General features: G+C 72.1%; 54 protein-coding genes and 1 tRNA gene (2 of these 55 running past the window's edge). 24 read left to right on the top strand and 31 right to left on the bottom strand.

Features of this window, described 5'->3' with window-relative positions; genetic code table 11:
• The 3 genes from ACFYZR_RS04550 to ACFYZR_RS04540 form a co-directional block, all read right to left on the bottom strand.
• Window positions 1-639 carry the 5' end (the start) of an MFS transporter gene (locus ACFYZR_RS04550; RefSeq protein WP_391904919.1) on the bottom strand. It extends 762 nt beyond the left edge of the window, so only the first 639 of its 1,401 coding nucleotides appear in the window; the start codon lies at window positions 637-639; the stop codon falls past the left edge of the window.
• Window positions 640-666: 27 nt separating this feature from the next.
• Window positions 667-1,131 carry a MarR family winged helix-turn-helix transcriptional regulator gene (locus tag ACFYZR_RS04545; protein ID WP_391904916.1) on the bottom strand — a complete coding sequence of 155 codons (465 nt, stop codon included), beginning with the start codon at window positions 1,129-1,131 and terminating at the stop codon, window positions 667-669.
• Between the two features lie 141 nt (window positions 1,132-1,272).
• Window positions 1,273-2,754: an NCS2 family permease gene (locus ACFYZR_RS04540; protein ID WP_391904913.1), complete on the bottom strand. Its 1,482-nt coding sequence runs from the start codon at window positions 2,752-2,754 to the stop codon at window positions 1,273-1,275.
• A 227-nt stretch (window positions 2,755-2,981) separates the two neighbouring features.
• On the opposite strand from ACFYZR_RS04540, the gene ACFYZR_RS04535 reads away from it, so the two are divergent.
• Both ACFYZR_RS04535 and ACFYZR_RS04530 read left to right on the top strand, forming a co-directional pair.
• Entirely contained in the window at window positions 2,982-3,257 is a 276-nt protein-coding gene (locus ACFYZR_RS04535) for a DUF2530 domain-containing protein (protein ID WP_391904910.1), read from the top strand.
• A 44-nt stretch (window positions 3,258-3,301) separates the two neighbouring features.
• Window positions 3,302-5,707, top strand: a complete 2,406-nt coding sequence (locus ACFYZR_RS04530) for an HAD-IC family P-type ATPase (protein ID WP_391904907.1) — start codon at window positions 3,302-3,304, stop codon at window positions 5,705-5,707.
• A 69-nt stretch (window positions 5,708-5,776) separates the two neighbouring features.
• Here ACFYZR_RS04530 and ACFYZR_RS04525 read toward each other — a convergent pair.
• Window positions 5,777-5,850 (bottom strand) — tRNA-Lys (locus tag ACFYZR_RS04525).
• Window positions 5,851-6,042: 192 nt separating this feature from the next.
• Here ACFYZR_RS04525 and ACFYZR_RS04520 point away from each other — a divergent pair.
• Complete coding sequence (locus ACFYZR_RS04520; RefSeq protein ID WP_391904904.1) at window positions 6,043-7,164, top strand: serine hydrolase domain-containing protein; 1,122 nt, start codon at window positions 6,043-6,045, stop codon at window positions 7,162-7,164.
• 22 nt (window positions 7,165-7,186) lie between these two features.
• Here the strand turns inward: ACFYZR_RS04520 and ACFYZR_RS04515 are convergent, their stop codons facing one another.
• The 4 genes from ACFYZR_RS04515 to ACFYZR_RS04500 form a co-directional block, all read right to left on the bottom strand.
• Entirely contained in the window at window positions 7,187-7,633 is a 447-nt protein-coding gene (locus ACFYZR_RS04515; protein WP_391904901.1) for an SDR family NAD(P)-dependent oxidoreductase, read from the bottom strand.
• Window positions 7,634-7,763: 130 nt separating this feature from the next.
• Window positions 7,764-8,627 carry an SAM-dependent methyltransferase gene (locus ACFYZR_RS04510; protein WP_391904898.1) on the bottom strand — a complete coding sequence of 288 codons (864 nt, stop codon included), beginning with the start codon at window positions 8,625-8,627 and terminating at the stop codon, window positions 7,764-7,766.
• A 47-nt stretch (window positions 8,628-8,674) separates the two neighbouring features.
• On the bottom strand, window positions 8,675-9,169 hold the full coding sequence (locus ACFYZR_RS04505; RefSeq protein WP_391904895.1) for a cupin domain-containing protein: 495 nt from the start codon (window positions 9,167-9,169) through the stop codon (window positions 8,675-8,677).
• Window positions 9,170-9,346: 177 nt separating this feature from the next.
• On the bottom strand, window positions 9,347-9,940 hold the full coding sequence (locus ACFYZR_RS04500) for a DUF6415 family natural product biosynthesis protein (protein ID WP_391904892.1): 594 nt from the start codon (window positions 9,938-9,940) through the stop codon (window positions 9,347-9,349).
• A 281-nt stretch (window positions 9,941-10,221) separates the two neighbouring features.
• Here ACFYZR_RS04500 and ACFYZR_RS04495 point away from each other — a divergent pair, with 281 nt between their 5' ends.
• Genes ACFYZR_RS04495 through ACFYZR_RS04480 form a run of 4 tightly spaced genes read left to right on the top strand, consistent with a single transcriptional unit; the run spans window position 10,222 to window position 11,724 of the window.
• Complete coding sequence (locus tag ACFYZR_RS04495) at window positions 10,222-11,091, top strand: helix-turn-helix domain-containing protein (RefSeq protein WP_391904890.1); 870 nt, start codon at window positions 10,222-10,224, stop codon at window positions 11,089-11,091.
• Complete coding sequence (locus tag ACFYZR_RS04490) at window positions 11,081-11,320, top strand: DUF397 domain-containing protein (protein WP_391904887.1); 240 nt, start codon at window positions 11,081-11,083, stop codon at window positions 11,318-11,320. The genes ACFYZR_RS04495 and ACFYZR_RS04490 overlap by 11 nt, the downstream gene beginning before the upstream one ends.
• Complete coding sequence (locus tag ACFYZR_RS04485; protein WP_391904884.1) at window positions 11,313-11,525, top strand: DUF397 domain-containing protein; 213 nt, start codon at window positions 11,313-11,315, stop codon at window positions 11,523-11,525. The genes ACFYZR_RS04490 and ACFYZR_RS04485 overlap by 8 nt, the downstream gene beginning before the upstream one ends.
• Window positions 11,518-11,724, top strand: coding sequence for a DUF397 domain-containing protein (locus ACFYZR_RS04480; RefSeq protein WP_391904882.1), 207 nt, complete (start codon window positions 11,518-11,520; stop codon window positions 11,722-11,724). Before ACFYZR_RS04485 ends, ACFYZR_RS04480 begins: the two co-directional genes overlap by 8 nt.
• A gap of 60 nt (window positions 11,725-11,784) precedes the next feature.
• Here the strand turns inward: ACFYZR_RS04480 and ACFYZR_RS04475 are convergent, their stop codons facing one another.
• Both ACFYZR_RS04475 and ACFYZR_RS04470 read right to left on the bottom strand, forming a co-directional pair.
• Window positions 11,785-11,979 carry a DUF1059 domain-containing protein gene (locus ACFYZR_RS04475; protein ID WP_391904879.1) on the bottom strand — a complete coding sequence of 65 codons (195 nt, stop codon included), beginning with the start codon at window positions 11,977-11,979 and terminating at the stop codon, window positions 11,785-11,787.
• A complete protein-coding gene (locus tag ACFYZR_RS04470; RefSeq protein ID WP_391904876.1) occupies window positions 11,976-12,947 on the bottom strand; it encodes a hypothetical protein in 972 nt (323 codons plus the stop codon). Before ACFYZR_RS04470 ends, ACFYZR_RS04475 begins: the two co-directional genes overlap by 4 nt.
• A 278-nt stretch (window positions 12,948-13,225) precedes the next feature.
• On the opposite strand from ACFYZR_RS04470, the gene ACFYZR_RS04465 reads away from it, so the two are divergent.
• A complete protein-coding gene (locus ACFYZR_RS04465) occupies window positions 13,226-13,420 on the top strand; it encodes a hypothetical protein (protein WP_391904872.1) in 195 nt (64 codons plus the stop codon).
• A 60-nt stretch (window positions 13,421-13,480) separates the two neighbouring features.
• Here the strand turns inward: ACFYZR_RS04465 and ACFYZR_RS04460 are convergent, their stop codons facing one another.
• Together ACFYZR_RS04460 and ACFYZR_RS04455 are read right to left on the bottom strand one after the other, a co-directional pair.
• A complete protein-coding gene (locus tag ACFYZR_RS04460; protein ID WP_391904869.1) occupies window positions 13,481-15,190 on the bottom strand; it encodes a serine/threonine-protein kinase in 1,710 nt (569 codons plus the stop codon).
• A 104-nt stretch (window positions 15,191-15,294) separates the two neighbouring features.
• Window positions 15,295-16,182: a poly-gamma-glutamate hydrolase family protein gene (locus ACFYZR_RS04455; protein ID WP_391904866.1), complete on the bottom strand. Its 888-nt coding sequence runs from the start codon at window positions 16,180-16,182 to the stop codon at window positions 15,295-15,297.
• Window positions 16,183-16,391: 209 nt separating this feature from the next.
• Between ACFYZR_RS04455 and ACFYZR_RS04450 the strand changes: the two genes are divergently transcribed.
• A complete protein-coding gene (locus tag ACFYZR_RS04450) occupies window positions 16,392-17,594 on the top strand; it encodes a hypothetical protein (RefSeq protein WP_391904863.1) in 1,203 nt (400 codons plus the stop codon).
• Between the two features lie 102 nt (window positions 17,595-17,696).
• Here the strand turns inward: ACFYZR_RS04450 and ACFYZR_RS04445 are convergent, their stop codons facing one another.
• Complete coding sequence (locus tag ACFYZR_RS04445) at window positions 17,697-20,987, bottom strand: sacsin N-terminal ATP-binding-like domain-containing protein (protein WP_391904861.1); 3,291 nt, start codon at window positions 20,985-20,987, stop codon at window positions 17,697-17,699.
• A 332-nt stretch (window positions 20,988-21,319) separates the two neighbouring features.
• Window positions 21,320-22,213, bottom strand: a complete 894-nt coding sequence (locus ACFYZR_RS04440; RefSeq protein ID WP_391904858.1) for a DUF3027 domain-containing protein — start codon at window positions 22,211-22,213, stop codon at window positions 21,320-21,322.
• Window positions 22,214-22,562: 349 nt separating this feature from the next.
• Here ACFYZR_RS04440 and ACFYZR_RS04435 point away from each other — a divergent pair, with 349 nt between their 5' ends.
• Genes ACFYZR_RS04435 through ACFYZR_RS04420 form a run of 4 tightly spaced genes read left to right on the top strand, consistent with a single transcriptional unit; the run spans window position 22,563 to window position 26,083 of the window.
• Window positions 22,563-23,924 (top strand): MFS transporter, encoded by a 1,362-nt coding sequence (locus tag ACFYZR_RS04435; RefSeq protein WP_391904855.1) that lies wholly within the window; start codon window positions 22,563-22,565, stop codon window positions 23,922-23,924.
• Between the two features lie 26 nt (window positions 23,925-23,950).
• Window positions 23,951-24,469, top strand: coding sequence for a DUF2771 domain-containing protein (locus ACFYZR_RS04430; protein WP_391904853.1), 519 nt, complete (start codon window positions 23,951-23,953; stop codon window positions 24,467-24,469).
• Between the two features lie 11 nt (window positions 24,470-24,480).
• Window positions 24,481-25,230: a futalosine hydrolase gene (locus ACFYZR_RS04425; RefSeq protein WP_391904851.1), complete on the top strand. Its 750-nt coding sequence runs from the start codon at window positions 24,481-24,483 to the stop codon at window positions 25,228-25,230.
• Window position 25,231: 1 nt separating this feature from the next.
• On the top strand, window positions 25,232-26,083 hold the full coding sequence (locus ACFYZR_RS04420; protein WP_391904848.1) for a 1,4-dihydroxy-6-naphthoate synthase: 852 nt from the start codon (window positions 25,232-25,234) through the stop codon (window positions 26,081-26,083).
• A 91-nt stretch (window positions 26,084-26,174) separates the two neighbouring features.
• Here ACFYZR_RS04420 and ACFYZR_RS04415 read toward each other — a convergent pair whose 3' ends face one another.
• Complete coding sequence (locus tag ACFYZR_RS04415; RefSeq protein ID WP_308297247.1) at window positions 26,175-26,558, bottom strand: cold-shock protein; 384 nt, start codon at window positions 26,556-26,558, stop codon at window positions 26,175-26,177.
• Window positions 26,559-26,804: 246 nt separating this feature from the next.
• Between ACFYZR_RS04415 and ACFYZR_RS04410 the strand changes: the two genes are divergently transcribed.
• Window positions 26,805-27,053, top strand: a complete 249-nt coding sequence (locus ACFYZR_RS04410) for a hypothetical protein (protein WP_391904844.1) — start codon at window positions 26,805-26,807, stop codon at window positions 27,051-27,053.
• 64 nt (window positions 27,054-27,117) lie between these two features.
• Here ACFYZR_RS04410 and ACFYZR_RS04405 read toward each other — a convergent pair whose 3' ends face one another.
• Window positions 27,118-27,789, bottom strand: a complete 672-nt coding sequence (locus ACFYZR_RS04405; protein WP_391904842.1) for an HAD family hydrolase — start codon at window positions 27,787-27,789, stop codon at window positions 27,118-27,120.
• 129 nt (window positions 27,790-27,918) lie between these two features.
• Between ACFYZR_RS04405 and ACFYZR_RS04400 the strand changes: the two genes are divergently transcribed.
• Genes ACFYZR_RS04400 through ACFYZR_RS04390 form a run of 3 tightly spaced genes read left to right on the top strand, consistent with a single transcriptional unit; the run spans window position 27,919 to window position 30,817 of the window.
• On the top strand, window positions 27,919-28,950 hold the full coding sequence (locus ACFYZR_RS04400; RefSeq protein WP_391904839.1) for a FecCD family ABC transporter permease: 1,032 nt from the start codon (window positions 27,919-27,921) through the stop codon (window positions 28,948-28,950).
• Window positions 28,947-30,005: a FecCD family ABC transporter permease gene (locus ACFYZR_RS04395; protein WP_391904836.1), complete on the top strand. Its 1,059-nt coding sequence runs from the start codon at window positions 28,947-28,949 to the stop codon at window positions 30,003-30,005. The genes ACFYZR_RS04400 and ACFYZR_RS04395 overlap by 4 nt, the downstream gene beginning before the upstream one ends.
• Window positions 30,002-30,817, top strand: coding sequence for an ABC transporter ATP-binding protein (locus ACFYZR_RS04390; protein WP_391904834.1), 816 nt, complete (start codon window positions 30,002-30,004; stop codon window positions 30,815-30,817). The genes ACFYZR_RS04395 and ACFYZR_RS04390 overlap by 4 nt, the downstream gene beginning before the upstream one ends.
• Window positions 30,818-30,899: 82 nt before the next feature.
• Here the strand turns inward: ACFYZR_RS04390 and ACFYZR_RS04385 are convergent, their stop codons facing one another.
• Entirely contained in the window at window positions 30,900-31,871 is a 972-nt protein-coding gene (locus ACFYZR_RS04385; protein ID WP_391904831.1) for a hypothetical protein, read from the bottom strand.
• A 151-nt stretch (window positions 31,872-32,022) separates the two neighbouring features.
• On the opposite strand from ACFYZR_RS04385, the gene ACFYZR_RS04380 reads away from it, so the two are divergent.
• The 3 genes from ACFYZR_RS04380 (at window position 32,023) to ACFYZR_RS04370 (ending at window position 36,940) form a co-directional block, all read left to right on the top strand.
• Window positions 32,023-34,476, top strand: coding sequence for a helicase-associated domain-containing protein (locus tag ACFYZR_RS04380; protein WP_391904828.1), 2,454 nt, complete (start codon window positions 32,023-32,025; stop codon window positions 34,474-34,476).
• A gap of 340 nt (window positions 34,477-34,816) precedes the next feature.
• Window positions 34,817-36,136 carry an amino acid permease gene (locus ACFYZR_RS04375; protein ID WP_391904825.1) on the top strand — a complete coding sequence of 440 codons (1,320 nt, stop codon included), beginning with the start codon at window positions 34,817-34,819 and terminating at the stop codon, window positions 36,134-36,136.
• Between the two features lie 42 nt (window positions 36,137-36,178).
• A complete protein-coding gene (locus ACFYZR_RS04370; protein ID WP_391904822.1) occupies window positions 36,179-36,940 on the top strand; it encodes an aspartate/glutamate racemase family protein in 762 nt (253 codons plus the stop codon).
• A gap of 104 nt (window positions 36,941-37,044) precedes the next feature.
• Here the strand turns inward: ACFYZR_RS04370 and ACFYZR_RS04365 are convergent, their stop codons facing one another.
• The 8 genes from ACFYZR_RS04365 to ACFYZR_RS04330 form a co-directional block, all read right to left on the bottom strand.
• On the bottom strand, window positions 37,045-37,230 hold the full coding sequence (locus tag ACFYZR_RS04365) for a DUF1737 domain-containing protein (RefSeq protein ID WP_391904819.1): 186 nt from the start codon (window positions 37,228-37,230) through the stop codon (window positions 37,045-37,047).
• Window positions 37,231-37,260: 30 nt separating this feature from the next.
• Entirely contained in the window at window positions 37,261-38,382 is a 1,122-nt protein-coding gene (locus ACFYZR_RS04360) for a class I SAM-dependent methyltransferase (RefSeq protein WP_391904816.1), read from the bottom strand.
• Window position 38,383: 1 nt separating this feature from the next.
• Entirely contained in the window at window positions 38,384-39,571 is a 1,188-nt protein-coding gene (locus ACFYZR_RS04355) for a tetratricopeptide repeat protein (protein WP_391904813.1), read from the bottom strand.
• Between the two features lie 143 nt (window positions 39,572-39,714).
• A complete protein-coding gene (locus ACFYZR_RS04350; RefSeq protein WP_391904810.1) occupies window positions 39,715-40,866 on the bottom strand; it encodes an MFS transporter in 1,152 nt (383 codons plus the stop codon).
• A complete protein-coding gene (locus ACFYZR_RS04345; protein WP_391904807.1) occupies window positions 40,863-42,128 on the bottom strand; it encodes an acetyl-CoA carboxylase biotin carboxylase subunit family protein in 1,266 nt (421 codons plus the stop codon). Before ACFYZR_RS04345 ends, ACFYZR_RS04350 begins: the two co-directional genes overlap by 4 nt.
• 214 nt (window positions 42,129-42,342) lie before the next feature.
• Window positions 42,343-43,776 carry a PTS transporter subunit EIIC gene (locus ACFYZR_RS04340; RefSeq protein WP_391904804.1) on the bottom strand — a complete coding sequence of 478 codons (1,434 nt, stop codon included), beginning with the start codon at window positions 43,774-43,776 and terminating at the stop codon, window positions 42,343-42,345.
• Window positions 43,777-43,808: 32 nt separating this feature from the next.
• The gene (gene murQ / locus ACFYZR_RS04335) at window positions 43,809-44,744 is read right to left on the bottom strand and encodes an N-acetylmuramic acid 6-phosphate etherase (RefSeq protein ID WP_391904802.1); all 936 of its coding nucleotides are present in this window, start codon (window positions 44,742-44,744) and stop codon (window positions 43,809-43,811) included.
• Between the two features lie 25 nt (window positions 44,745-44,769).
• Window positions 44,770-45,699 carry a MurR/RpiR family transcriptional regulator gene (locus tag ACFYZR_RS04330; protein WP_391904799.1) on the bottom strand — a complete coding sequence of 310 codons (930 nt, stop codon included), beginning with the start codon at window positions 45,697-45,699 and terminating at the stop codon, window positions 44,770-44,772.
• A gap of 63 nt (window positions 45,700-45,762) precedes the next feature.
• Here ACFYZR_RS04330 and ACFYZR_RS04325 point away from each other — a divergent pair, with 63 nt between their 5' ends.
• Complete coding sequence (locus ACFYZR_RS04325; protein ID WP_391904797.1) at window positions 45,763-46,131, top strand: hypothetical protein; 369 nt, start codon at window positions 45,763-45,765, stop codon at window positions 46,129-46,131.
• A gap of 14 nt (window positions 46,132-46,145) precedes the next feature.
• Window positions 46,146-46,403 (top strand): DUF4031 domain-containing protein, encoded by a 258-nt coding sequence (locus ACFYZR_RS04320; protein WP_391904794.1) that lies wholly within the window; start codon window positions 46,146-46,148, stop codon window positions 46,401-46,403.
• A 154-nt stretch (window positions 46,404-46,557) separates the two neighbouring features.
• Here ACFYZR_RS04320 and ACFYZR_RS04315 read toward each other — a convergent pair whose 3' ends face one another.
• Window positions 46,558-47,838: a Cmx/CmrA family chloramphenicol efflux MFS transporter gene (locus tag ACFYZR_RS04315; RefSeq protein ID WP_391905992.1), complete on the bottom strand. Its 1,281-nt coding sequence runs from the start codon at window positions 47,836-47,838 to the stop codon at window positions 46,558-46,560.
• Window positions 47,839-47,927: 89 nt separating this feature from the next.
• On the bottom strand, window positions 47,928-48,578 hold the full coding sequence (locus ACFYZR_RS04310) for a hypothetical protein (protein WP_391904791.1): 651 nt from the start codon (window positions 48,576-48,578) through the stop codon (window positions 47,928-47,930).
• Between the two features lie 81 nt (window positions 48,579-48,659).
• On the opposite strand from ACFYZR_RS04310, the gene ACFYZR_RS04305 reads away from it, so the two are divergent.
• Entirely contained in the window at window positions 48,660-49,358 is a 699-nt protein-coding gene (locus ACFYZR_RS04305) for a copper homeostasis protein CutC (RefSeq protein ID WP_391904788.1), read from the top strand.
• Window positions 49,359-49,539: 181 nt separating this feature from the next.
• Here the strand turns inward: ACFYZR_RS04305 and ACFYZR_RS04300 are convergent, their stop codons facing one another.
• The 3 genes from ACFYZR_RS04300 to ACFYZR_RS04290 form a co-directional block, all read right to left on the bottom strand.
• Window positions 49,540-51,624, bottom strand: a complete 2,085-nt coding sequence (locus ACFYZR_RS04300; protein ID WP_391904785.1) for a HelD family protein — start codon at window positions 51,622-51,624, stop codon at window positions 49,540-49,542.
• A gap of 153 nt (window positions 51,625-51,777) precedes the next feature.
• Window positions 51,778-52,059, bottom strand: a complete 282-nt coding sequence (locus ACFYZR_RS04295) for a type II toxin-antitoxin system RelE/ParE family toxin (RefSeq protein ID WP_391904782.1) — start codon at window positions 52,057-52,059, stop codon at window positions 51,778-51,780.
• Window positions 52,060-52,129: 70 nt separating this feature from the next.
• Window positions 52,130-53,779 carry a DNA repair helicase XPB gene (locus ACFYZR_RS04290; protein ID WP_391904780.1) on the bottom strand — a complete coding sequence of 550 codons (1,650 nt, stop codon included), beginning with the start codon at window positions 53,777-53,779 and terminating at the stop codon, window positions 52,130-52,132.
• 142 nt (window positions 53,780-53,921) lie between these two features.
• Between ACFYZR_RS04290 and ACFYZR_RS04285 the strand changes: the two genes are divergently transcribed.
• The gene (locus ACFYZR_RS04285) at window positions 53,922-54,500 is read left to right on the top strand and encodes a Uma2 family endonuclease (protein ID WP_391904778.1); all 579 of its coding nucleotides are present in this window, start codon (window positions 53,922-53,924) and stop codon (window positions 54,498-54,500) included.
• A 121-nt stretch (window positions 54,501-54,621) separates the two neighbouring features.
• On the opposite strand, the gene groL is transcribed toward ACFYZR_RS04285, so the two are convergent.
• Window positions 54,622-55,405: the 3' end of a chaperonin GroEL gene (groL, locus tag ACFYZR_RS04280; RefSeq protein ID WP_358633223.1), read on the bottom strand. 839 nt of this gene lie beyond the right edge of the window; 784 of the gene's 1,623 nt are visible here — the last part of the coding sequence; its start codon lies off the right edge, out of view; it ends in the stop codon at window positions 54,622-54,624.

Genomic DNA, 55,405 nt, shown 5'->3' with positions numbered 1-55,405 from the left:
CAGCCCGTTGAGGAGGAACGCCCAGCCGCTGCCCACAGCGCTGATCAGCACACCGGCAACAGCGGGGCCGACGAGACGGGCGGACTGGAAGTTCGCCGAGTTGAGGCTGACGGCGTTGCGCAGGTCGGCGGGGCCGACCATCTCGACGACGAAGGCCTGCCTGGCGGGGTTGTCGACGACCGTGACGAGGCCGAGCGCGAGCGCGGTGAGGTAGACGTGCCAGACCTGGACGTGCCCGGTGAGGGTGAGGACGCCGAGCGCGAGGCCGGTGACGGCCATCGCGGCCTGGGTGACCAGCAGCAGCTTCCGCTTGGGGTAGCGGTCGGCGATGACGCCTCCGTAGAGGCCGAGCAGCAGCATGGGCAGGAACTGCAACGCCGTGGTGATGCCGACGGCGGCGGAGGAGCCGGTGATGCTGAGGACCAGCCAGTCCTGGGCTATTCGCTGCATCCAGGTACCGGTGTTGGAGACCACCTGGCCGGTGGCGAAGAGCCGGTAGTTGCGGATCCGGAGTGAACTGAAGGTGCCCCCCTTGGAACCGGTCTCCGGGCCGTGGCCCGGGCGCGGCAGGGAGGTGGTGCGTGCGTCGTGGTGGCGGTTCGGTGCGGGTGCGGAGTCTGCTCCGGGTCCCGTACTCAAAGTGGGTTCGCCTCCTTCTCCGTGCGCTTACAGGTGCGCGAGTTTCTCCAGGACGGGCGCGGCGGCGCGCAGCGTCTCCCACTCGTCCTCGTTCAGTTGCCCGGCCAGTTCGGCCAGCCAGGCGTTCCGCTTCCGCCGGCTCTCCTCGAGCATGGCCTCGGCCTGCTCGGTCTGGCGGACCACCTTCTGGCGGCGGTCCTCGGGGTGCGGCTCCAGCCGGACCAGGCCCTTGCTCTCCAGCAGCGCCACGATGCGCGTCATCGACGGCGGCTGCACATGCTCCTTGCGGGCGAGCTCCCCGGGCGTGGCGGAGCCACAGCGGGCGAGCGTGCCCAGCACCGACATCTCGGCGGGGCTGAGCGATTCGTCGACCCGCTGGTGCTTGAGCCTGCGGCCCAGCCGCATCACCGCGGAACGCAGGGCGTTCACGGCGGCTTCGTCGTCTGGGGTGTCGCGCGGCGTGTGGTGCGGTGCGCTGGACAGGTCCGGCATGTTCATTAGATTAACTCATTACCTGAACTAAAGAAAGTGGGCACTGGGGCGCATGGGGGCACGAACGGAACACGGCCCCGGTGAGGCTGTCGCCTCACCGGGGCCGTACGGGCCGTACGCGCGGTCCGGAGCGCTCCCGGGTTACTTCACACCCAGCGCCCGCTCGATCGGGTCGAGCAGGAAGTAGATCAGGAAGCAGGCGCCGACCGCGTTGAGGAGCCAGGGGATCTCGCGGGCGCGCTTGTCGGCGATGCGCAGCGCGATGAAGGCGAGGACGCCGATGCCGATGCCGTTGGTGATCGAGTAGGTGAACGGCATCGCGACGATCGTCAGGAACGCGGGGATGGCGATCGTGAAGTCGCTCCAGTCGATCTCCTTGACGTTGGACGCCATGATCAGGAAGCCGACGACCAGCAGCGCCGGGGTGGCGGCCTGCGAGGGGACGATCTTCGCCAGGGGGGTGAAGACCAGGGCGAGGAGGAAGAGGCCACCGGTCATCAGGTTGGCGAGACCGGTGCGGGCGCCCTCGCCGACGCCGGCCGTGGACTCCACGAAGCAGGTGTTGGCGGAGGCCGAGCCCGCGCCACCGGCGGCGACGGCGACGCCGTCCATCATCAGGATCTTGCCCATGTTGGGCAGCTGACCCTTCTCGTCGGTCAGCCCGGCCTCCTCGCCGACGCCGATGATCGTGCCCATGGCGTCGAAGAAGCCGGACAGCAGCACGGTGAAGACGAACAGGCAGCCGGTGAGCCAGCCCACCTCGTGGAAGCCGCCGAAGAGGCTGACCTTGCCGACGAGCCCGAAGTCGGGGGTGTCCACGATCTTGTCCGGCCAGCTGGGGACGGACAGGCCCCACTCGAGGTCCGGGACCTTCACCAGCGAGTTGATCACGATGGCGACGAAGGTCATCACAACGATGCCGATGAGGATCGCGCCGGGCGTCTTGCGGACGAGCAGGACGAACGTCAGCAGCAGGCCCGCCGCGAAGACCAGCACCGGCCAGCCCTGGAGCTGGCCGCCCTGGCCGAGGGCGAGCGGGACGGTCGTGTGGGCGGCGTCGGGGTTGCGGCTGACGAAGCCGGAGTCCACCAGGCCGATCAGCGAGATGAACATGCCGATGCCGATCGCGATGGCGCGCCGCAGCCCGCCGGGGATCGCGTCCATGACGCGCTGCCGCAGACCGGAGGCGACCAGCACCATCAGCACCAGGCCGGCGAGGACGACCATGCCCATCGCGTCCGGCCAGCTCATCTTGGGCGCGAGCTGGAGCGAGACGACGGCGTTGATGCCGAGGCCGGCGGCACAGGCGATGGGGACGTTGCCGACGGCGCCCATGAGGACGGTGCTGAGACCGGCCATCAGCGCGGTGGCCGTGACCAACTGGCCGTTGTCCAGCTGGTGGCCGTACTTGTCGTGACCGGCCCCGAGGATGATCGGGTTCAGCACGATGATGTACGCCATCGCAAAGAAGGTCGCCAGTCCACCCCGGAGCTCCCGGGGGACGGACGAACCCCGCTCGCTGATCCGGAAGTACCGGTCGAGGACGTTCCGCCCCGTGGGCGGCGTGGGGGACGCGGGGGACGGCTGCGGGGCGTCGACGGCTGGGGTGGCCGAGGTGGGCATGCGTGACCTCAGTCGTGAGGGCGGCCGGGAGGCCGTCGGGACAAAACAAATGGATCAAGAGAGCGCTTTTTCGATCTCTCTTGTATGTTTGAACAAAAGCGAGCAAACAAATCCAGTTCGATTCAGTATGAATAAACAAGCGCCACTTGGCTATCTCCGCGCGTAGACCCCACTGGCGCAAGGGCTCCACCGCCGCCCGCCCACCCGGACGCACTAGGCTGGCCGCCATGACGAAGTGGACACCGACGCACGAAGCGCCCGAGCCCCTGGAGGGCCCGGTCGTCGCGACGATCACGGGCGGCACGATCGTGTGGTTCGTCCTCTTCCTCGGCCAACTGCCGTTCTACGGCTGGTTCCGGGACCACGGGCACCTGTGGTGGCTGTGGACCTGCCTCGCGGGCGGCGGGCTGGGGCTGATCGGCGTCTGGTACGTCCGTAAGCGCGACGCGGCGATCAAGCGGCATGCGGCGGGACGCGCCGCCCAGGACGCGGAGCAGCGCTGACTTCCGGCTGAGCAAGGGCGAAGCCGTCCGGTTACCGTCGGAACATGAGCGGTCCCTCGCAGGATCCCTTGCCGGCCGTGACAACCACGCACCCCGGGCTGAGCGCCGCCGAAGTCGCCGAGCGCGTGGCACGGGGCGAGGTCAACGACGTACCCGTACGGTCCTCCCGCTCCACCCAGGAGATCGTCCGGGCGAACGTCTTCACCCGGTTCAACGCCATCATCGGCGTCCTCTTCCTGATCATCCTCGCCGTGGGCCCCCTCCAGGACGGCCTCTTCGGCTTCGTCATCATCGCCAACACCGCGATCGGCATCTTCCAGGAACTGCGCGCCAAGAAGACCCTCGACTCGCTCGCCGTCATCGGCGAGGCCAAGCCCACCGTCCGCCGCGACGGCACCCCCGTCCCCCTCCCCACCGGCGCGATCGTCCTCGGCGACGTCATCGAGCTCGGCCCCGGCGACAAGTGCGTCGTCGACGGCGAGGTCGTCGAGGCCGAGGGCCTGGAGATCGACGAGTCGCTGCTCACCGGCGAGGCCGACCCGGTGCTCAAGAAGCCGGGCGATGCGGTGATGTCCGGCTCCTTCGTCGTCGCCGGCGGCGGCGCCTTCACCGCCACCAAGGTCGGCCGCGAGGCCTACGCCGCACAGCTCGCCGAGGAGGCGACCCGCTTCACCCTCGTCCACTCCGAGCTGCGCACCGGCATCAGCACCATCCTCAAGTACGTGACCTGGCTGATGCTGCCCGCCGCCATCGGCCTCGTCGTCAGCCAGCTGGTCGTCCAGGGCCACGACTGGCGGGAGGCCGTACGGCGCATGGTCGCCGGGATCGTGCCGATGGTCCCCGAGGGCCTGGTGCTGCTCACCTCCGTCGCCTTCGCCATCGGCGTCATCCGGCTGGGCCGCAAACAGTGCCTGGTGCAGGAGCTGCCCGCGATCGAGGGCCTCGCCCGCGTCGACGTCGTCTGTCTCGACAAGACCGGCACCCTCACCGAGGGCGGCATGGACGTCAGCGAGCTGCGCGTGCTGGCCGGGGCCGAGGACCGGGAGTCGTCCGTGCGCCAGGTGCTCGGCGCCCTCGGCGAGGCCGACCCCCGGCCCAATGCCAGCCTCCAGGCGATCATCGACGCCTACCCCGACGGCTCGGGCGGCTGGCGCTGCACGGAGGCGCTGCCCTTCTCCTCCGCCCGCAAGTACAGCGGCGCCGCGCTCAACGGCCCCGACGGCGAGTCCGGCACCTGGCTGCTCGGCGCCCCCGACGTCCTGCTGCCCGCCGGCGACCCCGCGCTCGCCGAGACCGACCGGCTCAACGCCCAGGGCCTGCGCGTCCTGCTGCTCGCCCGCGCCGCCCGCGACCTGGACGACCCGCGCGTGACCGAGGACGTACGCCCCACCGCCCTGGTCGTCCTGGAGCAGCGGCTGCGCTCCGACGCGGCGGAGACCCTGCGCTACTTCGCCGAGCAGAACGTCTCCGCCAAGGTGATCTCCGGCGACAACGCGGTCTCCGTCGGCGCCGTCGCCGCCAAGCTCGCCCTGCCCGGCGCCGAGGCCCCCGTCGACGCCCGGAAGCTGCCGCGCGAGACGGAGGCGATGGCCACGGCCCTGGACCGGGGCGCGGTCTTCGGCCGCGTCACCCCCCAGCAGAAGCGGGACATGGTCGGCGCCCTCCAGTCCCGGGGCCACACGGTCGCCATGACCGGCGACGGCGTCAACGACGTCCTCGCCCTGAAGGACGCCGACATCGGCGTCTCCATGGGCTCCGGCTCGGAGGCCACCCGGGCCGTCGCCCAGATCGTGCTCCTGAACAACAGCTTCGCCACCCTGCCCTCGGTCGTGGCGGAGGGCAGGCGCGTCATCGGCAACATCACGCGCGTGGCCACGCTGTTCCTGACAAAGACCGTCTACTCGGTGCTGCTCGCCGTGCTGGTCGTCTGCACCCGGGTCTCCTACCCCTTCCTCCCCCGGCACCTGACGCTGCTGTCGACGCTGACGATCGGCGTCCCGGCGTTCTTCCTCGCCCTGGCCCCCAACAAGGAACGGGCCCGTCCCCACTTCGTCCGCCGCGTGATGCGGTACGCGATCCCGTCCGGCCTGATCGCGGGCGCCGCCACCTTCGCCGCGTACCTCCTGGCCCGCGCCCACTACGCGGACGCCGGCCTCGCCCCCGCCGACACGCTCGGCGCGGAGACCAGCGCGGCGACGCTGACCCTCTTCCTGATCTCCCTGTGGGTGCTCGCGATCATCGCCCGCCCGTACACGTGGTGGCGCGTGGCGCTGGTGGCGGCGATGGGGGCGGGGTTCGTGGTGGTCCTCGTGGTGCCCTGGCTCCAGCGGTTCTTCGCGCTGAAGCTCATCGGGGCGACGATGCCGTGGACGGCGGTCGCCATCGCCGCGGCGGCGGGGCTGGCGCTGGAGCTCACGTGGCGGTGGGTGGGCCGGCGCTTCCCGGCGTGATCGGCCCTCTCGCACGGGGGCCGGAAACGAACGATGGCCCCACCGAACGGTGAGGCCATCGTCACTGTGTGCGCCGCCAGGGACTCGAACCCCGGACCCGCTGATTAAGAGTCAGCTGCTCTAACCAACTGAGCTAGCGGCGCGTGACTCATCCATAATACCCCGGGACGGGAGTGCTCCCGACCATGGCGGACGGCGGCGGCTCGACGGCACACACGGCACGCACTGACCGGATATTTGGCCGGTGGGGCTCTCGTCCGCGCCGGGCCCGGTACGAAGACTTCGATCGTCCGTTCCCGTCCATGCCCGTCCACCGGGCGAGGAGATCCGTGACGATGAAACTCCACAGACGCATACCGGCGGCCGCACTCGGCATTGCGGTCGCGACCGTGCTGGCGCTCCCGCTCCCGGCTTCCGCGCTGGCCCAGCCGGCCGCCGACCACCCGGCCACCCAGGCGGCGCTGAACTCCTACCAGGCACAGGCCGGACCGGGCGCCGGGCTCTACGCCGGTGACAGCGCCGGCTCCTGGAACCTTTCCGCCGGTACCGCTGTCGTCAACACCAACAAACCGCTCCAGCCCATCTTCCACTTCCGTGTCGGCAGCCAGACCAAGACCTTCACCGCGGCCGTGGTGCTGCAACTGGTCGACGAGGGCAAGGTCTCCCTCGACACGGCGATCGAGCGGTACCTGCCGGGTGTGGTGAACGGAAACGGCTACGACGGCAACGCCATCACCGTCCGGCAGCTCCTCCAGCACACCAGCGGAGTCGCGGAGTCCAGGCAGCCGACCTCGCAGAACCCGGATGGCACCTTCGCGCTGTCCGCGCTGGTGCGCGAGGGACTGAGCTACCCGCCGGCGTCCGCGCCGGGCGCCGCCTTCCACTACTCCAACACGAACTTCCAGATCGCCGGCATGCTCATCGAGAAGATCACCGGCATGCCGGTCGCCCGGGCGATCACCAGCCGGATCATCGAGCCGCTCGGCCTGACCCAGACCACCTTCCCCGCGGCGGGAGACCGCACCGTCCCCGTCCGGTTCGTACCGGGGTACGTCGGCAACAGGGTCGGCCCGTTCTTCTTCTGGGTCGACAACACGTCCGAGGTGGAACCGTCCGCGTACAGCTCGGCAGGAGCGCTCGTCTCGACGCAGCAGGACCTGACCACGTTCTACCAGGCGCTCATCGGCGGCAAGGTCGTGTCCAGCGCGAGCCTGGCCGAGATGCAGAAGACCCGCGACCTCGGCCAGGGCGTCGGCTACGGGCTGGGGCTGCAGAGCTTCGCCCTGCGCTGCGGCGGCACGACATGGGGACACGGTGGCGACGTGCCGGGCTACAGCTCGCTGACCGCGGTCACCGCCGACGGCCGCCATGCCGCGCTGATGACCAACACGATGCAGATCAGCGCCGACGCGGGCATGAAAAAAGTGGACGTGATCAACTCCGCGTTGTGCGACTGACGCCAACGCCCGGCGGTCAGAATCAGAACATGCGCGGCTGACCGCTGGACGCGCTGAGCCCACCGTCGACCGGGATGTGGGCGCCGTTGACGAACCGGGCGTCGTGGCCGGCCAGGAAGGCGATGACATCGGCGACTTCGTCCGGTTCGGCCGGGCGTCCCATGGGGATGCGCTGCCGGAACGCCTCCATCGCCTCCTCGATCTCGAGGAGCGGCGCGGCGATCGGGGTGCGGGTGAGGCTCGGGTGCACGGCGTTGACGCGCACGCCCTCGTGGCCGTGGTCGACGCGCGGGACGATCACCGAACCGGCGGGGGCGCCCGCCGCGGCGTGCTTCAGCTTGTCCTCGGTCCGCCCGACGGCGATCACCGTGGCGCCCTCGCGCCCGAAGCGGTAGGCGGTGGCGGCGCCGATGCCGGATCCACCGCCGGTGACGATGACGACCTTGCCGGTGAATCGTTTCCCGTCCACGGCGACTCCCTCGACGGTAGGCGTGCGTGCGGCGTACGTACGTGCGTCCGCGCGTCCGTGCGACTACGGGCCACGACCCTACGAGCGACGGCCCGCCGCCGCATACCCCCGGGACGAGGACGCCCGTCCCTCACCGGCGGGCGTGGAAGATCCCCCAGGACAGCAGGCCCTTCTCGCAGGCGTCCACCCACAGGGGCAGGTTCGCGCGCAGCCGCTCCAGGTACGCGTCGCTGAAGGCGCCGGTGGGTTCGCCGGCGAGTTCGTCGCCGTTGCGTCGTCGTCGGCGTCGTACGTCCTCGGCAAGGCGGGTGTAGTGCGGGAGGAGGTTCTCGCTGAGGTCGTCGAAGCGCACCTGTCCCAGCCCGAGGCGGGTGAGCTGTTCGCGGACGAAGTCCGGTGTCGCGAGGTCGGCGACGTTCAGCCGCTCGCACACCGGGCGCAGCTCGTCCCTGTGGGCGTCGTCGGCCGCCATGACGTCGGTGAGGACGAGGGCCCCGCCGGGCGCGAGGACGCGCACCGCCTCCGCGAGCATGTGCGCCCGGTCGCCGCTGTGGACGAGCGCCTCCTGGGTCCAGACCACGTCGAACCGACCGTCCGGCGCCGGGATCCGGTGGAACGACCCGGCGACGACGTCGATGAGCGCGTCCAGCCCGTGGCGGACGTTGAGCTCGCGGTGGCGCCGGTTCTGCACGTCGCTGATGTTGAGCGCGACGACACGGCAGCCGTGGGCCCGGGCGAGGTGGCGCGCCGCGCCGCCGTAGCCCGAACCGAGATCGACGACGGTGCGGCCGGGCCCGAGGAGGTCGGCCACCCGCTCGGCCATCCGGGCGTCGGTCCGTTGTGCCGCCCGGGCGACCGGCTCGTCGGGGTGCTCGTAGATTCCGGTGTGGATGTCGTCGCCGCCCCACACGGCGGTGTAGAAGCCGTCGACGTCGGCGGAGTCGTAGTAGGCGCGGGCCACTTCCGCCGCGTGCGTGGTTGTCGGATCACCCATGCCGGAATCCTCCGCACGACCCGGCACCCCCAAACCTCAGCCGAACCTCAGCGGCCGAGCGCGGCGTTCCACACGGGGCTGTCCACGTAGTGGTTGTCGAAGCGCTCGGAGGAGTCTTTGATCTCCTGCGGGCTCGCCTCGCCCCGCATCACGCGGTTCAGCAGCCGCATGTAGTCGAAGCGCGCCATGCCGGGCGTGAAGGTGATCAGCACATCCGCCTCACAACCGGGCGCGGCGGCGAAGGCGTGCGGGGTGCGCGGCGGTACGAGGAGGAAGTCCCCGGCCTCCAGCACCTTGATCTCCTGGTCCACGAGGACCCTGAGGGAGCCGTCGATGACGTAGAACATCTCGGCGGCCCGCGTATGGAAGTGCGCCGGCGCGCCCGGCGCCCCCTCGGCGAACGTCGAGCGGTAGCTCGTCATCAGACCGCCGGTGGTGTCGGAGTCGGCCAGCAGCGTGATGACGCTGCTCGGGTCGCTCGTGACCTCGGCCTCCGCGGCGCGGGTGAGCAGTGCGGGGAAGTGTGTGTTGTTGCTGGTCATGGCTGTGGCCTCCGGGTTCTGCGATGCGTTCGCCCTCGTCGTGATCACGACTCTAGGCAGCGGGGAGACCCGGTGGATGGTGCAATTCCTGGCAGGGATGGAGGGTCAATTTCTAGCTGCTGCCGGTGATTGGCTTCCGGTGAGGGGGCGGTAGCCCCGCCCCCTCCGGTCACCGGTCTACGGGGCGTGGTCGGCGCGGCGGTGGTCTTCGAGGCGGGTGTTCGCCTCACGCGACGCCGTCCAGTCGTTCCGCGCTTGCGACTCATGCCTTTTCTCGACGAGATCGAGGCATGTCGTGCAGGTTTCCGCTGGCGCGAGGACGATGACGCCGGGGCCGGAGGAGTGCGGCACGGCGACGGGGGTCCCGGCTGTGGCGATCCGCAGCAACTGCTGCTGTTCCAGCAGCGCTTCGGAGCCTCTTCCCAGGCTCCTGATGCGGATGATCGCTGACATGTAGCCGTCGCCAGCCGTCAGCCCGAGCCGGGCACGGGCCTCCCTGACGACCGTCAGGGCGTCCATGCGGACGGGGTCGTCGGCCGGCCGCCCGCCCACGGCCGCCTCGACGGCGGCGGCCGTGACCCGGATGTACGCCACGAGCTGATCGCTCAGCACGTTCGCCCTGGCGGGGGTCGGCAGGTGGCGCTCCGAAGCGACGGCTTCGTGGATCACCTCCTCGATCCCGGGGCGTGGGCGTGGGCGCGTGGGCAGCTGCGGGGGCGGTACGCGGGTGTGTCCTCCACCGGTGTTGCCGGTGAGCGGGTACGGAGGCATGGCGGCTCCTTGAGCAGGGGGTGATTACCGACGGCTCGCCCGCCTGTCGGCCCAACCAGGCTTCCGCACCAGCGCTTTGAGTCGCAACCGCATCAGCGAAACGCTGCTCACATTGGCATATGACAAACCCCGGACAGAGCTTGCCGGAGATGGGGCAGGGGCTGGAAGACTGCCAACAGGGCTTCCTCAAACCCCAACAGGGGCTCATGGGGACCCAACAGAGACACATCGGCGGGGTACAGAGACGCGCCGACGGGGAACAGCACCAGGAGGACACGAGGGTGGCAGCACGACGCGGTCCGACGTTCAGAAGGCGAGAACTCGGCAAGGAACTACGACGGCTGCGGGAGAAAAACGGGATCAGCGTCAAGGACGCCGCTGCGCACATCGAGGGCTCCGAGACAAAGCTCAACCGAGTCGAGACCGGCCAGAACCAGCTCCCGCGTGTTCGCGATCTGACTGACCTGCTGGACCTGTACAGCGTCACAGACCGAGTCGACCGCGAAACCCTGCTCACGCTGCACCGTGATTCACTCAGCAAGGACTGGTACAGGCCGTACCAGAACGTGATGCCGTCGGGCACGACGATGTACGTGGGACTGGAGTCCGATGCCCGCACGATGCGTGCCTGGCATGCCCAAGTGGTCTTCGGACTCCTTCAGACCGAGGCCTATGCCCGCGCGTTGTTCATGTCGGCCAAGCACGTGGAGGAGAGGACGAGTGAGTTCGTTGACGAATCCGTGGCCCTGCGCATGGAACGCAAGAGCATCCTCACTTGCGAAGACCCCGTGGAACTGCGCGTAATCCTGGACGAGGCGGCCCTGCGCCGAATGGTCGGCAATCCGGACGTCATGCGGGAGCAATACGCGGAGATCGAGCGGGTGTCGGCGCTCGATCACGTGACGGTCCAGATCCTTCCGCTGTCACTCAGCACCTTCCGCGCGACCGCGAACTTCGTTCTTCTGGAGTTCGATTACAACCTCGATCCGGTCGTCATGGAAGAGGGGCCTACGGTCATGACGGTGTCCGACCGAACCCGCGAGGTCTGGAAGTACGGCCGGAGGTTCGACGCGATGCGCGATGGCGCCCTGGCCCCTGCCCAGACGGCCGAATTCCTGCACCGACTAGCAAGAGAGATCGATGACCACTAACACCTGCCCGACGGCCCTCTCGGTGGCCGATGAGACTTCTTGGTTCAAATCCTCCTACAGCACCCAGGACAACGGCGGCGGGTGCGTTTCCATAGCGGTCCTGACCAGGCACGTTGGCATTCGCGACTCGAAGCAGTCCGATGGCCCGGCGTTTGTCGTGTCGACCCCTGCCTGGGGGGCGTTCATCCGCCAGGTGCAGCGCGGCGGGATTGGGCGAAGCGATGGCTGACCTTCATACGGGCACCTGGTTCAAGTCCTCATACAGCGGCGACAACGGCGGAGGCGGCTGTGTATCGATCGCGGTGCTGACCTCGCACGTCGGCATCCGCGACTCGGAGGAGCCGAACGGCCCCGCCTTCGTCGTCCCTGCTGCGACCTGGGCCTCGTTCGTCACCCAAGTGCGGCAGGGCGAGCTTGGCCGTGCCCGTGGCTGATCGTTCAACAGGCGCCTGGGTGAAGTCCTCCTACAGCAACGCTGGACAGAACTGCGTCGAGGTCGCGGGCATCGCGACTCGGGCCGGGCTGATCGGCGTCCGCGACGCCAAGGACAAGGGCGGTCCCGCGATCCTGCTGGAGCCGGCGGCCTGGGCCTCGTTCGTCGACGAGGTCCGCTCCGGGCGGCTTCGCCGCTGAGCGCAGCGCACACGCGGTCCTCCCCTCCCCGCGGCGGCGGGGAGGGCGCCGCGCATGAGATCAGGCGCCCGGCGCCGTTTCGTCCTCCAGCAGGCCGCGGATCATTTCGCGGAGCTCGGGCGTGTCCTCGTGCTGGTGCACGGACACCGCGTGCTCCGTGGCGGCGCGGACGACTTCGTCCTCCTCGCCCGCGATCGTCAGCGTGCAGTGGGATTCGCTCGGCGCTTTGCGGCAGTCGGCGACTTTTCTGGTCATGACGGCCTCCTGGCGGATGGGAATACCGTCCTTGATTCCAGAGTAAGCGCGAGCACGGCGTACCTCAGGAACGCGACGAGGCTGATCAGGAGCAGGCTGGCCACCACGAGGGTCACGACGACGGGCGTGGTCGTGACCGGCGCGTACGCCCACTCCCCGTACGCTCGGGCCTCGCCCGTGAAGAGCCATCGGCCCGGTTCGGGCTTGCTGACGTTGTCCCCGTCGGCGATCACCGTGCCCGCGCCCGCCGCGCCGTCGGCGGTCTTCCATTCGGCCCGGCAGATGGCCTCGAAGTGGCCGTGGCCGCTCGTCCCCACCCATTTCGACGTACAGGGGGCGGGGCGTTCCACGGTGACGCGGGTGCCGAAGAAGTAGGCGGCGGCCGGCCCCTCCCAGAGCCGTGGGCGGTCGGAGAGGAGGACAAAAGTCAGCGTGATGCCCAGGACCAGGCCGCTGACCAGCGCCCGCTGGGTCAGTCTCCGCCGTTCGGACCGCTCCGGTGGCGCGGGCCGCGCCGGTTTCGCGGGGCGGATGGCGCGGAGCCACGGGACGTCCGTCAGGGCTTCCCTGATGCCCAGCTCCCCCGCGTCGGCCTCCTCCAGCGTGCCGTCCGTCCGCAGCGACGCGACCCGCAGTGCCGAGAGTCCCCGCTCCGGCCAGTGCGCCACGGCCACCACCAGCCGGCCCGTACGGGTCTGCGACGGGCCCCTCGGGTCGGCCGACTCGTGTGCGTACACCGCGCATTCGGCCTTCCATGCCCACAGCTTCGTGCTGACCGACTCCGGTCGTGCCTGGAATCCGCCCCGCACCTTCTTGCTGTCGATCGTCACGACCGCGCGTGGTTTCGGCGGGCGGAAACCACGGACCGTCTCGCGCACGGCACCGTGTTCCCCCATCGCCACGCACGCCTGCCAGAAGGTGTCACCCAGGACGCGCCGCAGGTACTCGTCGGGATCTTCGTCGGTCATGCGGCGGAGCGTGCCACCGCCGGACGGGCGCCCGGGGGCTTCCTTCGGAACCTTGTTCCGGATTTATCGCTCTCGGGGCGACACGCGGTCGGCGTGTCACTCGTGTGGGGCGGTGGAAACGATCCGCTACGGGGTACGCGGGGGTTGCGGTCAAAGGCCTCACCCGCCAAGGGCATTACTCACAACCCGGTACGCACCCTGGCGCCCCGTCCCACGAGCAACCTTTCGCGGCGGGCGGGAAAGACTCACCGCAGTCCAGCCACATTGGAGGAGACGCCTTGAGCCGTACCCGACGAACCGCCCTCGCTCTCGCAGCGAGTACGGTCCTCACCGTCCTGGGAGCCGTCGTCACAGCCCCGGCAGCGCAGGCCGCCCCCGCCGCCCCCATGTCGACCGGTGGCGACCTGTGCAGGGGCGCACAGAACTTCCTTGCCGCCCAGGGCATCAACATCAACGGGACCTGCCCTCCGTGAGCCTCCTCCCCCGCCGGGCTCACGCCCCTCCGCGTGGACCCGGCACCGGGCGAAGGAGCCCTAGCAGGGAGTGTCCGGGCCGTTCTGCCGGGTGATGTGGCCGCTGTACATCCAGCCCATCGTCTTCGTGCCCTCGATGCGGACGTAAGTCCACTTATGGCCGTACGCGTTGGTGATGTAGCAGTGGAACCAGACCTTCACGCCTGCCTTCGCCTCGGGCAGGGTCGGGCAGGCCGCGTACGGGGCGGTGCCCAGCTGGTGGGTGTCGGCCATATAGCCGTAGGTGCCCGGGTTCGGGTCCTTGTGGTTCCAGCCGAGGCAGCTCTTCGACACCGTCGACGACGGGGAAGGCGACGCCTTCGGGGACTTGCCGCCGCTCGGCGACGCCGAAGGGTTCGCCTTGTCGCCCTTGCCGTCGCCGGGCGTACCGCTCGGTGCCGGGCCCGAGGGGGTGCCGGACGGCCCCACGGCGGGGCCTTCGGACGGCTCGGTGATCGTGTCGCCGTCCGACGGGGAGCCGGGCGTGGGCGGCGTCTGCTGTGCCGCGTTGCCGCGCTTGTCGTCGTGCTCGCCCATCAGGGCGTAGCTGACGCCGCCACCGGCGAGCACGACGGCGGCGGCCGCCCCCGCGATGAGCGCACGGTTGCGGCGCCGCCGCGCACGGCTGCCCGCCTCCGGCGCGGCGGGCTGGGCGGCAGCCACGGGCGGGTAGCCGTATCCCCCGCCGTACGACGGCTGCGGTTGAGGTTGTGGCTGTGGCTGCGGCTGGAACGCCGTGGGCGCGGGGCCGAAGGCCTGCGGTGCGGCGGGCGCCTGGGGCGTCGGCACGGCGGGCGCGGGCGCCGACGTGGCCGCCGGAGGCAGCGGCGTGGAGGACGGCTGCGCCGGGGACTTCTGTCCGATGTTCATCGTCCTGCCCGCCGCCACCCCCTCCAGCATCTGCCGTGCCTCGTCGGCGGTGGGCCGGTCGCCCGGCTCCTTCGCCATCAGCGCGCGCAGCACCGGCGTGAGCGCACCCGCCCGCTTCGGCTCCGGCAGCGGTTCGCCCACGATCGCCTGGAGTGTCGACCACACGGACGTACGGCGGAACGGCGAAGCGCCCTCCACGGCCGCGTACAGCGTCATTCCGAGCGACCAGATGTCCGACGCGGGGCCGGGCTCCACGCCCTGCGCGCGCTCCGGCGGCAGGTAGTCGAGGGAACCGATGATCTCGCCGCTGCGGGTCAGCTTGGCCATGGCGTCGTCGCCGGTGGCCTCCATGGTGGCGATGCCGAAGTCGGTCAGTACGACCCGGCCGCCGCGCTCCAGCAGCACGTTCCCCGGCTTGACGTCCCGGTGCAGCACGCCGACGCGGTGCGCGGCGTCGAGCGCGTCCATCAGCTTGGCGCCGATCGCGGCGGCCTCGTGCGGCTCCAGCGTGCCGCGCTCGGCCAGGACGTCGTCGAGGGAGGGGCCGTCGACGAGTTCCATGACGATGACCGGCAGGCCCTGCTCCTCCGTCACGTCGTGGACCGTGACCACGCCACCGTGCCGGATACGGGCGGCGGCCTGCGCCTCGCGCCGCATCCGGGCCCGCAGGTCGGCCAGGTCGGGCGCGGAGGCGTCGGTGTAGGCGCGCAGGACCTTGACGGCGACCTCGCGGCCCAGCAGCTCGTCCGTCGCGCGGGCGACCACGCCCATGCCGCCACGGCCGAGCGTGGCGGTCACGCGGTAGCGCCCGCCGAGTATCTGGCCGGTCAGCTCGCCGGCGTTCGGGTCCCCCGTCGTCACCGCACGTCTCCGTTCCCTCACGCTTGTCACATACGCCACCACTGCATGGCGGGCACCAAGGGTAGAGAGCCCGGGGGCGGGCACGCCCCCGGGGGTGTCGACGCTCAGGCGGCGCTCTTCTCCGTCTGCTCCGTGCGGGCGATCGCCTCGCGGACGGCGGTGACGAAACCGTCCCAGTAGTGGGCCGCCGTACCGTCGGCGGCCCGGCCGTACGTCGCGGCCCGCGTGGCCGGGGAGGCGAAGTCGCCGAACATGGCCCTGCGCAGGTCGGTGGAGACCTCCAGCTGCCCGCCCGCGCCGCTGTAGGTGCGGTTGCAGATGTTCAGCGGCTCGTCGCCGTCCAGGCCGCCGTCGGGCAGCGTGAGGGTCACGCCGCTGCCGAGCCGGTCACGGAGGGCGTCGTACAGGTTCTTCTTCAGCGTCGCGTCGCGGCCGCCGATCTGGATCAGCTTCTGCGTCCCGGAGCCGCCGGGGTTCTTGCACCCGTGGACGGAGACCGCGTGGCGGCTGCCGCCGACGACGGCCAGCGCGGCGGGGTCGTCGCAGTGCGTCGACGTGACGTGCATCTGCTGGACCGTGCGGCTTTCGGTAGCGAGAACCTCGAACATCCAGTAGTCGTAAGCGGGGCCGCCGCTGCCGGAACGGGTCATGGGGTCCTCCGGCGCGTACCCCGCGATCGCCAGGCACAGCTCGCTGGTGCCGTCCTCCAGGTTGCCGCCGTGCGGGGCGACCACCGACGTCAGCGGGGGCGTGGCCCGGGAGTGCCCCGGGACGGTGTCCAGGCCGGTACGGCGGTAGCGGCGGGCCCAGTCCGTGCCCTCCTTGAAGAGGGGGCTGGCGTAGAGCTCCGTGTTGGAGGCGAACAGTTCGTCGCGGGGAGCGGCGGTAGCCGCAGGGGCCGCGGTGGCGGTGGCGGTGGCACCGACGGGGACCGAGACGGCGGCCGCCGCCAGGCCCGTCAGCAGGGATCGTCGAGTCGTGGATCGTCGCATGGCGGCATTCTTGGCGAAAACCGACAGGTCGTCAGCTGTTAACGGGAGTTACGAGGTTCCCGAAAGCCCTGGAGTCCGTCTTCCGTTGCGGTCGAAGCCGGCTTTCGAGCCCGGAGGGACTACAGGTCGGAGTAGCCTCGAACCGGAAGAGTGAACGCATTCCGAGCCGCCGGCGCAGGCCCCGAAATCGTTTCCCATCCGAGGTCGCCATGCCCAAGCACAAAGACCGCTCCGGCGGACAGGGCCATGCCCGTCCGCCCTTACGGCGCGAGCACTCCCAGGGGGCCGCCCCACCACTGCAGGACGCGGCCCGGGCCGCGGCGTCCGGCTCCGCCACGCCGCAGATGCTGACGGCGCTCCAGCACGGCATCGGCAACGCGGCGGTGGCCCGGATGGCGTCCGGCGAGCAGGGGAAGCCCAAGGCGAGGCAGGAGTCTCCCCAGGCCAGGGCCAACAAGGAGTTCGCCACCAAGGTTCAGCAGAAGCTGCGGGAACGCGGGTGGGTCGTGGAGGGAAGCCCTGCGACCTGGGGACGGATGACGGCCCACAAGGTGTCCCTGCCCGCAGGCGCCGACACCGCCGGGCTCAAGTCGGGAGCCGCCGCCTACAAGGCCGCGCCGGGCAATGTCGTCGCGCCCCACAGTTACCGGAGCGAGCCCGAGAAACAGGCCTTGCGCTGGATCGCCTCGATCACCATGAAGCACTTGAACGCCATGAGGAAACCACCCGTCGAGGTCCAGGCAGCCCTCCACGCGGGCGCCCTGTACATCGCCGCCAACACCAAGGACGCGAACGAAGCCCTGAAGGGCCTGGCCGACGGCAGGACCGGCAAGGAGTTCCTGGACCGGCTCATCAAGGACAACCCCGCCGATCAGGCGCAGCTCGCCCTGTACACCGGGCGCGTCGACCGGCACACGGAGAAGGCGCGCACGAGACTGGTCGGCCCGCCCACGAGCGAGTACGCGCCGGTGTTCGAAGCGCTCGGCAAGCCGGTCGTGGTGGCCGCCGCCGGCACGGACGGACGGCATGCCGAACGCCGGATAGCCGAGCTGGCCGGAGAAACCCCGCAGTACATCGCCGGGACCAAACGCCCCTGCGTCTCGTGCTACATGAAGCTGTTCAGCGGCACCCCGGACCGGCCCGGCCCGTTCTGGTTGTCCGGCGCGGCCAACCAGGGCGTGGAGGAGCACGAGTCGAAGGACGTGGATCGTCTGGTGGCCCTCATCGACGAGGAGATCGGCAACACCTACGCCACGCTGAAGTGGCAGTGCGTGGACAAGTGCGACGGCGAGGCGGAGGCGGGGCCGGGTCCCTCGAAGAAACGCAGAACCACCCCGTTGGGCTCCACCGTCGACTACGGCTCGGACTCCGACAGCGACACCGAGGGCACGGTGCGCACGTTCCGTGCCTGAAGTCGGCCCGCCGTGGGTTCTTCCGCGCCTTCGGCGCGGGTTCCACCCCACCCGCCCGCTCGATTGCCCGGAACGGGTGGGGTACCCACGGGGTGGTAGCCGTCAGTCGAACCAGCGCGCCCGCGCCAGTTCGTCCGTCCGCGACGGGTCCTCCAGCAGCGCCGCCGCCTCGAAGCGGCGGGACCACGCGCCGGCCGCCCAGGCCAGGCCCGCCGCCACGCCCTCCAGCGTCGCCGCGTGCAGCACGCCGTCCTGGCCGAGGCGCCAGTCCAGTTCGATGCCGTCGACCACGAGTTCGTCGTGCTCGACGTATGTGGCGGGGGCACCCGGGAGAAGGACGCGTACGCCCTCCGGGACGTCCCGCACCTCGCCCTCGTCGCCCGGCACCTCCGCCGCGACGACCTCGCTCAGGCGTCGCACCTGCAACAACTCCGCCAGCGCGGCGGCCCGCTCCGGGGCGACCGGCAGCAGGGCGACGCCCGCCGCCAGCGGCAGCAGGTCGGGCGCGTCCGCGACGACCGCGTCCGCCGCGTCGACGACGCGCACCTCGCCGTCGACCACGGCCCGCAGCTCGTCCGGGAGCGTGACCTCGTCCGGGTCCAGGTCGGCGAGCAGGCCGTGCAACGCGTGCAGCTGCGACGGGCGGACCGGGCAGGCCGGGTCCGCCAGGCGGGCCAGGAGCTCCGCCGCGCCGCCCGGCTCGTCCAGCAGCGCGGCCGCGGACGTGCGGACGCCCAGCGCCCGCAGCACCTGCTCGTCGGCGAGGCCGCCCGCGTCCGCCGCCTCGTAGAGGCCCTCCAGCAGCGGGTCGCCGCCCGCCACCCGCAGACCGGCCGGGCGCCGGCCGTCCAGGACGGGGTGGCCGCGCAGCCACCACGCCGTGTACGGGCGTACGGACTCGGTCGTGCCGTCCGGCAGCAGGATCCGCATCGGCGTCGTCAGCGCGTCCCGCAGGGGCGGGCGGGAGAGCAGGGCGAGGGCCTGCGGCCACGCGTCGTCGTCGACCAGGTCCAGGTCCCGGACCGCCACGATCTCCGTGGCCACGGGCGGCACCGGCGTGTCGGGGAGCCGGTCGAGGACGTCCTCGCACCACACGTCGACGGCGTCGAGCAGCCCCGCGTCGTCGGGCTCGGCGAAGTCGCCGTCGCGCGGCTCCAGTTCGTCCGGGTCGAGGACGACGTCGGCGGCGCGGACGAGCGCGAAGTCGGCCAGCACGCCGACCGCCGTCAGCGGCCGCTCGCCCCAGCGCCCGGCCAGCTCCGCGTCGCACGCGGCCAGCTCTCCCGGGCGGATGACCTGCTCGAACGGGCTGCCGGGGAGGACGAGTTCACCGGCCGGGGCGAGCTCTCCGTCCTCGTCGGGGAGAGCCAGGGCCGCCAGCCACGGCTCGTCACCGGGCGCCAGGTCCGCGTCGCGGACGAGGGCGAGGACGATGTCGGCGAGGGCCTCGCTGTCGAGCGTCTCCTCGTCGTCCCAGACCTCGCCGGCGTCCAGGGACGCCGCCACCGCGGCCCGCACCTGCGGCGTCGTCAGGATCGCGCGGGGCGACGACGGGGTCGCCCCCAGCTTCTCCAGCAGGGGGTGCGCCGCGTCGGGGTGGGCGACCTTCAGGCCCAGGCGGGCCAGGTGTTCCGGGGCCGGTGCCTCCGCCACCGGGCCGGTCGCTTCGGCCGTCGGCAGCGGCAGCAGCACCTGGCGCGGACCGATCGCCGTACGGCCGTCCGCCAGCGGTACGGGCAGACCCGTCAGCCGGTCCGGGTCCACGCCCGCGAGGCTGTCGTAGAGCCGCCACCACCAGTCCGCCGGGCGCTCGGCCCCGGCGAGCCGGTCGATGACCTCGCCGAGCGGCACGCGCGGCACGCCCAGGGCGCGCAGCTCCTGGCGGCGCTCCAGGCCGGCGGGGAGCAGGCTCGGGAACAGCTCGCCGAGGACGGCCACGGTCGCCGCGCCCGCGCCCTCTACGAGCTCGGCATCGCGCGGGCGGAGGGGGGTGGCTGCGGGGGTGCTTTGGTTGAACGGGTCGTCGTCCCACGTGGGAGCGGGTGCCGACGCGGCCGGCGCCGGACCGTCCGGGCGCTGCGTCGACGCGTCCGGGGCCTCCGTCCACGGGATGCCCTCGATCCCCGCGCCCGGGGGCGGGGTGGGCTCGCCGCCGGGCGGCGTGGCCGCCGCCGCGCTCGGCAGGAACGGTACGTCCGGGAGCCGGTCCAGGACGCGGCGGCGCAGCTCCGCGTCCAGGGCGCCCGTCGCCAGCGGCGCCGGGACCAGGTCGAGGGTGCCCGTGCCGACGGGGTGCCAGTCGCGCAGCAGGGCCGTGTACGTCTCGGCCGCGCGGTCGGTGAGGAAGTCCGCGAGGGCGCCGGGGGCCGTGTGACGGCGGGTGGGCTCCAGCGGGAAGCTCGCGATGAGCAGGGCGGGCAGGCCCAGGGGCTCGTCGGTGGGGGTGGGGGCGTGGACGACGGGGGCCGTGCGGGGGCGCTCCGGGGCGCCGTCGGGGGCGACGGGGACGGCCCAGGTGACCGACCAGTGGGGGCGCAGGCGCTCCTCTACGGGGCGGTTCGCGAGGAGGTCGGGGGTGAGGGGGCCGGCGGCCGTTTTGACGCGCCAGCGGGTTGTCCTGGTGCTGTCGGCCGTCGTGTCCTCGATGACGACCTGGTCGTCCTTCTGGTGGCGCGTCAGGACGCGGCGCGGTGCGTCCGGGGTCTCGATGACGACCTCGGTGAGGCCGGGGAGGGTGAGGAGGAGGGCGTCGTCGACGGCGGCGAGCAGACGGCGGGTCAGGTCCTCGGCGGCGCCGTCGCGGAGCGGGAGGACGACGACGGTGTCGTAGCCGTTGAGCACCGCGCCCTCGGCGGGGAACGGCAGGCGCAGGAGCGGTACGTGGCCCTCGCGGCGGCGGAGCTCGCCGCCGAGGGCGGGGCTGCCGGAGGCAGCCTCGGCCGCCAGCGCGCGGGCCTCGGCCAGGGACCAGCGGACGCCGCCGGTGCGGCCGACGAGGGCGGGCTCGTCGGTGACGGCGAGGACGGCGGCGAAGCCGACGCCGAAGCGGCCGGCGGCCCGGGTGCCCTCGTCGCGCTTGGCGGAGGCGCGGAGGGTGGAGAGGGACTCCACGCCGGTGGCGTCCAGGGGGGCGCCGGTGTTGGCGGCGGCGAGGGTGGCGGGGGTGCCGGCGTTCGCGGCGTGCAGGGTGAGGTGGAGGCGGCCGGGGACGCCGGCGCGGGCGGCGGCGTCGGCGGCGTTCTGGGCCAGCTCTACGACGAGGCGGTCGCGGTAGCCGCCGAGGGCGAGGTCCTCCTCGGCGTTGGCGTCCTCGCGGAAGCGGGCGGGGGAGGTGACCCAGGAGTCCAGTACGCCGCGGCGCAGGCGGGCGGTGCCGAAGGGGTCCAAGCTCACGTCTGCGTTCTCCCTGTGTCTGGGTGCGTCGTGTTTCCGCGGGGTGCGTCGTGGGTCGGGGGCGGGGTGGGGCGGACGGGCCCTCGCGGGGCTGACCTCTTCGCGGTGCCTGCCACTTCGGTGAGGGTTACCCCGTATCGGGCACCAGCGGCGAAGAGCTCTTTACGCTCCGCAAGGACCCGTCCGCCCCACCCCGCCCCCTCACGTCACTACCCGGGGGTGCCCCCGCCGGCTCGCCCCGTACCCGGGCAATCCGGTTCCGGGTGATCGGGCGGGTGGGTGGGGTAGAACCGCGCCGGAGGCGCGGAAAAACCCGGGCGCACCCGGAAACCCTAGGAGTGCCCGAGATCGTCCTCGGACGCGGCATCCGCCGTGTCGCCCTCCCGCAGCGGGAGGACATCCACCCGCGTCTCGTCGATCACCGGCGGAGCCGGCCGCGGCGGCCGCGGCATGACCGCGGCCTCCGAGTGCCCGCCGCACCCGTAGGAGAGGGAGACGACGTGCCCGTCCGCCGGCCCGAACTCGTTCGCGCAGACACCGAACGCCTGGCCGAGCGAGCCACCGATGGGGACGAGGAAGCCGCAGCTGACGCAGGACGCGGGGGCCGCCTGGGCCATGGGGGTCTTGGAGCCGTGGGACTCGTCCCAGCGGTCGGCGGCGGTGTGCAGCCCGTAGCGGGAGAGGACCCGGGCGCGGCGCATGCCGAGTTCCTCGGCGAGGGCCGCGATGGAGCCGCGCCGGGGCGCGGCGGGCAGGCTGCGCGGGGAGCCGGCCGTGACGTCCGCGTCCTCGGCCTCGACGAGCTCGGCCATCTCGGCGGAGACGGCGGAGTTCGGCGGCGGCTCCTCGTCGCCGATGAGGCCCGGCTCCAGGCGGAGGTCCTCGGCGTCGGTGGGGAGCAGGTCGCCGGGGCCCATGTCGCCGGGGCGCAGCCGTTCGCTCCAGGGCACCCACTCGGGGGCGAGGAGGGCGTCGGAGCCGGGCAGGAGGACGGTCTCGTCAAGGGTGACGGCCTTGGCGCGGGAGGCGCGGGCGACGGTGACGGCCCAGCGCCAGCCCCGGTAGCCGGGGTCCTCGCAGAGGAAGTAGTGCGTGACGACGCGGTCCCCGTCGGCGACGACCTCGACGTGGTCGCCGACCTTGCCCGGCAGGGCCGCTTCCTCGGCGGCCGCCCGGGCGAGTTCGACCGCCTCGGCGCACAGGCGGTCCGGGGTACGGCTTCGCATCGCAGCACTCACAAGAATCGATTCTCTCTTCCACGCCGTCTCACGAGTGCGCCAGCCGAACGATCGGGCCTGCGGACGGAGCGGACCGCTGGGCCGCGTCGACGTCCGCGCCCGACGGCCTCGGGCGCACCTGTCATCACCCATTCTGCGGGATGGGGACTCGGGGTGCGGCCAAGAGCTGCGGCCGGTGGCGCGCTACGCACGCTACCCCGCGCGGCCGCCCGGGGGATACCCGGGCTTCGGCGAGCCCGGCGCGTCGTCGTGTGCGGCACCGGCGCGTCGTCACGGGCGCGCCCCGTGAACAAGGCGAAAGTGCCATGCGCGGTGTCAGTTGGGGCAGTATGGCGTGGTGGGAGCCATCCGGTCAGCCGAGGGCGGTCCGCTCCGCCGTACGGCCCGGGGCGCCGGCCGGGTGCTGCGCGCCCCTTTCCGGGTTGCGGCGCGCGGCGTGCGCCGGGCGACGCACGCGCACGGCGCGGGCGAGTCGGGCCTGGGCAAGCTGATCGAGCTCCACGCGGTGAATTCGGCCGGTGACGTGTTGATCACGATCGCCTTGGCGTCGACCGTTTTCTTTTCCGTGCCCACGGATCAGGCGCGGGGGCGGGTGGCGCTCTACCTGGCGGTGACGATGGCGCCGTTCGTCTTCCTGGCCCCGGTGATCGGTCCGCTGCTGGACCGGGTGCCGCACGGCCGGCGGGCGGCGATGGCCTCCGCGATGCTGGCGCGGGCGCTGCTGGCGCTGATGATGTCGGGCGCGGTGGCGACCGGCGGGCTGGAGCTGTATCCGGCGGCGCTGGGCGTGCTGGTGGCGTCCAAGGCGTACGGGGTGGTGCGCTCGGCCGTGGTGCCGAGGCTGCTGCCACCGCGGATCGCGCTGGTGAAGGCGAATTCCCGGGTGACGCTGGGCGGCCTGCTGGCCACGGGCCTGGCGGCCCCGCTGGGTGCGGGGCTGCATCAGCTGGGGCCGCAGTGGCCGCTGTACGGGGCGTGCGTGGTGTTCGCGTTCGGGACGTACCTGTCGTTCTCGCTGCCGCCCAAGGTGGACTCGGCCAAGGGTGAGGCGCGGGCCCGGTTGACCGCGCCGGAGGCCCGGCGGCGGGGAAGGGCCAAGGCGCCCGGGCTGCGTACGGTGGGGGCGTCGGTGCTGCACGGGCTGCAGGCCAATGGGGCGCTGCGGATGCTGTCGGGGTTCTTGACGTTCTTCCTGGCGTTCCTGCTGCGGGTGCATCCGGTGGGCGGGCTGGGCCCGGCGGCCTCGCTGGGTGTCGTCGCGGTGGCGGCGGGCACGGGGAACGCGCTGGGGACGGCCATGGCGGCGCTGCTGCGCTCGCGCGGGCCGGAGAAGATGATCGCGCTGGTGCTGTCGGTGACGCTGGGGACGACGGTCGTGGCGGCGGCGCTGTTCGGGGCGTTCATGGTGGTCGTGGTGGCGGCGGTCGCGGGGATCTCGCAGGCGCTGGGGAAGCAGTCGCTGGATTCCCTCATTCAGCGGGACGTCCCGGAGCAGGTGCGGACGTCCGCGTTCGCCCGTTCGGAGACACTGCTGCAGATGTGCTGGGTGGTGGGCGGGGCCATCGGGATCCTGCTGCCGCTCAATGGCGCGGTGGGGATGTCGGTGGCGGCGGCGTTCCTGGCGCTGGGGGTGGCCACTGCCGTACGGGGGCTGCTGGCGGCCGCCCGGCGCGGCTCGCCGCACCCGCGCGTGGCCTGATGCGAGGGGCCCGATAGCCTGCCCGCATGACCGTTACTGATGACCTCGCGGTGTCGGGTCGCGCCTCCGGGGAGCTCGGCCGCGGCAAGCGCCGCCGCGCCGCTGCCGCCGTCGGGGCCGTGGCCCTCGGGCTCGTCGCCCTCACCGCCTGCGACAAGCCCACGCCGCTGGCGACCGTGACCGTCGGTTCGACCACGGTGACCTCCGAGGCCGCCTGCTACGACGACGGCAACGCCCTCGGCAACGAGAAGGTCGCCTCCTGCCTGAAGGAGAGCGCCGGGGAGACCGTCAAGGCGTCGATGGAGGACAAGCTCCGCTTCGGTGTCGACCCGAAGATCGCCGACGAGGGCTGGACCATCTTCATCAACGGCCAGCCCGCCGAGCAGGAGCCGAACAAGAAGACGTACCGGACGATCCCGGCCAGCGCCTTCTTCGCCGGCGGCCAGGGCGGCGGCGCGACCGCCAAGACCCAGGTCAGCATCGTCGAGGTGAGCACGGGCAAGGCCCTGGGCGTCTGGAACTTCAGCATCGAGCGCGAGTCCTGACCCCGCGACCGGTGCGTGTCCTCGTCGTCACCGCCGTCCCGGCGGAACGTGACGCCGTGACCGCCGCCGCGCCGGAGCGGCGGGAGTTCCCGCTGCCCGGCGGCGCCGTGCTGCACCGGGTGGTGCCGGACGGCGGCGCGGTGGTGTGCGACGTGCTGGCCGCCGGTGTCGGCCCGGCCGCGGCCGCGGCCGGGGCGGCGACGGCGCTGACCGCCGCGGCGCTCGCGGGCGACCCCTACGGACTGGTGGTCTCGGCGGGCATCGCGGGCGGTTTCGCGCCCGTCGCGCCCGTCGGGGCCCTGGTGGTGTCCGACGCGGTGGTCGCCGCGGACCTGGGCGCCCAGTCCGGTGACGGCGGTTTCCTGTCGGTCACCGAGCTGGGCTTCGGCTCGCACTCCCACCGGGTCGCGGAGGAGCTCGTACGGGCCGTGGCCGGGGCGACCGGCGCGGTGCGCGGCGAGGTGCTGACCGTGTCCACCGCCACCGGCACCGCCGAGCGGGCCGGGGAGCTGGCCGTCCGTCACCCGGGCGCGGTGGCCGAGGGCATGGAGGGCTTCGGCGTCGCCGAGGCCGCGGCGGCCCATGGGGTGCCCGTGCTGGAGCTGCGTGCGGTGTCCAACGAGGTGGGGCCGCGCGACAAGGGCGCCTGGCGCATCGGGGAGGCGCTGCGCGCGCTCACCGGTGCGTTTGTAAGCCTTTTTCCGGTATGGGGCCAGCCGTCTGATTTGCCGACCGATTCGCTGCCTGTTCAGGGGGGCTGACATGAGCGCGCCGCTCAAGATCGCTTATTCGCCGTGTCCCAACGACACCTTCGTCTTCGACGCCTGGGCACACGGCCGGATCCCCGGCGCGCCGGCCCTGGACGTCACCTTCGCGGACATCGACGTCACCAACGGCATGGCCGAGCGCGGTGAATTCGATGTGCTGAAGGTGTCCTACGCGGTGCTGCCGTGGGTGCTGGACGAGTACGCGCTGCTGCCCTGCGGCGGGGCGCTGGGGCGCGGTTGCGGCCCGCTGGTGCTGACCCGGGAGGCCGGGAGCGCGGCGGAGCTGGCGGGGAAGACGGTGGCGGTGCCGAGCGAGCGCTCGACCGCCTATCTGCTGTTCCGGCTGTGGGCGGCCGCCGAGGTCCCCGGCGGGGTCGGCGAGGTCGTGGTGCTGCCCTTCCACGAGATCATGCCGGCCGTGCGGGACGGCAAGGTGGACGCCGGTCTGGTCATCCACGAGGCCCGCTTCACCTACGCGGACTACGGTCTGCGCAAGCTCGCCGACATGGGCGAGCACTGGGAGACCACCACGGGCCTGCCCATTCCACTGGGCGCCATCGTCGCCAAGCGCTCGCTGGGCGCCGAGCGGCTGCGGGAGCTGGCCGAGGCGGCGCGCACGTCCGTGCGGCTGGCCTGGGACGATCCGGCGGCCTCCCGTCCGTATGTCCTGGCGCACGCCCAGGAGATGGACCAGGCGGTGGTGGACCAGCACATCGGGCTGTACGTGAACGAGTTCACCGCGGGCCTGGGCGAGGAGGGCTACGCCGCCGTGCGCGGGCTGCTGACGCGCGCCGCGGCCGAGGGGCTCGTACCTCCCCTCGGCCCGGACGCGCTCGACTTCGTCTGAATCGCCTGAATCCGTCGCGATCGCCTGAATCCGTCGCGACGGAAAACGGCCGGATCGTCATGGGTGGCCCCCAGGGCCGCCCATGACCGCGTCAGACGTCCAGCTGGTCGGCGACGGCGCGCAGCATGCCCGCGATCTTGGAGCCGGAGGCCTTGTCGGGGTAGCGGCCGCGCTCGAGCTGCTGGGTGACGTTCTCCAGGAGCGTGGTGAGGTCCTGGACGATGGAGGCCAGCTCATCGGGCTTGCGGCGCTGCGCGGCGGCGACCGACGGGGGGGCTTCGAGCAGGGTCACCGACAGCGCCTGGTCACCGCGCTGGCCCGCCACCACGCCGAACTCCACGCGCTGGCCGGGCTTGAGGGCGTCGACCCCGTCCGGGAGCACCGAGGAGTGCACGAAGACGTCTCCGCCGTCGTCGCGGGAGAGAAAGCCGAAGCCCTTCTCGCTGTTGAACCACTTGACCTTGCCGGTAGGCACGTCTGTCCTCGTCCTCGTGTCTCGTTGCGGATACCGGAAAGCGCAAACCGCAAAAGCTGAAAAATCGCTGCAATCAAGAGAAAAACAGCTCTGGATAGCACTACAGCGGGCCGCAAGACCCGCTACCCCCAAGGCTAATGGTCCCGGGCCCGGTGACAAGACGTCCTCGGGTCGTACCTCTGCGCGTCCGATCTGTTCGTCGTCATCCGGCCGCCATACCGCCGCCCTGGGATCTACCCTGGTCAGGTGAGTAGCGAAACGCCCCGAGCCGGGGATCTGCTGGTACGGACCGGAGCCGTCGTCTTTCTCGTCGGTGCGGTGGCCACTCTGGCCACGGTCGCCCCGCTGTTCCTCGGCGCCGATCCCCTGCCGCCCGCAGCGTACTTCGTCTGCATGCTGATGGGAGTGGGGTTTGTGATCTCCGGGGCCGGCGTGCTGCGCTCCATCGCCGAGCAGCGCCGTGAGGCGCGCGGAGCGATGGAGTCCGCGAGCTAGTCCGCGAGCCGGTCCGCGAGCCGGCCCGCGAGCCGGCCCCGTCGGACCCCCCGTCAGGCCCCCGTCAGCCCGCCGAGCCGGCGCGGTGGCCGCGCAGCCAGGCCGGGAAGTCGGTCAGGCCGCCGGGCAGGACCACGTCCGCCCCGGCCGCGCGCAGCTCGGCCACGCCGTACGGCCCGGTGGGCACCGCCACGGCGAGCGCGCCGGCCTTCCGCGCGCCGCGCACGTCCCCGATGTGGTCGCCCACGTAGACGGAGGCGCCGTGGGCGCGCAGAGCCAGGGCCTTGTCCTCGGCCCACAGGTCGCCGATGAGCTCCTCGGCGTCGATGCCCAGGTGGTCCAGGTGGAGCCGGGCGTTACGGGGGTTCTTGGCGGTGACGACGATGGACCGGCCGCCCAGCTCCCGGATGGCGGCCAGGGACGCGAGCGCGCCGGGCATCGCGGGCGAGGGGGCTATGCCGTGCTCGGGGTAGCCGGCCAGGTAGAGGGCGTTGGCCTCGGCGATCCGCTCCTCCGGGAACCAGTTGCGCAGCTCCTCGACGAGCGGCGGGCCCAGTCTGCTGATGACCAGGTCGAGGTCGATGTGGGTGTCCGTGGCGGCCGCGAGCGCCGCGTAGGCGGCCCTGATGCCGGGCCGCGAGTCGACCAGGGTCAGATCGAGGTCGAAGCCGACCGTGAAGGCGTACCGGTGGTCCGTGCGCGGGGGCGTGCTCGGATACGGGGTCATGCCCCACATTGTGCCGGGTACCCCACCCGTACACTTAGCCTCGCCTAACCACAACCGTTCGCGGCATTGAGGCCCTCCTGGCCGCAATGCCGGTTTATCGATCTGCCGACCCTTTTGGGGCCGGCCGTTTTGGAAGCGATGTCAGCCGCCGTCCCGATCAGCAGCCCCGGACCGTCCTCGGTCCGCCGCCGCGTCGGCTGGATGGCGGCAGCGCTCGCCGCCCTGCTCGTCGCGGCCCTCCTCAGCCTCGCCGTCGGCAGCCGCCCGGTGGCTCCCTCCCACGTCCTCGACGCGCTGCTGCACGGCGGCACGGATCCCGACTCCGTGACCGTGCGCAGCTTCCGAGTGCCGCGCACCCTGGTCGGGGTGATGGTCGGCGCGGCCCTCGCCCTGGCCGGCACCGCGCTCCAGGGCATCACCCGCAACCCCATCGCCGACCCGGGTGTCCTCGGCATCAGCCAGGGCGCCTCGCTGGGCGTGGTCGTCGCCATGACGGCGGCGGGGCTGCACCGGCTGAGCGACTACGTCTGGTTCGGCTTCGTGGGCGCCGCCGTGGCCTCCGTGGGCGTCTACGCCGTCGCCACGCGCGGGCGCGGCGGGGCCTCGCCGGTGAAGCTGGCGCTGGCCGGGGCCGCGATCAACGCGCTGCTGGTCTCCGTCATCTCCGGCGTCCTGACCACCCGGGCGTCGGCGCTGGACGAGTTCCGCTTCTGGCAGGTCGGCTCGATCGCCGGGCGCGACGCGGCCATCGCCGGGCAGCTCTGGCCGTTCCTGCTGGCGGGCGCGGCGCTGGTGCTGGCGTCCGCCCGGGGCCTGGACGCGCTCGCGCTGGGCGAGGACATGGCTAAGGGCCTGGGCAGCAACGTGGGGCTCGTCCGGATCACCGCCGGGCTCGGCGCCACCGTCCTCACCGGCGCCGGGGTCGCGGCCGCCGGCCCGATCGCCTTCCTGGGCCTGGCCGTCCCGCACATCGCCCGCGCGCTCGTGGGCACCGGCCACCGCTGGGTGCTGCCCATGGCCGCGCTGCTCGGCCCCGTGATCCTGCTGACCGCCGACGTCCTCGGCCGGGTGATCTACACCGAGGGCGAGGTGCCGTCCGGGGTGATGACCGCGCTGCTCGGCCTGCCCTTCCTGGTGACGCTGGTCCGCCGCAAGGCGGTGGCGGCGTGAGCGCGATACCGACGGCCACGAAGCCGTACGGGTACGCCCTGGTACGAGTCGGCCGCGGCTCGTTCCTCGTCCACCGGCGCGCCACGGCCGTCGCCCTGGGGCTGACCGTGCTGCTCGCCGGCGCGTGCCTGGCCTGCCTGTGCCTGGGCATGCCGAACACCTCGCCGGGCGAGGTCGTGAAGGTGCTCCTCGGGCAGCCGTCGCAGGCCGAGTTCGCCGTGGGCACCGCCCGGCTGCCCCGGATGACCGTGGGCCTGCTGGCCGGGGCGGCCTTCGGCGTGGCCGGGGCGCTCATCCAGACCGTCGCCCGCAACCCGCTGGCCAGCCCCGACGTCATCGGGGTCAGCCAGGGCGCGGGGGCGCTGACGGTCGGGGCGATGACCTTCGGGATCACCTCGTACGCCACCCTGCCGTATCTGTCGGTGGCGGGCGGACTGCTCGCGGCGGGCCTCGTCTACGCCTTCGCGTGGCGGGGCGGGCTCCAGGCCGCGCGCTTCGTGCTCGTCGGCATCGGCTTCGCCGTCGCCCTGCGCTCGGTCACCCATCTGTTCCTGACCAAGGGCGACTATCTCGTCGCCCAGCAGGCCAAGGTGTGGCTGACGGGCTCCCTGGGCGCCCGCGGCTGGGACGAGGCGGCACCGCTCGCCTGGACCCTGCTGGCGGCCCTGCCCGCGATCTGCTGGGCGGCGCGGGCCCAGCGCACGGTGTCGCTGGACGACGCCACCGCGACCGCGCTGGGCGTCCGGCTGAACCGGACCCGGCTGGGGCTGGTGGGCCTCGGCGTCGTCCTCGCCTCCGTCGCCACGGGCGCGGCCGGGCCGGTGGACTTCGTGGCGCTGCTCGCCCCGCAGATCGCCCGCCGCATGACCCGCACCGCGCAGATCCCGCTGCTGGGCTCGGCGCTGCTGGGCGCGTTCATCGTGGTGACGGCGGACCTGCTGGGGCGCAAGCTCCTGGAGCCCACCCAGCTGCCGGTGGGCGTCCTCACGGCGGCCGTGGGGGCGCCGTATCTGATCTGGCTGATCGCCCGCGGGCGTACGGGAGGGAAAGCGTGACCGTCGAGACTTCTGTGCGTGCCACGAGCCGGCTCGGCGCCCGGGACCTGACGCTCTCCTACGAGGAGCGCACGGTCGTCGAGGGCCTGGACCTGGACGTCCCGGACGGCGAGGTCACGGTGATCGTCGGCCCCAACGCGTGCGGCAAGTCGACGCTGCTGCGCGCGCTGGGGCGGCTGCTGAAGCCCGCGCGGGGGTCGGTGCTGCTGGACGGCGAGGACCTCGCCCGCGTCCCCACCCGGCGGGTCGCCCGATCGCTGGGGCTGCTGCCCCAGACCCCCGTGGCGCCCGAGGCCATCACCGTCGCCGACCTCGTCGCCCGGGGCCGGCAACCGCACCAGCGGTGGTGGCAGCAGTGGTCCGAGGACGACGAGCGGGCCGTCGCCGACGCCATGGCCCGCACGGACGTCGCCGCGCTCGCGGACCGTCAGGTGGACGAACTCTCCGGCGGGCAGCGCCAGCGGGTGTGGATCGCGATGGCACTGGCCCAGGAGACGGATCTGCTGCTGCTCGACGAGCCGACGACGTACCTGGACATCTCCCACCAGGTCGAGGTCCTGGACCTCGTCCGGCGCCTCAACCACGAGCGGGGGCGGACGGTAGTGGCCGTGCTCCACGACCTGAACCAGGCGGCGCGGTACGCGGACCATCTGGTCGCCATGAAGGCGGGACGGGTGGTGGCGCAGGGACGGCCGTCGGAGGTGGTGACGGCGGAGCTCGTGCGGGAGGTTTTCGGCCTGGAGTCGGTGGTCGTACCGGACCCGGTGACGGGCGGGCCGCTGATCGTGCCGGGGAGGCCGTGGGAGGGGTGAGCAGGCCCCGGACCCGCCCTTTCCCGTTTCCCGGGGGCTCCGCCCCCGGACCCCCGGTCCTCAAACGCCGGACAGGCTGAAATCAGCCCGGCCGCCGCGCCCGCCACAGTACGAACGCCGCCGACGCCACCGCCGCCACCTTCACCACCACCGGCCACGTCTCCGCCAGGGCCGACGCCATAGCCCCCTGCGGTATCGGGTCGCCCCAGCGGCCCTCCGTGCGACCCCAGAGCCAGACCACCGCGCCGGCCACCGCCAGGCCTGGGACGCCCATGACGGCCCACTTCGACTCCGTCTGCGTGAGGCGGCGCGTCGCGTAGGCCAGGGCCCAGCCCGCCGCGAGCACCAGCCAGTTGCCGAGGATCGCCCCGGCGACCAGCAGGACGGCCACGAGCAGCAGGAGCGGGCTCATGGGGACGCCCTCCTTGGAGCGCCAGAAGCTGAAGCGGCGGTCGCCGCCAGGGGCATCGTCCTCGCCGGCCTCCGTCCCGGACTCGGCCGTGACGGGCTCGGCCTCCGGCCGCTCCGGCTGCCGCACCGGCGGCGGCTTCAGCATGTCCGGGATCTCGATCCCCCCGGTGAACCCGTGGACGGCGTCCCCGACGCCACCCCCGTCCCCCTTCGCGAACGGGTCCGTCTTCGTGAACGGGCCCGGCTCCACCCGCCACCAGTCCCTCGACGGGCCGAGCTCCTCCTCCGTCGCCAGGTGCGGCGGCGACCCGGGCCCGCCGAGCCGGGGCGCGCGCGGCACGGAGGGCACCGCCTCCTCGGCGTCGGCCCGGCGCTGCGCCGGCACCCGCCCCGCGTCGGGCGCCACGCCCGTCGCTCCTGTCGCCCCGCCCGCCACCGCCTCCGACGGCGTGCCCAGCCCGTCGAGGATGCGCCGCACGGCGGCGGGGGTGTCGGCGCCCTCGGCCGCGCGCCGGCGTTCGATCTCGGCGCGCAGCCGGGAGACCAGCCGCATCCGGTCACCGGAGGTGAGCGACTGTCTCTGGGCGAGGTCCCCGACCCTGCTCAGATAGTCGTAAACCAGCTGATCGCTCTCGATCCCCACCGAAGCCCCCAAGGCCGCACGAGCCGTCGAACCCCACCGAAGGTACCGGTTCCGCCCCCGCCGGCACCCCGTCACGGACGAAGCCGGACGAAGCCCTGACGAAGCCGGTGAACCCCGGGCCGCGGCACGCCGACCCGGTACCGTAAACAGAATGACCACTTCGCGGGAGAACGGCAGCACCGGCGGCGGTACGGCGGCGGCGCCGCGCACACTCGCCGAGGAGCTGCGGGTGCGGCCCGACGACGCCCTCGCCGATCTCCTGCGCGCCCGGCCCGACCTGCTCAGTCCCGTGCCCGGCGACCTCACCCAGCTCGCCACCCGCGCCGCCACCCGGGCCTCCGTCGTCCGGGCGCTGGACCGGCTCGACCGGTTCGCGCTCCAGGTCGCCGAGGCGCTGGCCGTGGCCCCCGACCCCTGCCCGTACGGGACGCTCGCCGCACTGATGAACGGCGACCGACCGGATGACCCCCGGGTCGCGGCCGAGCTCCCCCGTGCCGTCGCCACACTGCGCGAGACGGCCCTGGTCTGGGGCGGCGAGGACCGGCTGCGGCTCGTCCGGACCGCCCGGGAGCTCCTCGCGCCGTCCGCCGGCCACCCCTCCCCCACCGGGCTGGGCCCCAGCGTCGTCGAGGTGACGGCCGGGATGTCACCCGGACGGCTCCAGCAGATCATCGCGACGGCCGGGCTGCCCGCGACCCACGATCCGGTAACCGCCGTGGCAGCGCTGACCTCCCTTTTCGAGGACCGCGAGCGCATGGCGGCGCTGCTCTCCGGAGCCCCCGCCGAGTCCCTGGCCGTGCTCGGCAGGCTCCAGTGGGGCCCGCCCTACGGCACGGTCACCGCCACGCCCGCCCCGCATCTGCGCTGGCTCCTCGACCGGGGCCTGCTGCTGACCGTCACTCCCGGCAGCGTCGTCCTGCCCCGCGAGGTGGCCCTCCACCTGCGCGCCGGGCTGGCGCACCGCGCGCCCGAACCGGTCGCTCCCGCCCTCGCGCCCGTCACCGAGCACTCGGACCGGGTCGTCGACGCGGCCGCCGCCGGCCAGGCGTTCACCGCGCTCACGACCGTCGAGGAGCTCCTCGCCGACTGGGAGACCGCCGGCCCGCTCGTACTGCGCGCGGGCGGCCTGAGCGTACGGGACCTCAAGCGCACCGCGGCCCGGCTGGACACCACCGAGACGGCCGCCGCGTTCTGGGCCGAGCTGGCGTACGCGGCGGGCCTGCTCGCCGCCGACGGCGACGTCGACGAGCGCTACGCCCCGACGCCCGCCTACGACGACTGGCTGCCGCTGCCCGCCGAGCGCCGCTGGCTGCACCTGGCGACGGCGTGGCTGGCCATGACCCGCACGCCCGCGCTCACGGGCGAGAGGGACGCCAAGGGCCGGACGCTCTCCGCCCTCGGCCCGGACCTCGACCGCTCCCCCGCCCCCGAGGTCCGCCGCCGGGTGCTGACCCTCCTCGCCACTCTGCCCGCCGGGGCGTCCGTGGCCGAGGAGACGCTGCTGGCCCGGCTGCGCTGGGAGCGGCCGCCGCGCGCGGCGGGCGCGGACGCTCCCGAGGACACCCGTTCACGGCTGGCCCGCTGGGCGCTGGCCGAGGCGGAGCTGCTGGGCGTGACGAACCGGGGCGCGCTCTCCGCGCCCGGCCGGGCCCTGCTAGACAACCCCGCCGGGGCCCCCGGCCTGCTCGCCCCGCTGCTGCCCGAACCGCTGGACCACGTCCTGCTCCAGGCGGACCTGACCGCCGTCGCCCCCGGCCCGCTGCGGCGCCCGCTCGCGCAGGCTTTGGGGGTGCTCGCGGACATCGAGTCCAAGGGCGGTGCGACCGTCTACCGCTTCACCCCCGAGTCCGTGCGCCGCGCCCTGGACGCGGGCCGTACGGCGGCCGATCTCCACGCGTTCCTCGCCGCGCACTCGCGGACGCCCGTGCCGCAGCCGCTCACCTATCTGGTGGACGACGTGGCCCGGCGGCACGGGCGGCTGCGGGTCGGCGCGGCGTCGTCGTACCTGCGCTGCGACGACGAGGCGGTGCTCGGCGAGATCCTCGCCGACCGCCGCTCGGCGCCGCTGCGCCTGCGCCGGCTCGCCGGGACGGTCCTGGCGGCGCAGGTCGCGCCCGACGCGCTGCTGGAGGGGCTGCGGGCGATGGGGTACGCGCCGGCGGCCGAATCCGCCGAGGGCGACGTGGTGATCAGCCGCGCCGACGCTCACCGCACGCCGCCGCGCACCGCCCCGGCGCCCGTCCCGGACGGGCCGCCCGTCCCCGACGCCACGCTGCTGGGCGCGGCCGTCCGCGCCGTCCGGGCGGGGGACCTGGCCGCCACGGCCGAGCGCAAGCCCGTCGCCGCCCCGGCCCCCGCCGACGGCGGGCTGCCCCGCACCACGTCCGCCGACACCCTCGCCACGGTCCAGGCCGCCGTCCTCACCGGCGCCGCCGTCTGGATCGGCTACGTCAACGCGGAGGGCGCCGCCAGCCAGCGCGTCATCGCCCCCATCCGCGTGGAGGGCGGCTTCGTCACGGCGTACGACCACACGGCGGACGAGGTACGGACGTATCCGCTGCACCGCATCACGGGAGTTGCGGAACTGGCGGACGACGTGGTGTGAGTCCAATAGCTCAACTCCCCTTCGCTCAGGGGCGCTTCGGGAATTCCGGGAAACGGGCGGCAATCATCCGTCCGGGCATGGCGCCGCCCGCCTCCCGAACTCATCGATAAATGACGCCTGCTCGGCTACGCTCATGATCATGGTGGCTACACTCATCGGCTTCCGTGACAGTGGCCACCGTCACAGGAGCGCATATCGATGAATGACGAGGGGGAAATCTTCGATGGCTACCACCAGGCCGACGGCACCACCCGCCGGCCGGGCAACGGATTCCTTATCGGACGACAGCGACGCAAGCGCTGACCCAACTCGCCTCGGCACCGGCCTACGACCGCGGCACATGACCATGCTGGCCCTCGGAGGGGTGATCGGAGGGGGCTTGTTCGTCGGTTCCGGCGCGGGCATCCGCGTCGCCGGGCCGGGCATTCTCCTTTCCTACGCGGTCGCCGGAGGACTGGCCATCCTCATCATGCGGATGCTCGGCGAGCTGGCCGCCGCCATGCCGTCCAGCGGCAGCTTCTCGGTATACGCGGAAAAGGCCCTGGGCAAGTGGGCGGGATTCACCGTCGGGTGGCTCTACTGGGGGGCGCTCTGCGTGGCGATCGCGGCCGAGGCCACGGCGGCGTCGAAAACCTTGAACTCCTGGCTGCCGATGGTCCCCCAGTGGGCGTTCACGCTGGCCGTCATGCTCCTTTTCACCGCCCTGAACCTGCTGGCGGTGAGCTCCTTCGGCGAGTTCGAGTTCTGGTTCGCCGGGCTCAAGGTCGCGGCGATCGTCGTCTTCCTCGGACTCGGCGTGGCGGCGATCGCCGGTGTGCTGCCGGGCAGTGCGGCACCCGGACTCACCAACCTCACCGGCCACGGAGGCTTCCTGCCGCACGGCACCACCGGGGTGACCACCGGAGTCCTGGCCGTGCTGTTCTCCTTCGGCGGTCTGGAAGTGGTGACCATCGCGGCCGCCGAGTCCACCGACCCCTCCGGTTCGGTGGCGCGGGCCGTACGCAGCGCCGTGTTCCGGATCCTGGTCTTCTACGTCGGCAGCATCGCCGTCATCGTCACGCTGCTGCCGTGGGACTCATCGGTCGTGGGACGCAGCCCCTTCGTGGCGATGCTCGATCAGATCGGGGTACCCGCGGCGGCCCACATCATGGATGTCGTCATCCTGGTGGCACTGCTGTCGTCGCTGAACGCGAGCATGTACGGCGCGTCGCGCATGATCTATTCCCTGGCCGACCGGAGAATCGCTCCGCGCGCGCTGACGAAGACCTCGGCCGGCGGCACGCCCCGGCCGGCGGTCGCCGCTTCGGCAGGATTCGGGTTCTTCGCCGTGCTGCTCAATTACTGGTGGCCGGACACCGTATTCGAGTATCTCCTCGAGTCGGCCGGCGGGGCGCTGCTCGTCGTATGGATCGCGGTCGCCGTTTCACAGGTGATACTGCGCAGGCGCCTGGAACGGGAATCACCGGATCTGCTGGTGGTCCGTATGTGGGGCTTTCCGTATCTGTCCTGGCTCGCGATAGCGGCGATGGGCGGGATCTTGTTGCTCATGTGCAGCGACGCCACCGCCCGGACCCAGCTCCTGGCGACATTGAGCGCGACCACGGCACTTCTGGTGATCGCGTTCGCCCGGCACCTGCTGTCACGCCGCCGTGCGGCTTAGCCGACTTTTCCCATTCCCTTTGCACAATGGCAGGTCGAGATCATGACCAATTCACTCTTAAAGCCCGCCGTCCAGCAGACGCCCGGACGGTTCGGCCTCATCGGCGGTGTCGGACCGGACGCCTCCTCCGACCTCTACATGAGGGTCGTGGCCGAATACCAGTCGCGTCTGGACGGCGCTTATCCGGATGTGGTGATGCACAGCATCCCGCTCCCGGCCGAACTTGAACAGGCTTTCGTCAGAGGCCACTTCGACACCACGGAGGAATCCGAGGTCGACCGCCTGCTGACCCAGTCGCTGGACGTGCTGGAAGCCTCCGGTGCCACATGTGTGGGGCTGGCGTGCAACACGCTGCACACCTACCTCAGGCCATTGGTGCGGGACCGCGACGTCACCCTGCTCGACATGGTCGAAGCGGCGCTGGGCCGCCTCCGCGATTCCGGGTACCGCCGTGTCCTCCTGCTCGCCACGGCGGCCACCGTGCGGTCCGGCCTCTACAGCGAGCGCGCCGCCGAGTTCGGGGTGGAGATCGTCGCTCCCGACGAGGCCGGCCAGCATGTCGTACAGACGGCGATCATGGACCTGCTCCGCTTCGCGAACCCCGACGAACCGGCCGCCGCCATGCGCGAGTACGCCGCCGCGCTCCCGGCCGACATCGATGCCGTGCTGTACGGGTGCACGGATCTCACGGCGCTGAGGGACCACGACATCTTCCCGGTCCCCGTCGTGGACAGCCTGAGCTGTCTCACCGACGCCTGCGTGGACTACCTGTCGCAGGACGTCACGGCGACCGCTTCGGCCTAGCCGGCCCCGCTGCCGGGAAGGGCGCCCCGACCCGCGCGGACGGGACTCTCAGTCCGTATCCGCCGCGGAGTCGGGGCGCCCGGCCACCGGCCCTCCCCGGGGCCCTACGACCGTGCCGGCCAGAGCACCGCCTGGGCGACGATGACGCCCTCACCGTTGTAGGTGATGGCTGGGCCTCCGTGCAGTTCGTAGCCGAGGCTCAGCGCTTCGCTCACCCGTCGGCAGAACCCGGCGTCGTCCGTGCCGGTCAGGACGCGGTAGAGGGGCAATCCATCCGGTGGTCTACTCATGAGGACAATGATGTCCCCCGGTACGCCCGGTCATGCGCGAGGCGAACCCGGTGCCCCGTCGGCCGGCTTCCGGAACAGGAGCATCGACGAAGAACCGAACGCCTCGGTGTTGGTGTGCACGCTGCTCACCAGGCTGAAGCCGTACCGGCCGATCTCCTCGGCCAGGGCGTCACCGGACCGCTCCGAGAAGGGGAGCACCTCCAGGCCGATGTTCTTCTCGCCGTCCTCGACCCGGATCCTCCTGGTCATCACCTTGCCCGGCACGAAGTCGGCGGCGACGTCCTCGTAGTCCGGGACGGAGAAGAAGCCCTTCCCCCATTCGCTCGCGCAGTGGTCCACGATGAAGTGCCCGCCCGGGCGGAGGATGTCGAAGACGCGGGAGATGTGGCGTCCCCGCTGCTCGTCGTCGACGAGCATGTGGAGGCAGCCCATGTTCATGGCGAGGTCGAAGCTGTTCTCTTCGAAGCCGCGCAGATAGATGATGTCGCGCTCCACGAACCCCGAGGCGTCCAGGTTCGCGGCGGCGGCCCGCTCGCGCGCGCGAGCCAGGGCCGTGTGCGACACGTCGACCGAGACGACGTCGTGGCCCTGTGACAGCAGGTACAGGGAGTCGCGGCCCTCGCCGCATCCCAGGTCGATGATCCGCCCCGAGAAGACGTCCGGGCGCTCCTGGATCATCTGGAGGAGCGAAGCGTTCGGCTCCGCCGATTCCCACAGTTCGGCGCCGTTCTCGTACACGGTCCGGTAGCGGTCCTCGTAGCCGTAGTAGTAGTCGCCGATCGAGCCGGCGATGCTCCGTACGTCATCGCTGGTGGGCGAGAACTCCACCGCCGAGGCGGTGACGTCCGCGTCCGCGCCCACGACCATGAGCTCGGTGTCATCGAGAAGACCGACCGCCAGAATGTACTGCGTCTCGTCGCACTCGACCGCCTCGCCGACCCCGAAGGGCGCGCAACACTCCCTGAGCGCTTCCACGGTCAGCGCCGCGGCCTTCTCGCATTTGAAGATCGCCGCTCGTCCCCGGGTCACCTTGACGGCGAAGCCGGCCGAACCGTCCAGCTGCCACACGGTGTTCCGGTCGGCGAGTTCGATCGAGGTCAGCCGCATTCCCTCGGGAGCGGTCTCGTCGAGAATCGTCTGGTAAAGGCTCATTTCAGTTTTCCCCCTGTGTGTGGTGATCGGATGTGCGAAGAGCTTCCAGGCGGTCTTCGTACTGCTGGAGTACGGGGCTCCGGTGCCGGAAGATCCGGCCGGTCTCGCGAATGCGCCGCGCGACTTCGTAGTTCCGGGAACGGAGAGCGGCCTCGATCGCCGTGAGCTCGATGACGTCGCGCTGGGCGTTGCTGCCCCCCATCGGGGACGAACGCCGGAAGGACCTGGCCAGTCGGGCGGAGGCGTCGGCGTAGTCGCCGGTCGTGAAGGACCGGAAGCCGAGGAATATGTCGGCCATCTCCTCGGGCACCTCCTTGCCGCGCGCCAGGACCGCCTCCAGAAGGGAGTCGGCACGGCCGTACTCCCCGGCCTGGCAGTAGGTGAGGTACGCGTGGAAGTCGTTGAAGAGGTACCAGTTCTCGTCCAGGTACGGTTTCCAGTCCTGGTAGAGCGACTGCCAATAGGCGGAGAGGTCGAGCGAGGGTTTGACGAGGGCGAGACGCCAGAGCAGCGTGACGGCGTCCAGGTCCTCGGTCGACCGCGGTGACGTCTTCCTGCGTATGCCGAAGCGGTAACACGCCAGGACTTCCTGGATGTTGTCCGCGTAGAGCTCGAACAGTGCGTAGTGCCACCAGATGTGGATACGCATGGGGGTCGAGCCGTCCCGGCCGCGCATGTACTCGCGGATGTAGCGGGAACCCTCCTCGTGGCGGCCCGTCTCGTAGAGACAGTGCACCATCGCGTGCATCGCGTAGATGTCGTCGGGGTTCAGCTCCAGTGCGACCCGGCAGCGTTCGATCGCGGCCTCGAACCGGCCGCTCTCCTCGAGCGCGAATCCGTACAGGCCGTGCAGATAGCCGATGGCCGGGTCGTCGGCCGCGAAGAACTCGACGGCCTCCGTTATCGACGCCAGCATGTGCGGCACGTCGCCGATGTAGAAATCCAGCATGTGGACGGCGAAGACCGACACGGCATCCCCTGGATACGTGTCGACGACGGTCTGGAAGCCGTTCCGGGCGGCGACGAGATCCCCGGCGGTCCAGAAGTCGATGGCGGAGAGCATCGCCACGGTCCGCGCCTCGGTCGGGCCGGTCTCCTTGAGGGAGGCGCAGATCGTCGCGGCCTCCATGACCGCCGGGCGCTCCATGGAGCACAAAAGGTCCACGGCGAGCATGAGTTGGAGTGCCACGGGCGGTGTAAAATCATCGGAACGACGACATCGTTCATGCTCCAGTGTCATCGACACCAATTGAACGATCGCGTTCTCTACGGACTCCAGGTCCGACGGCTGTTCGACAAGATGTGGAACGCCTCGGGAATCGATGAGTAATGTCACGCGGACACCTCGGTCGGTATGAGTTGAATGCTCCGGGCCTTGCGAATTCGGTGGAACGCGAGGACGAACAACAGCGTCAGCGCGAACGGGGCCAGCCAGATCTGGGAGGCGAAGAACCTGCCGCCCGCCAGGACCGCGGCCAGCAGCACGAGTGAACAGGCGTTGGCGTTCGCCACGATCGCGCCGACCTGTCGCGGCGAGAAGGCCGCTGCCGCTTCCGCGCGAAGGATGACCCGCAGCGAGCCGAAAGCGCCGCCGAGGGCGAAGACGGCGATCATCTGCGGTACCCCGAACGCCGGGACGAAGAGCCAGATCGCTATCGCGCCGACCACGGCGACGGTGGCTCCGACCAGCACCCAGCGCATGTCCTGGTTCTTGGTGAGGCGATGCAGGAAGGCTCCCGCGACAGCCATTCCGATGCCGAGGAGCATGTCCAGGATTCCGACGGTGAACATGCTTCCGCCGTGCTCGAGGGCCTGCAGCGGCAGCATGAAGTTGAACGTTCCCAGGATGGGCCAGATGAGCATGAAGGCGAGGAGGTACAGGGCTCTGAGACCGCCCGCGCCCTCCTGTCCGGCCTCCTTCTCCGTCTGCTCCGCGACGGCCGCGGGCCGGTGCGATCCCAGGCTCATGACCGCGACGACGGCGAACAGGCCGGCGCAGACGACCAGCACCCATTCGGCCCGGATCACCTTCGTGAACAGCGGCGCGAACAGCGGACCCACCATGAGCGCGACCTGGTTGACGGTCATGGTCAGCGAGCTGTGCTTGCGCAGGGCGGCACCGTCGAGCCCGGCCGCCTCGTCGTTGAACCACACCTCCCAGCTCGATTCCAGGAAGAAAAAGAAGATCCACAGCACGAAGTTCAGGGCGACGACCACTTGTACGTGGTCGTAGCCGATCGCGATCAGGATCAGCGACAGGGAGACCCCGGCGAGCCCCACGGCGGTCATCCTGGCCCCGCCCGTGATCGGGCTGAAGCGGATCAGCGGCGGAACGAAGACGGCCGGGATGAAGGAGAGCGCGGTCGCGATGGCGAGCGCGTCGTAGCCTCCCCCTTGCGAGGAGGCGATGTGCCAGTTCAGGAGCAGCAGCACCACTCCGTTGAAGAATCGGTAGAGAGCGGAGTAGAGCGTGTACCGCTTCACTCGCCGACCGTCCCACCGGTTATGAAGATCTGGTCGGACAGCTCCTTCGCCATGGTCACCGGCAGCAGGGTCTTCTCGCCGAACAGCTCGTCCCATTCGAGTTCGATGAGGCCCTCCCTGGTGCTCCAGTTCTTGACGGCGGCCTGGGAGAGATCGCCGGGCCTGGCGCTGATGTTGACGCTCCGCACCTCGGGCGGCAGCGGCTTCCCGTCGACGATCTCCTGGATCCGCCCGGGCGCGGCCTTGAGGAACGCGATCGCCGAGGTCCTGGTGGGCACCGCGGCGGCGACGAGGTCGAGGAGGTCGTCCCCCAGGTACGAGCCGATGTGCAGCCGGTAGGGGTTGAGCGAGTAGGCCCGCTCCACCTGGTCCATGATCCCGTCGCCGCCCGGCCGGGCGGCCACCTCGATCACCCAGGGCGTCCCGTCCGCGCCGAACTTGATCTCCACATGGGCGAGGCCCCGGTCGATGCCCAGCGCCGTACAGGCCCGTACGGCGAGGTCGGTCACCTCCGGGTCGCCGGTGCGGTGGCTCGGCACCAGGTGGGCGACCTCGGCGAACCAGGGGCGCGGGGACAGGTACTTCTCGGTCACGGCGAGGACCTGCGCTCGGTCGGCACCGCAGAGGACCTCGACGGACACCTCGTCGTCGGAGTCGACGAGCTGCTCGACGAGGTATTTGTCGCCGCTGATGTTGAACGACGATTCGTACTGCGCGATGACGGCCTTGGACTCCGCGAGACCGGCGACCGCCTCCTCGCGCGTGGTGGCCAGGACGACCCCGCCGCTGCCGCCGAAGTCGTACGGCTTGATGACCACGGGCAGCCCGATGGCCTCGATGGCGTCGAGCAATTCCGTTTCGGACTCCACCAGTTCGGATCGCGGAGTGCGCACGCCGGCGGCGAGCAGGGTCTGCTTCATGGCGTGCTTGTTCCGGGCGTTGGTCACCACCGTGGCGTCCAGTCCGCCCAGCCCCAGGGCACGGTTCACGGTGTTCGCCGAATCCACCGTCCAGTCGTTGAGCGGAACGACGATCCGGGGATGCCAGCCCTGGGCGGAGTGCGCGCGGATGGCCCTCAGCAGGGATTCCGGGTCCTTGGGGTCGGCCGTCAGCATGTTGTCGAACGTGCGGTTCAGCTTGCGTACGGGATCTTCCGCGGCCGCCCAGACGGGAAGGTCGACGGCCTGCTTCGCCCCCGAGAAGGCCCGTTCGCGAAGATACTGCTCGGCCCCGAGTAGGAGAAGGTATTCTTTCTGCTGCATGGGTGCACCCCCAATTTCCAGGGAACTCCCGGCATTTGCTGTCGATACGGTCGCCGGGAATCGCGTGACAAGGGATCGATTCGCGGTCGAGACGACCTGCTGCAAGCCGGGGATGTGGCGGTGCAATGCCCCGTTTACATGATCATACCGACCGTCCGGCTTTTTTACCATGGTCGATCACGGGCGACAGTGACGGGCCGCATACCGGGGTTCCTCACCCCGTCTCCGCCACCGCCCCCTCGCGCACCCCGAACAGATACGTCGCCAAGAACCCCGTCCCGTACCCCACGGCCAGCCCCGCCCCATAGACGGCGATCGCCCTCGCCGGCCCGTGATTCCCCGCGAGCAGCGGGAACAGCGCCCACCCCGACGGCCCGATGGCCGTCGCCCCCACCGTCTCCCCCAACTGGTGGGACAGCCCCACGAACGCGCCCCCGAACGCGCCCCCCACGCACGCCGTGGCGAACGGCCTGCCCAGCGGCAGCGAAACCCCGTAGATCAGCGGCTCCCCGATGCCGAGAAGCCCTGCCGGAAGGGCCGAGCGAATGACCTTCCGGACCGACGCGTCGCCCGCCGACCGGACGTGGACCGCGAGCGCGGCCCCCACCTGCCCCGCGCCCGCCATCGCCAGGATCGGCAGCAGGACCGTCGAGCCCCGCTCGGCGATCAGCGTGGTGTGGATGGGGATCAGCGCCTGGTGGAGGCCCAGCATCACCAGCGGCAGGAACAGCCCGCCCAGCGCGAAGCCCGCCACCGCGCCCCCGTTGGCCAGCAGCCACTCCGCGCACCGGCCGATCGCCGACGACACCTCGCCGGCCACGAACATCAGCCCGTACAGCGTCACCAGCCCCGGCAGCAACACCGTCAGAAAGGGCGTCACCAGTACGTCCAGCGCCTCCGGCACCACCCGCCGGCACGCCTTCTCCACGACCGTCCCCAGCAGCGCCGCGCCCAGCGCCCCCAGCACCCCGCCCTGCCCGGGCGCCAGTTGCCGGCCGAACACGGCGACGTGCGCGACACCCGGGTAGACGATGACGGCCGCGACCGCACCGCCCAGCACGGGCGTGCCGCCGAACTCCTTCGCCGTCTGGTAGCCGACGAAGACCGCGATCAGCGACATGAAGCCGGAGGCGATCGCGGACAGCGCGGGGACGAGCGCGGGCAGCCAGTGGAGATCGGCGAGCAGCCCGCCGAGACCGGCGATGACGCCACAGCCGACGAGGGCGGGGATCAGCGGTACGAAGATCTGGGCGAGGCGGCGGAGGAAGATCTTGCCGGGCGTGGCGTTACGGGCCCGCCGCTCGGCCCGCAGCGCGGCACCGCGCGCGGCGAGGGCGGCGGCGACGGCGCCGTCACCCTCGCCGACTCCGGACCCGGGCCCGCTCCTTTTCTCGCTCCCCGCCGCCACCAGCCGCTCCAGCTCCGGGGCCACCCGGGCGACCGTCCCCGGACCCAGCACGATCTGGAACGACTCCCCGTCCTCCACCACGCCCAGCACTCCGGGCAGCGCCCGCAGCTCCGCGCCCCGGACCGGCTCGCGGTCCGCGACCTCCACCCGCAGCCGGGTCATGCAGTGGCCGACGGCACGGACGTTGCCGGCGCCGCCGAGGAGGGGGAGGAGAGCGGCGGCGGTGTCCTGAGGGTTCATCAGGGCACGACGCTACGGCCCGCGACGGCCGATCAGCCGTGCGCCGCGCCCGCCGCGCGCAGGGCGGCGCGCAGATGGCCGTGCGCCTGGTCCAGCAGCCGGGCGGCCGTGGGCCCGTCGACCTCGCCGAGGAGGATCAGGATGGCGTTCTTCACCTCTCCCCCGGCGCCGGTCAGCGCCGCCTCGACCTCGTCGTCCGCCGCGCCCGTCGCCAGCGAGACGATCCGCCGGGACCGGGCGCGCAGCTTCTCGTTGGAGGCGCGGACGTCGACCATGAGGTTTCCGTAGGTCTTGCCGAGCCGCATCATCGTGATCGTCGAGATCATGTTGAGGACGAGCTTCTGCGCCGTGCCCGCCTTCAGCCGGGTGGAGCCGGTGAGGAGTTCGGGCCCCACGACGACCTCGACCGCGTGCTCGGCGGCTGCGCCCAGCGCCGAACCGGCGTTGCAGGCCAGCCCCACCGTGAGCGCCCCGGCCGCGCGGGCGTGCCGGACGGCCCCCACGGCGTAGGGGGTGCGGCCCGAGGCGGAGACGCCGACGACCGTGTCGTCGGGCCCGAGCTTCAGCGCGTCCAGGTCGGCGGCGGCCCGCGCCGCGTCGTCCTCGGCCCCCTCGACGGCCGACACCAGGGCCTCGGGGCCGCCCGCTATCAGGCCGACGACCTGCCCGGGGCCGGTGTTGAACGTCGGCGGGCACTCGCTGGCGTCCAGCACCCCCAGCCGGCCGGCCGTGCCCGCGCCTGCGTAGATCAGCCGGCCGCCGCGTGCCATCCGTCCGGCGGTCGCGTCGATGGCCGCGGCGATCTCGGGGAGCCGCGCCGCGACGGCGGTGGCGACCGTGGCGTCCTCCGCGTTCATGATCTCGGCGATGTCCCGGGTGGGCAGCCGGTCGATGTCGGCGAGGTCGGGCCGGAACGCCTCCGTGGTGAGGGCGGCCAGCTGCGCCCGGAGCGCGGCGGAGGAGTCCATGGGCGGTTCCTTGGCATCGGCGGGATCAGCGCCGGTCGCGCGGGGCGTGCCGGTGGGCCAGCGCCTCGTACGACGCGGACAGGGCGGGCGCCGCGCGTTCGTACGTACGCTGCGCGACCCCGATGAACAGGCAGTCCACCACGAGCAGCTGGCTCGTGCGGCTCGACATGGCCGCCGGGCGCAGCTCGCTCTCCCGGGCGGAGGACGTGGTGAGGATGTGATCGGCGTACTGGGCGATCTCCCCGTCGGGCCGCCCGGTGATCGCGACGGTGGCCGCCCCGCGCTCGAAGGCGACGCGCAGCGGCTCGATGACGTCGGTGGTGCGCCCGGAGTGGGTGATGGCGATCGCCACGTCCCCGGAGCGCAGCTGGACGGCGTTGGTGACGGCCAGGTGGGGGTCGGCGGGCGCGTGGGCGATCAGGCCGATGCGCAGCAGCTTCTGGACGAGGTCCTGGCCGACGAGGTTGGAGGCGCCGATCCCGTAGACGTCGACGCGCCGGGCGGCGGCGATGGCGCCGACGGCGGCCTCCAGCGCGGCGGTGTCGAGCCCGGCGGCGGTGTCCGCCAGGCACTGCGCCTCCTCCTGGGCGAGCTTGGCGACGACGCGGGCCAGTGGGTCGTCGACGGCGATGTCGGCGGTGACGGCGGGCGCCCGGCCCGCCGCCTGCTCGGCGGCGAGCGCGGCGAGCGCGAGCCGCAGATCGCGGTAGCCGGGGTAGCCGAGGACGCGGGCGGTGCGGACGACGGTGGCCTCGCTGGTGCCCGTGAGTTCCGCGAGCCCGGTGACGGTGAGGGCGGCGGAGCCGGCCGGGTCGCCCGCCACGGTCTCGGCGACGCGCTGCATGGAGCGGGTCATGGAGGGCGCGAGGGTGCGCACCTTGGCGGCCAGGGCGGCGGGCGGGGTGGGGAGCGCCGGACGGGAAGTGGTGGAAGTTTCCTTCACCTTGATGCTCACATCGTGAAAGGTATTTTCGGCCCGGTGTGCCGTCAACCCTCCGGGCCCCCGACAATGGATCGCATGGAGCTCGAACAGGCACTGCACACGGCGCGCGCGCTCGTCCTCGCCGATCTGGTGGCGGGGGACGCGGCCGACGCCGACGTCGTCTCGCTGGTCGAGGACGCGGTCGCGCACCGGCGGTGGTGGGTCGAGCAGTGGCCCGAGGGCATGGCGTTCCTGCCCGGTCTGGTGGCCCAGGACGTCCAGGACGCCCTGCTGGAGCGGCACGGCCGCTGGCCCCTGTGCCCGGTCTGCACGGACACGGGCGACCCCCACGCCCTGGAGGTGGAGCCCGAGCTCGGCCCCGACCCGCACTGGGCCTGCGCCAAGCAGGCCGTGCTGATCGCGCCCGTGGGCTCCCTGGCGACGGCCCTCGGACGCGGACGCTGACCGGTGGCCTTCCGGTGACGCTCTACATCGACCCGCCGAGCTGGCCGGGCCACGGCCGTATGTGGTCCCACCTGGTCAGCGACGTCTCCTTCGACGAACTCCACACCTTCGCCGCCCGCCTGGGCCTGCCCGGCCAGGCGTTCGACGGGGACCACTACGACGTGCTGTCGACGGCGTACGGGGAGGCCGTGCGGCTGGGCGCGGTGGAGGTGAGCAGCCGCGAGGTGGTGCGGTTGCTGAAGCGATCCGGTCTGCGCCGGCCCAAGCGGTAACCGTTCCGGGGCTCCGCCCCGGACCCCGGTCCTCAAACGCCGGACGGGCTGAAAATCAGCCCGTCCGGCGTTTGAGGACAAGGGGGTCTGGGGGCTTGCCCCCAGGAAACGGGAAGGGGAGGGTCAGGGGCCACTCTCCCCGCCGCGGCGGCGATCAGCCACGACGTACGAGCCCGGCGGTGCCGGACTCGGCGGCGGCACCCGACCCGCCGGCCACGACCCGCGAAGCCCCGTGGTGCAGCCGCGACGCAACGGCCGTCGTCCCCAGCGCCAGCACCGCGAGCAGCGCCCCCAGCCCCGCCACCGCCGGATAGCCCCATCCCGCGGAGATGACGAGCCCGCCCAGCCAAGGCCCGACCGTGTTGCCGATGTTGAACGCGGACGTCGTCGTCGCCCCCGCGAGCGTCGGCGCCGCGTTCGCGACGTTGAACATCCGCGCGTTGAGCGCCGGCGCCGTGACGAACGCCGCGACGCCGAGCAGCAGCGCCAGCACCACGGCCGCGACCGCCACGTGGGCGGTCAGCGCCAGCAGCGCCATCACGGCGGCGGACGCCGCGATCCCGCCGTACATCGTGCCGAACAGGTGCGCGTCGGCGATCCGCCCGCCGACGGCCGTGCCGATGAGCGCCCCGACGCCGAAGAGCGCGAGCACGGTCGGCACCCAGGACTCCTTCAGCCCGGCGGTCTCCGTGAGCAGCGGGGCGAGGTAGGAGAAGAGGGAGAAGACGGCGGCGGCGTTGAGCGCGGTGGCGGCCAGCGCGAGCCAGACCTGCCGGTCACGGTAGATGGCCAGCTCATGCCGCAGCCGCGGCGCCTCCGTACCACCCGCACCACCCGACCCGCCCGCCCGCGCGGTCGCCGGCACGAGCGCCAGGACCCCCGCGAGGCCGAGGACCGACATCCCGGCCACCGCCCAGAACGCGGCGCGCCAGCCCGCGTGCTGCCCCAGCAGCGCGCCCGCGGGGACGCCGACGATGTTGGCGATGGACAGGCCGCCCACCATGACCGCCATGGCCCGGGCCCGGGCGTCCGCCGGGACCAGCGACACGGCCACCGCCGCGCCGACCGCCCAGAACCCGGCGCAGGCCAGCGCGCTCACCACCCGGGACACGAACAGCACCCCGTACGAGGGCGAGAGCGCCCCCGCCACCTGGCCGAGGCCGAAGACGGCGAGCAGCGCCACCAGCGTCGTGCGGCGGGGCAGCCGCAGCGTGGCCGCCGCGAGCACGGGTGCGCCGACGACCATGCCGATGGCGAACGCGGACACCAGCAGCCCGGCGCGCGGGATGGAGACGTCCATGTCACGGGCAATGGGCTGGAGCAGCCCGGAGAGCATGAACTCGGATGTTCCTAGGGCGAATACGGACAGGCCGAGGACGTACACGGCGGCGGGCATGGACGTACGGGGACGCTGGGGAGCGGAGTTCGGGGGCATACCCATGGCCAGCATGATCGCCACCGGAGGTATTCCCTCCAGTCACACCAGCCCCTTACAGCTCACCCCTTACACCTCCCCCTTACGTCTCAACCGGTGAGCAGTTCCAGCTCGGCGGTGAGGTTGCGGCGCGCCAGCAGCTCCCAGCGGTCGTGGCCCAGCGGGGTGCGGAACAGCCGGGGCAGCCCCAGCAGCTGGCGCAGCACGGCGGCGCGGCCCTCGCGGAAGAGGTCGTCGGGCACGAAGCCGTACTCCTCGCGGACGGCCGCCGCGTAGCGCGCGTACTCCCGGGGGGTGCCGCCGAGGACGGCGAGGTCGGCGTCGCAGAGCGTCTCGCCGTCGCGGTCGCCGGGGGCGGGGTCGTGGCTGACGGTGAGCCGTACGAGGCGGGCGACCTCGGCGGTGCGGGCGACGTCCACGCCCAGCTCGGGCAGGGCGCGCTCGGCGAGGTGGGCGGAGCGCTCCTCGTTCTCGGAGCGGTCGGGGCGGTAGACGGCGTCGTGGAACCAGGCGGCGAGCCGGACGGTGTCGATGTCGTCGGCGTGGGGGGCGAGCGCGTCGAGGTGGCCGAGGACCGCGTCGAGGTGGCCGACCGTGTGGTAGCGGCGCTGCGGCTCCTCCCAGCGCGCCAGGAGGTCGTCGGCGTACGGGCCGGGGTCCGGGTCGGCGGTGGCGCGCACCCGCTCGACGGTCTCCCGCCAGCGGGCGCGCAGGGCCTCGTGGGGGTTCGTGGCTGCCATGAGTCGATTATGTGCCCCGTAAGAGGGGCGAAAACGGGGACGGCTACATACGCGGGCCGCGCGTGTGGCACGCTTGGCTACATGTCTAGACCAATTCTTGAGGTGATCGCGCTCGGCGCCGGGGACGCGACGGCCGCACAGGCCGGAGGTGCGGACCGGCTCGAACTGGTCAGCGACATGGCCGCCGACGGCCTCACCCCCGCCCGGGAGACCTTCGCCGCCGTACGGGCCGCCGTCGACATTCCCGTACGGGTGATGCTGCGCGCCGCGGACGGCTTCGCGGCGGGCGGCGCGGCGGCGCTGGACGCCCTGTGCGGCACGGCGCGGGCGCTGCGGGCGGAGGGGGCGGAGGAGTTCGTCCTCGGCTTCCTGACCGACGACGGCCGGGCCGACCTCCCGGCGGTGGCGGCCCTCGCCGACGCGCTCGGGCCCCGGGCCCGCTGGACCTTCCACCGCGCGATCGACCGCGCGGCGGACCGCGACGCGCTGCGCAAGCAGCTCGCCGACCAGCCCGGTCTCGACACCTACCTCACCGCCGGCTCCGCCTCCGGCGTCGACGACGGCCTCGCCACGCTCCTCACGGAGGCGACGCGCTCCGACGAGCCCGGCTACGAGCCGCAGATCATGGTCGGCGGGGGGCTGAAGCTCAAGCACGTGCCGGTGCTGCGGTCGGCGGGCATCACCGCCTTCCACATCGGCGGTGCGGCGCGCCCTTCCGGCTGGGAATCGCCGGTCTCGGCGGACGCGGTCGCCGCGTGGCGGACGGCGCTGGACGGTTAGCACCGTTTCCGGGGCTCCGCCCCGGACCCCGGTCCTCAAACGCCGGACGGGCTGATTTCAGCCCGTCCGGCGTTTGAGGACACCGCGCGCCGGTGGGACCGGGCCCCCGCCGCGACGGCGCCCAGCCCCCACCGGGGCACCCGGCGGTGCCGAACAACCGCACCCGGCACACCCGGCAAGCTCAGCGCAGCGCCCCCGGCAAGGGCTCCGCGTGCACCACCGTCAGCCCCGACACCGCCCGCGTCAGCGCCACGTACAGCCGCCGCAGCCCCGTCCGCTCGTCGGGCTCGCCCGCCACCACCGCCGCCGGCTCGTCGAGCACCACGTAGTCGTACTCCAGGCCCTTCGCCAGGGACGCCGGGACGAGCGTCAGCCGTGCCGTCTCCGTCGTCTCCTCGCCCGGGGCGAGATACGGCAGCCCCGCACCGGCCAGCGCCTCCCCCAGCACCTCCACCCGCGCGTCCGCCGCGATCAGGCCGACGGACCCCTCCCGCTCCAGCGCCTCGCGGCACGCGGCGACCACCGCCTCGTCCAGCACGTCGGCGGCGCCCACACCCCGTACCGAGAAGTCGCCCGGCGACTCCCGCATGGACGTCGCCGCCGCCAGCCCCGGCGCGATCGCGGGCAGCAGCCGCGACGCGTACGCGATGACCTCGCGCGGCACGCGGAAGCCCTGTGTCAGCTCCTCCACCGCCGCCTCCGGCTTGCCCAGGTGGGTCAGCGCCTCCGCCCAGCTCGACGTCGCCCACGGCGTCGTGCCCTGCGCGAGGTCGCCGAGGATCGTCGCCGAACCGGTCGTACAGCGGCGGCCGACCGCGCGGTACTGCATGGGCGAGAGGTCCTGCGCCTCGTCCAGGACCACATGGCCCAGCGACGCGGTGCGCGAGACGAGGTCCATCGCCTCGTCGACCAGCACCGCGTCCGCCGCCGACCACTTCGCCGACCGTACCGACCGGGCTGGCCTCGTCCAGAGGATCTCCCGCCGTTCGTCCTCCGTCAGCAGCCCGGCCGAGTGTTCCGCCAGGAACTCCGCGTCGGACAGCAGCCGCAGGACCAGCTTCGCCGGGTCGACGGCCGGCCACACGGCCTTGACCGCCGCCTTCACGGCCGCGTTGCGCGCGACCGCGTCCTGCACCCGGTCGTCGGGGGCCTCGCCGGCCTCCTCCATCCGTACGAGCACGGCGTGCGCGATGCGCTGCGGCAGCGCCTCGCGCGCGGCGCCGTAGCGGATGTCGCGGTCGAGCAGCTCCCGCACCATCTCCTCGATCTCGTACGCCGGGACCCGCCAGCGCCGCGAGCCGCGCACCACGACCACCGGCTCGACCGGCATCGTCACCCCGGCCCGGACCGCCCTCCGCAGCACCTCCGCCATGCGCGCGTCGCCCTTGATACGGGCGGCGTCCGCCGTGTCCGTGCCCCGCACCTCCACATGCCCGACGAGGTCGTCGACGGTCGCCTGAGCGACGTTCAACTCGCCCAGGGCGGGCAGCACTTGCTCGATGTAGCGGAGGAAGGACCGGTTAGGCCCGATGACGAGCGTGCCGGTGCGGGCGAGGCGCTCGCGGTGGGCGTAGAGCAGATAGGCGACACGGTGCAGCCCGACGGCCGTCTTCCCCGTGCCCGGCGCCCCCTGGACGCACACCGTGCCGCCGATGCCGGCACGGACGATCTCGTCCTGCTCGGGCTGGATGGTCGCGACGATGTCCCGCATGGGGCCGACGCGCGGGCGTTCGATCTCGGTCTGGAGCAGCCGGCTCGCCTGCTCGCCGCCCGCCGCGTCCGTGAGGTCCTCGTCCTCGTAGGCGGTCAACTCACCGCCCGTGTAACCGAACCGGCGGCGCGTCCCGACGTCCATCGGGTCCTTCTTCGAGGCCCGGTAGAACGGCTGGGAGACCGGCGCACGCCAGTCGATCACCATCGGGTCGCCGTCGGCGTCGTGGACGTGCCGCCGCCCGATGTAGAACCGCTCGCCCTCCGCGCCTTCGGACATCTCCGCCCCCGGCGCGTGGAGATAGTCCAGCCGGCCGAAGAAGAGCGGGGTGTGCGCGAGATCGGCGAGGGCGGCGATGCGGTCCTCGATCTGCCGTTGGAGGACGGCGGCGTTGACCCAGTTGGCGGTGACGTCCTTGATGTCGAGCGCCTCCGCATCGGCCCGCATCGCCCGCAATGCGGTGCGGGACGAGGCGAGATGGGCACGCTCGCGCTCCAGGGGATCGTTCGCGATCGAGGTCGCTTGCGGCGCGGGCACGGTGGAGCCTCCAGGCATACGGCGATGTGAGCGATGAGCCGCCCGGTTACCGACCGGACGGCGGCGCTCCCGTAAACGAGCGGGAGGCGGCAGGGAAGGGGGAGTTTAGCCAGTGGCGAAGGGGCGTGCGAATGGTTTTCCGCACGCCGCGAGCACCCCGCCCGCGCGGGTTCAGTCCTCGGTCAAGAGGATGTCCGCGTCATCGAAGATCCGCAGCACCACGAGCAGCAGACGCCCGCGCGACACCATGTATTCGGCGACGATCTGCGACGTGAGCCGGATTTCCCTGTCCTGTTCACCGGCCCCGATGGGCCGCGACAGCTCGGTATAGGGGTCGCGCGCCAGGATCTCGATCGCCTTCTCGAACGAAGCCCTGCGCACAGGGTCCAGCCGATCGCGGTCACGCGCCGCAGGCTCTGTGTACAGCACCTCGTAGATGTCCTGGTGAGACATGTCGCTCTCTCCTTGCCATGGCGCGATTCCCTCGCCAGCGTACCGAGTGGGCTCCCTCGCGGGGAGCGGATCAGGCGTCCTCCCCCGCCAGCAGCGAGTCCGCGTCCACGATCCGGTACGCGTACCCCTGCTCCGCCAGGAACCGCTGGCGGTGCGCCGCGAAGTCCTGGTCGACCGTGTCACGGGCGACCACCGAGTAGAAGCGCGCCTCGTGCCCGTCGGCCTTGGGGCGCAGCACCCGGCCCAGCCGCTGGGCCTCCTCCTGCCGGGAGCCGAAGGTGCCCGACACCTGGATGGCGACCGTCGCCTCCGGCAGGTCGATCGAGAAGTTGGCGACCTTGGAGACGACCAGCACCGAGAGCTCGCCCGCCCGGAAGGCGTCGAAGAGCTTCTCGCGCTGGGCGTTGGACGTCTCACCCTTGATCACGGGCGCGTCCAGGTGCTCGCCCAGCTCGTCCAGCTGGTCGATGTACTGGCCGATGACGAGCGTCTGCTCCCCCTTGTGCTTGCGCACCAGGGCCTCCGTGACCTTCCGCTTGGTGGCGGTCGTCGCGCAGTACCGGTACTTCTCCTCCACCTCGGCCGTCGCGTACGCCAGCCGCTCGGAGTCGGTGAGGTTGACGCGCACCTCGACACAGTCGGCGGGAGCGATGTAGCCCTGCGCCTCGATCTCCTTCCAGGGCGCGTCGAAGCGCTTCGGCCCGATGAGGGAGAAGACGTCCGACTCGCGCCCGTCCTCGCGCACCAGCGTCGCGGTCAGCCCGAGCCGGCGCCGGGCCTGGAGGTCGGCGGTGAACTTGAAGACGGGCGCCGGCAGCAGATGCACCTCGTCGTAGACGACCAGGCCCCAGTCGCGGGAGTCGAAGAGCTCCAGATGCGGATAGACACCCTTCCGCCTGGTCGTCAGCACCTGGTAGGTGGCGATGGTGACCGGGCGGATCTCCTTCCTCGTACCGCTGTACTCGCCGATCTCGTCCTCGGTCAGCGAGGTCCGCTTGACCAGCTCGTGCTTCCACTGGCGGGCGGAGACGGTGTTGGTGACCAGGATCAGCGTCGTCGCCTTCGCCATGGCCATCGCGCCCGCGCCCACGAGCGTCTTGCCGGCGCCACAGGGCAGCACGACCACACCCGAGCCGCCGTGCCAGAACCCCTCCACGGCCTGCCGCTGGTACGGGCGCAGCGCCCAGCCGTCCTCGGCGAGCTCGATGGGGTGCGCCTCGCCGTCCACGTACCCGGCGAGGTCCTCGGCGGGCCAGCCCAGCTTGAGCAGCGTCTGCTTGATCTGACCGCGCTCGGAGGGGTGCACGGCGACGGTGTCCGGATCGATCCGGGCCCCCACCAGCGGCTTGATCTTCTTCGAGCGGAGGATCTCCTCCAGCACGGGCCGGTCGGTGCTCTCCAGCACCAGGCCGTGCGTGGGGTGCTTGAGCAGCTTCAGCCGCCCGTAGCGGGCCATGGTCTCGGCGATGTCGACGAGCAGGGCGTGCGGCACGGGGTAGCGGGAGTACGTGACGAGCGCGTCGACGACCTGCTCGGCGTCGTGCCCGGCGGCCCGCGCGTTCCACAGCCCCAGCGGGGTCACCCGGTAGGTGTGGATGTGCTCGGGCGCCCGCTCCAGCTCCGCGAAGGCGGCGATGGCACGCCGGCACTCGTCGGCACGCTCGTGGTCCACCTCCAGCAGCAGGGTCTTGTCGCTCTGGACGATCAGGGGTCCGCTCACGCCTCGGCCTTCCATTTCGCGCACGGGGTCAAGCTTCCAGTGTCGCGCACTCCGGCGGTCGGGTGGGACCGCGAGGACCGGGCCGGTGTCAGTGGCGGATGCCACACTGAGGGCGACGGCTTTCCGATAAGGAGGTGGCGTGATGAGCGTTGCACACGATCCCCACTACGGGCCCTGGACGATAGAGGAGGTCCTGGCTCTGGGGGAGGACCGTGGTGAGCGTCGCGAATTGATGGGGGAAGCACTCTTGATGTCACCGGCTCCGGGAACCAAGCACCAGCGGGCTTCTTCCCGCCTGTGGCACCTGCTGGAAGCCGCCGCCGAGGCGGCGGAGGCCCCGGTCGAGGTGCTGGAGGCGGTCAATGTGGTGCTGCCCGACGGGCTCTTCATCCCGGACATCGCGGTGGTCGATGCCGCCGCTGCCGCCGAGGACCCCGTGACCTACGACGCCGAGACCGTGCTGCTCGTGGTGGAGATCGTCTCGCCGTCGTCGTCGGGCCGCCGCACCGACCGCCTGCTCAAGCCGCCGTACTACGCGGAGGCCGGTATCGAGCACCTGTGGCGGCTGGAGCTGGAGCCCGTGCCGGCGCTGATCGTCTCGGAACTGGAGAACGGCCGCTATGTGGAGCGGACCGTGGCCCAGGCCGGGCGTACGACGCTGGTCGAGAAGCCGTTCCCGGTCAAGCTCGACCCGGGGGCCCTGGTGCGCCAGAGCCGCTGACGGCGCCCTGGGCGGGGGCGTCCGGGGTGCCGCCCCGTAGAACGCCACCGGGGCGGCACCCCCCGTGAGGAGGGTGCCGCCCCGGTGAACCGCAGGACGGTCGATCAACCTGTCAGGTCGATCAGAAGTCCATGTCACCGCCCGGCATGCCGCCCGGAGCGGCCGCGGCGGCCTTCTCCGGCTTGTCGGCGATGACGGCCTCGGTGGTCAGGAACAGCGCGGCGATGGACGCGGCGTTCTGGAGGGCGGAGCGGGTGACCTTCGCCGGGTCGATGATGCCCTCGGCGATCATGTCGACGTACTCGCCCGTGGCGGCGTTGAGGCCGTGGCCCGGGGTCAGGTTGCGCACCTTCTCCACGATGACGCCACCCTCGAGGCCGGCGTTCACGGAGATCTGCTTCAGCGGGGCCTCCAGGGCCAGCTTCACAGCGGCGGCACCGGTGGCCTCGTCGCCCTCGAGCTCGAGCTTCTCGAAGACCGAGGAAGCCTGGAGCAGGGCCACGCCACCACCGGCGACGATGCCCTCCTCGACGGCGGCCTTGGCGTTGCGGACGGCGTCCTCGATGCGGTGCTTGCGCTCCTTGAGCTCCACCTCGGTGGCGGCGCCGGCCTTGATGACGGCCACGCCGCCGGCCAGCTTCGCCAGGCGCTCCTGGAGCTTCTCGCGGTCGTAGTCCGAGTCGCTGTTCTCGATCTCGGCGCGGATCTGGTTGACGCGGCCCTGGACCTGGTCGCTGTCACCGGCACCGTCGACGATGGTCGTCTCGTCCTTGGTGATGACGACCTTGCGGGCGCGGCCGAGCAGGTCGAGACCGGCGTTCTCCAGCTTGAGGCCGACCTCCTCGGAGATGACCGTGCCACCGGTGAGGATGGCGATGTCGCCCAGCATGGCCTTGCGGCGGTCG

Origin of the sequence: Streptomyces sp. NPDC001678 (genome assembly GCF_042892945.1) — a bacterium.
Lineage (GTDB): Bacteria > Actinomycetota > Actinomycetes > Streptomycetales > Streptomycetaceae > Streptomyces.
This window is presented reverse-complemented; position numbering and strand designations above follow the sequence as displayed.

Bases quoted from the DNA above. Each gene is read 5' to 3' on its own strand.
- ACFYZR_RS04545 (WP_391904916.1), bottom strand. From the start codon at position 1,131: ATGCCGGACCTGTCCAGCGCACCGCACCACACGCCGCGCGACACCCCA.
- ACFYZR_RS04540 (WP_391904913.1), bottom strand. From the start codon at position 2,754: ATGCCCACCTCGGCCACCCCAGCCGTCGACGCCCCGCAGCCGTCCCCC.
- ACFYZR_RS04535 (WP_391904910.1), top strand. From the start codon at position 2,982: ATGACGAAGTGGACACCGACGCACGAAGCGCCCGAGCCCCTGGAGGGC.
- ACFYZR_RS04530 (WP_391904907.1), top strand. From the start codon at position 3,302: ATGAGCGGTCCCTCGCAGGATCCCTTGCCGGCCGTGACAACCACGCAC.
- ACFYZR_RS04520 (WP_391904904.1), top strand. From the start codon at position 6,043: ATGAAACTCCACAGACGCATACCGGCGGCCGCACTCGGCATTGCGGTC.
- ACFYZR_RS04510 (WP_391904898.1), bottom strand. From the start codon at position 8,627: ATGGGTGATCCGACAACCACGCACGCGGCGGAAGTGGCCCGCGCCTAC.
- ACFYZR_RS04505 (WP_391904895.1), bottom strand. From the start codon at position 9,169: ATGACCAGCAACAACACACACTTCCCCGCACTGCTCACCCGCGCCGCG.
- ACFYZR_RS04500 (WP_391904892.1), bottom strand. From the start codon at position 9,940: ATGCCTCCGTACCCGCTCACCGGCAACACCGGTGGAGGACACACCCGC.
- ACFYZR_RS04490 (WP_391904887.1), top strand. From the start codon at position 11,081: ATGACCACTAACACCTGCCCGACGGCCCTCTCGGTGGCCGATGAGACT.
- ACFYZR_RS04485 (WP_391904884.1), top strand. From the start codon at position 11,313: ATGGCTGACCTTCATACGGGCACCTGGTTCAAGTCCTCATACAGCGGC.
- ACFYZR_RS04475 (WP_391904879.1), bottom strand. From the start codon at position 11,979: ATGACCAGAAAAGTCGCCGACTGCCGCAAAGCGCCGAGCGAATCCCAC.
- ACFYZR_RS04470 (WP_391904876.1), bottom strand. From the start codon at position 12,947: ATGACCGACGAAGATCCCGACGAGTACCTGCGGCGCGTCCTGGGTGAC.
- ACFYZR_RS04455 (WP_391904866.1), bottom strand. From the start codon at position 16,182: ATGCGACGATCCACGACTCGACGATCCCTGCTGACGGGCCTGGCGGCG.
- ACFYZR_RS04450 (WP_391904863.1), top strand. From the start codon at position 16,392: ATGCCCAAGCACAAAGACCGCTCCGGCGGACAGGGCCATGCCCGTCCG.
- ACFYZR_RS04440 (WP_391904858.1), bottom strand. From the start codon at position 22,213: ATGCGAAGCCGTACCCCGGACCGCCTGTGCGCCGAGGCGGTCGAACTC.
- ACFYZR_RS04430 (WP_391904853.1), top strand. From the start codon at position 23,951: ATGACCGTTACTGATGACCTCGCGGTGTCGGGTCGCGCCTCCGGGGAG.
- ACFYZR_RS04420 (WP_391904848.1), top strand. From the start codon at position 25,232: ATGAGCGCGCCGCTCAAGATCGCTTATTCGCCGTGTCCCAACGACACC.
- ACFYZR_RS04405 (WP_391904842.1), bottom strand. From the start codon at position 27,789: ATGTGGGGCATGACCCCGTATCCGAGCACGCCCCCGCGCACGGACCAC.
- ACFYZR_RS04400 (WP_391904839.1), top strand. From the start codon at position 27,919: ATGTCAGCCGCCGTCCCGATCAGCAGCCCCGGACCGTCCTCGGTCCGC.
- ACFYZR_RS04380 (WP_391904828.1), top strand. From the start codon at position 32,023: ATGACCACTTCGCGGGAGAACGGCAGCACCGGCGGCGGTACGGCGGCG.
- ACFYZR_RS04375 (WP_391904825.1), top strand. From the start codon at position 34,817: ATGACCATGCTGGCCCTCGGAGGGGTGATCGGAGGGGGCTTGTTCGTC.
- ACFYZR_RS04370 (WP_391904822.1), top strand. From the start codon at position 36,179: ATGACCAATTCACTCTTAAAGCCCGCCGTCCAGCAGACGCCCGGACGG.
- ACFYZR_RS04365 (WP_391904819.1), bottom strand. From the start codon at position 37,230: ATGAGTAGACCACCGGATGGATTGCCCCTCTACCGCGTCCTGACCGGC.
- ACFYZR_RS04360 (WP_391904816.1), bottom strand. From the start codon at position 38,382: ATGAGCCTTTACCAGACGATTCTCGACGAGACCGCTCCCGAGGGAATG.
- ACFYZR_RS04345 (WP_391904807.1), bottom strand. From the start codon at position 42,128: ATGCAGCAGAAAGAATACCTTCTCCTACTCGGGGCCGAGCAGTATCTT.
- ACFYZR_RS04340 (WP_391904804.1), bottom strand. From the start codon at position 43,776: ATGAACCCTCAGGACACCGCCGCCGCTCTCCTCCCCCTCCTCGGCGGC.
- murQ (WP_391904802.1), bottom strand. From the start codon at position 44,744: ATGGACTCCTCCGCCGCGCTCCGGGCGCAGCTGGCCGCCCTCACCACG.
- ACFYZR_RS04325 (WP_391904797.1), top strand. From the start codon at position 45,763: ATGGAGCTCGAACAGGCACTGCACACGGCGCGCGCGCTCGTCCTCGCC.
- ACFYZR_RS04315 (WP_391905992.1), bottom strand. From the start codon at position 47,838: ATGCCCCCGAACTCCGCTCCCCAGCGTCCCCGTACGTCCATGCCCGCC.
- ACFYZR_RS04310 (WP_391904791.1), bottom strand. From the start codon at position 48,578: ATGGCAGCCACGAACCCCCACGAGGCCCTGCGCGCCCGCTGGCGGGAG.
- ACFYZR_RS04305 (WP_391904788.1), top strand. From the start codon at position 48,660: ATGTCTAGACCAATTCTTGAGGTGATCGCGCTCGGCGCCGGGGACGCG.
- ACFYZR_RS04300 (WP_391904785.1), bottom strand. From the start codon at position 51,624: ATGCCTGGAGGCTCCACCGTGCCCGCGCCGCAAGCGACCTCGATCGCG.
- ACFYZR_RS04295 (WP_391904782.1), bottom strand. From the start codon at position 52,059: ATGTCTCACCAGGACATCTACGAGGTGCTGTACACAGAGCCTGCGGCG.
- ACFYZR_RS04285 (WP_391904778.1), top strand. From the start codon at position 53,922: ATGAGCGTTGCACACGATCCCCACTACGGGCCCTGGACGATAGAGGAG.